Annotated in this window: 45 protein-coding genes, 1 other RNA gene and 4 pseudogenes (1 of these 50 running past the window's edge); 31 read left to right on the top strand and 19 right to left on the bottom strand. The window is 67.9% G+C overall.

What is annotated here, in order from left to right; all coding sequences use genetic code 11:
- The 3 genes from MCHUDSM44219_RS06565 to ssrA form a co-directional block, all read left to right on the top strand.
- Positions 1-375 carry the end of a DMT family transporter gene (locus MCHUDSM44219_RS06565; protein ID WP_082162081.1) on the top strand. The gene continues 471 nt to the left of window position 1, outside the view, so only the last 375 of its 846 coding nucleotides appear in the window; the start codon falls outside the window, past its left edge; the stop codon is at positions 373-375.
- A gap of 77 nt (positions 376-452) precedes the next feature.
- The gene (locus MCHUDSM44219_RS06560) at positions 453-2,720 is read left to right on the top strand and encodes a putative bifunctional diguanylate cyclase/phosphodiesterase (protein ID WP_048417433.1); all 2,268 of its coding nucleotides are present in this window, start codon (positions 453-455) and stop codon (positions 2,718-2,720) included.
- Positions 2,721-2,822: 102 nt separating this feature from the next.
- Positions 2,823-3,191: a transfer-messenger RNA gene (gene ssrA / locus MCHUDSM44219_RS28780) on the top strand.
- A gap of 46 nt (positions 3,192-3,237) precedes the next feature.
- Here the strand turns inward: ssrA and MCHUDSM44219_RS06555 are convergent.
- Positions 3,238-5,181 (bottom strand): YhgE/Pip domain-containing protein, encoded by a 1,944-nt coding sequence (locus MCHUDSM44219_RS06555; protein WP_082162080.1) that lies wholly within the window; start codon positions 5,179-5,181, stop codon positions 3,238-3,240.
- A gap of 4 nt (positions 5,182-5,185) precedes the next feature.
- Positions 5,186-5,884 (bottom strand): P-loop NTPase family protein, encoded by a 699-nt coding sequence (locus tag MCHUDSM44219_RS06550; protein WP_048417431.1) that lies wholly within the window; start codon positions 5,882-5,884, stop codon positions 5,186-5,188.
- A gap of 92 nt (positions 5,885-5,976) precedes the next feature.
- On the opposite strand from MCHUDSM44219_RS06550, the gene MCHUDSM44219_RS06545 reads away from it, so the two are divergent.
- Positions 5,977-6,588, top strand: coding sequence for a TetR/AcrR family transcriptional regulator (locus MCHUDSM44219_RS06545; RefSeq protein WP_048417430.1), 612 nt, complete (start codon positions 5,977-5,979; stop codon positions 6,586-6,588).
- 300 nt (positions 6,589-6,888) lie between these two features.
- Complete coding sequence (locus MCHUDSM44219_RS06540) at positions 6,889-7,608, top strand: DUF4189 domain-containing protein (protein ID WP_048417429.1); 720 nt, start codon at positions 6,889-6,891, stop codon at positions 7,606-7,608.
- 75 nt (positions 7,609-7,683) lie between these two features.
- Here MCHUDSM44219_RS06540 and MCHUDSM44219_RS06535 read toward each other — a convergent pair whose 3' ends face one another.
- On the bottom strand, positions 7,684-9,468 hold the full coding sequence (locus MCHUDSM44219_RS06535) for a serine/threonine-protein kinase (RefSeq protein WP_048417428.1): 1,785 nt from the start codon (positions 9,466-9,468) through the stop codon (positions 7,684-7,686).
- A 136-nt stretch (positions 9,469-9,604) separates the two neighbouring features.
- On the opposite strand from MCHUDSM44219_RS06535, the pseudogene MCHUDSM44219_RS30730 reads away from it, so the two are divergent.
- Positions 9,605-9,799: pseudogene (locus MCHUDSM44219_RS30730) on the top strand (sigma-70 family RNA polymerase sigma factor); the annotation flags it as partial.
- 34 nt (positions 9,800-9,833) lie between these two features.
- Here MCHUDSM44219_RS30730 and MCHUDSM44219_RS06525 read toward each other — a convergent pair.
- Positions 9,834-10,961: a fatty acid desaturase family protein gene (locus tag MCHUDSM44219_RS06525; protein WP_048417426.1), complete on the bottom strand. Its 1,128-nt coding sequence runs from the start codon at positions 10,959-10,961 to the stop codon at positions 9,834-9,836.
- Positions 10,962-10,976: 15 nt separating this feature from the next.
- Positions 10,977-12,068: a ferredoxin reductase gene (locus MCHUDSM44219_RS06520; RefSeq protein WP_048417425.1), complete on the bottom strand. Its 1,092-nt coding sequence runs from the start codon at positions 12,066-12,068 to the stop codon at positions 10,977-10,979.
- A gap of 85 nt (positions 12,069-12,153) precedes the next feature.
- Here MCHUDSM44219_RS06520 and MCHUDSM44219_RS06515 point away from each other — a divergent pair, with 85 nt between their 5' ends.
- Genes MCHUDSM44219_RS06515 through MCHUDSM44219_RS06505 form a run of 3 tightly spaced genes read left to right on the top strand, consistent with a single transcriptional unit; the run spans position 12,154 to position 15,372 of the window.
- Positions 12,154-13,356, top strand: a complete 1,203-nt coding sequence (locus MCHUDSM44219_RS06515) for a PucR family transcriptional regulator (RefSeq protein ID WP_048417424.1) — start codon at positions 12,154-12,156, stop codon at positions 13,354-13,356.
- Between the two features lie 53 nt (positions 13,357-13,409).
- Positions 13,410-13,907, top strand: coding sequence for a nitroreductase/quinone reductase family protein (locus tag MCHUDSM44219_RS06510; RefSeq protein ID WP_048417423.1), 498 nt, complete (start codon positions 13,410-13,412; stop codon positions 13,905-13,907).
- 46 nt (positions 13,908-13,953) lie between these two features.
- Positions 13,954-15,372, top strand: a complete 1,419-nt coding sequence (locus MCHUDSM44219_RS06505; protein ID WP_236695376.1) for a DUF2252 domain-containing protein — start codon at positions 13,954-13,956, stop codon at positions 15,370-15,372.
- 3 nt (positions 15,373-15,375) lie between these two features.
- On the opposite strand, the pseudogene MCHUDSM44219_RS30725 reads toward MCHUDSM44219_RS06505, so the two are convergent.
- Positions 15,376-15,987 (bottom strand): annotated as a pseudogene (locus MCHUDSM44219_RS30725) (DUF1460 domain-containing protein); the annotation flags it as partial.
- A gap of 132 nt (positions 15,988-16,119) precedes the next feature.
- A pseudogene (locus MCHUDSM44219_RS30720) lies at positions 16,120-17,028 on the bottom strand (lytic transglycosylase domain-containing protein); the annotation flags it as partial.
- A gap of 152 nt (positions 17,029-17,180) precedes the next feature.
- On the opposite strand from MCHUDSM44219_RS30720, the gene treS reads away from it, so the two are divergent.
- From treS to MCHUDSM44219_RS28765, 7 genes and pseudogenes are all read left to right on the top strand, one after another.
- Positions 17,181-19,403, top strand: a complete 2,223-nt coding sequence (treS, locus tag MCHUDSM44219_RS06495) for a maltose alpha-D-glucosyltransferase (RefSeq protein ID WP_048417420.1) — start codon at positions 17,181-17,183, stop codon at positions 19,401-19,403.
- Positions 19,404-19,457: 54 nt separating this feature from the next.
- Positions 19,458-19,883: pseudogene (locus MCHUDSM44219_RS28770) on the top strand (LLM class flavin-dependent oxidoreductase); the annotation flags it as partial.
- Entirely contained in the window at positions 19,837-21,267 is a 1,431-nt protein-coding gene (locus MCHUDSM44219_RS06490; RefSeq protein ID WP_048417419.1) for a gamma-aminobutyraldehyde dehydrogenase, read from the top strand. The pseudogene MCHUDSM44219_RS28770 and the gene MCHUDSM44219_RS06490, both read left to right, overlap by 47 nt.
- 39 nt (positions 21,268-21,306) lie before the next feature.
- A complete protein-coding gene (locus tag MCHUDSM44219_RS06485; protein WP_131722294.1) occupies positions 21,307-21,651 on the top strand; it encodes a RedY/HapK family protein in 345 nt (114 codons plus the stop codon).
- Positions 21,648-23,387, top strand: a complete 1,740-nt coding sequence (locus tag MCHUDSM44219_RS06480; RefSeq protein ID WP_048417417.1) for a phytoene desaturase family protein — start codon at positions 21,648-21,650, stop codon at positions 23,385-23,387. Before MCHUDSM44219_RS06485 ends, MCHUDSM44219_RS06480 begins: the two co-directional genes overlap by 4 nt.
- A gap of 27 nt (positions 23,388-23,414) precedes the next feature.
- On the top strand, positions 23,415-23,990 hold the full coding sequence (locus MCHUDSM44219_RS30715) for an APC family permease (protein WP_053081205.1): 576 nt from the start codon (positions 23,415-23,417) through the stop codon (positions 23,988-23,990).
- Positions 23,978-24,898 (top strand): APC family permease, encoded by a 921-nt coding sequence (locus tag MCHUDSM44219_RS28765; RefSeq protein WP_269084072.1) that lies wholly within the window; start codon positions 23,978-23,980, stop codon positions 24,896-24,898. Before MCHUDSM44219_RS30715 ends, MCHUDSM44219_RS28765 begins: the two co-directional genes overlap by 13 nt.
- Positions 24,899-25,024: 126 nt before the next feature.
- Here MCHUDSM44219_RS28765 and MCHUDSM44219_RS06470 read toward each other — a convergent pair whose 3' ends face one another.
- Complete coding sequence (locus MCHUDSM44219_RS06470) at positions 25,025-25,612, bottom strand: TetR/AcrR family transcriptional regulator (protein WP_236695375.1); 588 nt, start codon at positions 25,610-25,612, stop codon at positions 25,025-25,027.
- Positions 25,613-26,345: 733 nt separating this feature from the next.
- Between MCHUDSM44219_RS06470 and MCHUDSM44219_RS06465 the strand changes: the two genes are divergently transcribed.
- On the top strand, positions 26,346-27,545 hold the full coding sequence (locus tag MCHUDSM44219_RS06465) for an alpha/beta hydrolase family protein (protein ID WP_236695374.1): 1,200 nt from the start codon (positions 26,346-26,348) through the stop codon (positions 27,543-27,545).
- A gap of 10 nt (positions 27,546-27,555) precedes the next feature.
- On the opposite strand, the gene MCHUDSM44219_RS06460 is transcribed toward MCHUDSM44219_RS06465, so the two are convergent.
- Positions 27,556-28,023 (bottom strand): glucose-6-phosphate dehydrogenase, encoded by a 468-nt coding sequence (locus MCHUDSM44219_RS06460; protein ID WP_048417415.1) that lies wholly within the window; start codon positions 28,021-28,023, stop codon positions 27,556-27,558.
- 171 nt (positions 28,024-28,194) lie between these two features.
- Between MCHUDSM44219_RS06460 and MCHUDSM44219_RS29940 the strand changes: the two genes are divergently transcribed.
- The 3 genes from MCHUDSM44219_RS29940 (at position 28,195) to MCHUDSM44219_RS06450 (ending at position 32,171) form a co-directional block, all read left to right on the top strand.
- Entirely contained in the window at positions 28,195-28,347 is a 153-nt protein-coding gene (locus MCHUDSM44219_RS29940; protein WP_157868753.1) for a hypothetical protein, read from the top strand.
- 141 nt (positions 28,348-28,488) lie between these two features.
- A complete protein-coding gene (locus tag MCHUDSM44219_RS28760) occupies positions 28,489-30,495 on the top strand; it encodes an aldehyde dehydrogenase family protein (RefSeq protein WP_082162085.1) in 2,007 nt (668 codons plus the stop codon).
- Positions 30,492-32,171, top strand: a complete 1,680-nt coding sequence (locus MCHUDSM44219_RS06450; protein WP_048417414.1) for an alpha-amylase family protein — start codon at positions 30,492-30,494, stop codon at positions 32,169-32,171. The genes MCHUDSM44219_RS28760 and MCHUDSM44219_RS06450 overlap by 4 nt, the downstream gene beginning before the upstream one ends.
- A 6-nt stretch (positions 32,172-32,177) precedes the next feature.
- Here the strand turns inward: MCHUDSM44219_RS06450 and MCHUDSM44219_RS06445 are convergent, their stop codons facing one another.
- A complete protein-coding gene (locus MCHUDSM44219_RS06445; protein WP_109777613.1) occupies positions 32,178-33,398 on the bottom strand; it encodes a sulfotransferase family protein in 1,221 nt (406 codons plus the stop codon).
- A 55-nt stretch (positions 33,399-33,453) separates the two neighbouring features.
- Here MCHUDSM44219_RS06445 and MCHUDSM44219_RS06440 point away from each other — a divergent pair, with 55 nt between their 5' ends.
- Together MCHUDSM44219_RS06440 and MCHUDSM44219_RS06435 are read left to right on the top strand one after the other, a co-directional pair.
- The gene (locus MCHUDSM44219_RS06440; RefSeq protein WP_048417412.1) at positions 33,454-34,023 is read left to right on the top strand and encodes a TetR/AcrR family transcriptional regulator; all 570 of its coding nucleotides are present in this window, start codon (positions 33,454-33,456) and stop codon (positions 34,021-34,023) included.
- Positions 34,020-35,150 (top strand): DUF1214 domain-containing protein, encoded by a 1,131-nt coding sequence (locus MCHUDSM44219_RS06435; RefSeq protein WP_048417411.1) that lies wholly within the window; start codon positions 34,020-34,022, stop codon positions 35,148-35,150. Before MCHUDSM44219_RS06440 ends, MCHUDSM44219_RS06435 begins: the two co-directional genes overlap by 4 nt.
- Before the next feature lie 9 nt (positions 35,151-35,159).
- On the opposite strand, the gene MCHUDSM44219_RS06430 is transcribed toward MCHUDSM44219_RS06435, so the two are convergent.
- The 4 genes from MCHUDSM44219_RS06430 to MCHUDSM44219_RS06415 all read right to left on the bottom strand — a co-directional run bounded on the left by MCHUDSM44219_RS06430 (position 35,160) and on the right by MCHUDSM44219_RS06415 (position 38,195).
- Positions 35,160-35,591, bottom strand: coding sequence for a VOC family protein (locus tag MCHUDSM44219_RS06430; protein WP_048417410.1), 432 nt, complete (start codon positions 35,589-35,591; stop codon positions 35,160-35,162).
- Between the two features lie 63 nt (positions 35,592-35,654).
- Complete coding sequence (locus MCHUDSM44219_RS06425) at positions 35,655-36,194, bottom strand: nuclear transport factor 2 family protein (RefSeq protein WP_048417409.1); 540 nt, start codon at positions 36,192-36,194, stop codon at positions 35,655-35,657.
- Between the two features lie 12 nt (positions 36,195-36,206).
- Positions 36,207-37,022 (bottom strand): aminoglycoside phosphotransferase family protein, encoded by an 816-nt coding sequence (locus tag MCHUDSM44219_RS06420; protein WP_048417408.1) that lies wholly within the window; start codon positions 37,020-37,022, stop codon positions 36,207-36,209.
- Positions 37,023-37,028: 6 nt separating this feature from the next.
- Positions 37,029-38,195: an LLM class flavin-dependent oxidoreductase gene (locus MCHUDSM44219_RS06415; protein ID WP_048417407.1), complete on the bottom strand. Its 1,167-nt coding sequence runs from the start codon at positions 38,193-38,195 to the stop codon at positions 37,029-37,031.
- Positions 38,196-38,307: 112 nt separating this feature from the next.
- Here MCHUDSM44219_RS06415 and MCHUDSM44219_RS06410 point away from each other — a divergent pair, with 112 nt between their 5' ends.
- From MCHUDSM44219_RS06410 to MCHUDSM44219_RS06400, 3 genes are all read left to right on the top strand, one after another.
- A complete protein-coding gene (locus tag MCHUDSM44219_RS06410) occupies positions 38,308-39,660 on the top strand; it encodes an APC family permease (protein ID WP_048417406.1) in 1,353 nt (450 codons plus the stop codon).
- 84 nt (positions 39,661-39,744) lie between these two features.
- The gene (locus MCHUDSM44219_RS06405) at positions 39,745-40,308 is read left to right on the top strand and encodes a rhodanese-like domain-containing protein (protein WP_048417405.1); all 564 of its coding nucleotides are present in this window, start codon (positions 39,745-39,747) and stop codon (positions 40,306-40,308) included.
- Positions 40,309-40,317: 9 nt separating this feature from the next.
- Positions 40,318-41,745 carry an FAD/NAD(P)-binding protein gene (locus MCHUDSM44219_RS06400; RefSeq protein WP_236695373.1) on the top strand — a complete coding sequence of 476 codons (1,428 nt, stop codon included), beginning with the start codon at positions 40,318-40,320 and terminating at the stop codon, positions 41,743-41,745.
- A 6-nt stretch (positions 41,746-41,751) separates the two neighbouring features.
- Here the strand turns inward: MCHUDSM44219_RS06400 and MCHUDSM44219_RS06395 are convergent, their stop codons facing one another.
- The 3 genes from MCHUDSM44219_RS06395 to MCHUDSM44219_RS06385 all read right to left on the bottom strand — a co-directional run bounded on the left by MCHUDSM44219_RS06395 (position 41,752) and on the right by MCHUDSM44219_RS06385 (position 46,783).
- Complete coding sequence (locus MCHUDSM44219_RS06395) at positions 41,752-43,143, bottom strand: MBL fold metallo-hydrolase (RefSeq protein WP_048417404.1); 1,392 nt, start codon at positions 43,141-43,143, stop codon at positions 41,752-41,754.
- Between the two features lie 70 nt (positions 43,144-43,213).
- Entirely contained in the window at positions 43,214-44,068 is an 855-nt protein-coding gene (locus tag MCHUDSM44219_RS06390; RefSeq protein ID WP_109777604.1) for a class I SAM-dependent methyltransferase, read from the bottom strand.
- A 108-nt stretch (positions 44,069-44,176) separates the two neighbouring features.
- Positions 44,177-46,783: a helix-turn-helix transcriptional regulator gene (locus MCHUDSM44219_RS06385; RefSeq protein WP_048417403.1), complete on the bottom strand. Its 2,607-nt coding sequence runs from the start codon at positions 46,781-46,783 to the stop codon at positions 44,177-44,179.
- Positions 46,784-46,940: 157 nt separating this feature from the next.
- Between MCHUDSM44219_RS06385 and MCHUDSM44219_RS06380 the strand changes: the two genes are divergently transcribed.
- The 5 genes from MCHUDSM44219_RS06380 to MCHUDSM44219_RS06360 all read left to right on the top strand — a co-directional run bounded on the left by MCHUDSM44219_RS06380 (position 46,941) and on the right by MCHUDSM44219_RS06360 (position 52,881).
- On the top strand, positions 46,941-47,249 hold the full coding sequence (locus tag MCHUDSM44219_RS06380; RefSeq protein WP_048417402.1) for a DUF4242 domain-containing protein: 309 nt from the start codon (positions 46,941-46,943) through the stop codon (positions 47,247-47,249).
- 81 nt (positions 47,250-47,330) lie between these two features.
- Positions 47,331-48,014, top strand: coding sequence for a PAS and ANTAR domain-containing protein (locus tag MCHUDSM44219_RS06375; protein WP_048417401.1), 684 nt, complete (start codon positions 47,331-47,333; stop codon positions 48,012-48,014).
- A 45-nt stretch (positions 48,015-48,059) separates the two neighbouring features.
- Positions 48,060-48,425 (top strand): STAS domain-containing protein, encoded by a 366-nt coding sequence (locus MCHUDSM44219_RS06370; RefSeq protein WP_048417400.1) that lies wholly within the window; start codon positions 48,060-48,062, stop codon positions 48,423-48,425.
- Positions 48,422-52,567, top strand: coding sequence for a SpoIIE family protein phosphatase (locus tag MCHUDSM44219_RS06365; RefSeq protein WP_048417399.1), 4,146 nt, complete (start codon positions 48,422-48,424; stop codon positions 52,565-52,567). The genes MCHUDSM44219_RS06370 and MCHUDSM44219_RS06365 overlap by 4 nt, the downstream gene beginning before the upstream one ends.
- Positions 52,567-52,881, top strand: coding sequence for an STAS domain-containing protein (locus MCHUDSM44219_RS06360; protein ID WP_048417398.1), 315 nt, complete (start codon positions 52,567-52,569; stop codon positions 52,879-52,881). Before MCHUDSM44219_RS06365 ends, MCHUDSM44219_RS06360 begins: the two co-directional genes overlap by 1 nt.
- Here MCHUDSM44219_RS06360 and MCHUDSM44219_RS06355 read toward each other — a convergent pair.
- Entirely contained in the window at positions 52,878-53,828 is a 951-nt protein-coding gene (locus tag MCHUDSM44219_RS06355) for a DNA polymerase domain-containing protein (protein ID WP_048417397.1), read from the bottom strand. The genes MCHUDSM44219_RS06360 and MCHUDSM44219_RS06355 overlap by 4 nt on opposite strands.
- Before the next feature lie 197 nt (positions 53,829-54,025).
- Between MCHUDSM44219_RS06355 and MCHUDSM44219_RS06350 the strand changes: the two genes are divergently transcribed.
- Positions 54,026-56,851: an MMPL/RND family transporter gene (locus MCHUDSM44219_RS06350; RefSeq protein ID WP_048417396.1), complete on the top strand. Its 2,826-nt coding sequence runs from the start codon at positions 54,026-54,028 to the stop codon at positions 56,849-56,851.
- On the opposite strand, the gene MCHUDSM44219_RS06345 is transcribed toward MCHUDSM44219_RS06350, so the two are convergent.
- Positions 56,841-57,518 (bottom strand): HAD family hydrolase, encoded by a 678-nt coding sequence (locus MCHUDSM44219_RS06345; protein ID WP_048417395.1) that lies wholly within the window; start codon positions 57,516-57,518, stop codon positions 56,841-56,843. The two genes, MCHUDSM44219_RS06350 and MCHUDSM44219_RS06345, sit on opposite strands and share 11 nt — an antisense overlap.
- Positions 57,519-57,671: the final 153 nt, after the last annotated feature.

Below are 57,671 nucleotides of genomic sequence, written 5' to 3'. Positions count from 1 at the left end.
ATCGCGTTCGGTCTGAACTTCGTCATCCTCGACCAAGTCCCCGTCCAGGCCGGACTGTGGCCCCTGGTGTTCGGCCGGCTGGCGGCGACCGCGATCGTCGCGCTCGCCGCGGTGCTGACCGCGAACTTCGTGGTCGAGCGGGGCGTGCCGTTGCGGCTGGCGCTGCTCGCCGGGGTGCTCGACACCGTGGCCAACACGGCCACCCTGCTCGCCCTGCAGTCTTCGCTGCTGTCGCTGACCGGTGTGCTCGTCGCGCTGTATCCGGCGGCCACCGTGCTGCTCGCGGTGGTCGTCCTGCGCGAGCGGGTGAGCCGGGGGCAGATCGCCGGGATGATCTTTGCGTTCACTTCCGTCGCGATGATCGCCGCCGGTTAGTTACCGTCGTCACGGGCAACTCGACGGCCGGAGACGTTCGTCGGCGAGTGTAAGGGGATGGCGGCACGGGCTTCCGGTTGCGCGTCGCGTTGGTCGTCACAGCCACGCTGCTGCTGACGGTCAATTCGTTCGCGCCCTGGGGTGAGCAGACTGCCCAGCGGATCGCCGTCGTCGCGCAGTGCGGTGCCGGGATCGGCGCCGTCGCCTACGGGTTGTTCGAGTCGCGCCGCGTCCACGGTGTCGCGCGATGGTGGCGCCTGCTCGCCGTCGGCGCCGTGGGCGCCGTGCTGGCCGGCCAACTCGTATGGTGGCTCAGCGGCCCGGACGGGGCTCCGGTCTGGGTTCCGGTGTACTGGTTGTTCCCTGTGTTCGGGTTGGCCGCCATCGTCGCTCTCGCGTGGGCGGGCGGTGAGCCGATCGTTCGGCAAGACGGCTCGCGAACGCATGCGTCGGCCCTGATCGTGCTCGATGCGTTGGTGGCGGCGACCTCGTGCGCCATCCTGGTGATCTTCGGGTCCGGCGCGGAGACGACGTCGTCGTTCCCGCGCTCGGAGTCCCCCGCGATGCACACGGCATATGGCTTCGCGGAACTCGTGCTCGTGGTGGTCGCCGCGGTGAGCGGCATGGTGTACCGCGCCGAGCGGCCGTACCGGGCCACCTACCTACAGTTGGGCAGCGGGCTCGTCCTCATCGCGGCGGCCGACCGCATCACCGCGTACTTCGACACGGTCGGTCAACCGCGCGGCGTGCTCTGGGGCGGGGCCGGCATCGCGCTCGGCGCACTCTTCGTGGGATTGTCGCTGCGCGACCGCGATGCAGCACCGGCGGCCTCCCGGCGGTCGCGACTGATCGACTGGGCGCAGTTGATCCTGCCCTACTCGGGGTTCCTCGGCATCACGCTATTGCTGGCCTTTCACGTACTCAACGACCACGCGCTCGATCTCGTGGTGGTCACCGTCATCGTGTCGATGGTCGTCTTCGTGGCGGCCCGGCAGGTGGTCGCCATGGCTGAGCAGAGGCTGCTGACAGGCCGGCTCCTCGACGCGCAGCGCCGGTTGGCCCATCAGGTGCTGCACGACTCCCTGACGGGTCTGCCCAACCGGCTGCTGTTCGCCCAGCGGCTCGAGGAGGCGATGCACGACGGTCATTTCGTACTGATCTTCGTCGACCTCGACGATTTCAAGGACGTCAACGACCGGTTCGGCCATGCCGCCGGTGACGACCTGCTGTGCGCTGTGGGGGAGCGGCTCCGGCGGTGCGTCACCGACGCCGACACTCTCGCCCGGATCGGTGGTGACGAGTTCGCGATCCTGATCGACGGAGAGAGGGCGGACCCTGAGGTGGTCGCCGACCGGCTGCGGGTGGCGCTGCGGGATCCGTTCCTGCTGCACGGATCGTCATTGCGGGTGCGGGCGAGCATGGGACTGGTTCGCGCGGATGCCGGGCCGAGCGCGCTCACGTCGGACGATCTGCTGCGCCAGGCCGACATCTCGATGTACGCCGGCAAGCGGCTGGGCAAGAACACCGCGGTGGTGTACCAGCCCGCGGCGGGGGTGCGGGCCGATTTCCCCACCGCGCTGCGCAGCGCCGCCGGCGGGGTGCCTGCGGGCTTCAGCCTGAGCTTCCAGCCCGTGGTGCGGCTGCCCGACGAGACGCTGGTCGCGGTCGAGGCGCTCGCGCGCTGGACGGCGCCGAACGGAATTCAGATCCCGCCCGAGACCTTCGTCGCGGCCGCCGAAGCCGCGGGTCTGGGGGCGATGCTGGACGGGATGGTGCTGCGACTGGCCTGCCAGGAGGTCGCGGCTACCGGTCTGGACGTTGGCATCCACGTGAACATCGGTGCCACCCGGCTGGGCAACCCCGGTTTCGAGGACGACGTCCGTCGCACCCTGTCGACCTACAGGATCGACGCGGACCGGCTCGTCCTGGAGATCACCGAGACGCTGCCGATCGTCGACCTGGCCGATGCCGCAGCGCAGATCGGGCGGCTCAACGACACGGGGGTCCGGGTCGCGCTGGATGACTTCGGCGCGGGCTACAACTCGCTGACCTACCTCCATGCGCTGCCGGTCGACATCGTCAAGCTCGATCGCAGCCTCGCGGCCGGGTCGGATGCCGCCCGCGATCTCGCCCTCTACCGGTCGGTGGTCGGGTTGTGTGCCGACCTCGGCCTGGACGTGATCGCCGAGGGCATCGAGACGCCCGAGCAGGCCGGCACCATCGTGGCGGCCGGCTGCCGACTCGCGCAGGGACACCTGTTCGGACGTCCCGCGCCGATCGCCGACATCGTCGCCGAATACGGCGACCTGACGTCCAGTGTGCGTCCAGGGCGGCGCGAGGCGTGAATGCTCGCCCAGGGCGCACACTCGATGGACTAAATATGTGCTCGCGTGTGTTTAACCGACCGGTAGTATGAATCTTCCTGCTGATGGTCGGCAGGGGTGCGAGGGGCTGAACGGTTTCGACTTCGCGCATCGAATCAAGGGAAGCGTGCCGGTGCAGGCAAGAGACCACCGTAAGCGTCGTTGCAACCAATTAAGCGCCGATTCCAATCAGCGCGACTTCGCTCTCGCTGCCTAAGCGACAGCTGGTCCGTCAGACCGGGAACGCCCTCGACCCGGACCCTGGCGTCATCTAGAGGGACCCACCCACGGGTTCGGTCGCGGAACCCGTGGGGACATCAAACAGCGACTGGGATCGTCATCCTGACTTGTTCGCGTGATCAGGAGATCCGAGTAGAGACATAGCGGACTGCGCACGGAGAAGCCTCGAGGGAATGCCGTAGGACCCGGGTTCGATTCCCGGCAGCTCCACCGATGAAGAACTGGCCAGGCCGAAAGGCCTGGCCAGTTCCGTGTTCGGCTACATCTTGACGGTCGGCACCAGCCGGGTGAGGTTCCACAGCTGGTTGCGCCGCGCCGCCAGCGCGGTCAGCAGTATCGACCCCAACCACAGGGCGCCCAGGAAGATCAGGGCCTGCCACAGTCGACCGTCGATACCGCCGAGGATCAACTGGCGCAGCCCGTTGACGCCGTACGCCATCGGGTCGAGTCGGTGCAGCGCCTGGAACGGCTTGGTCGTGGTCTCGACGGGGTAGAGCCCACCGGCGCTGACCAGTTGCACCATCAGCAGCGTCATCAGGAGCACCTTGCCCAACACCGGGCCCAGCCAGGCGCTGATCGCCTGGGCCACCGCGATGAAGGCGCACGACGCCAGGATCATGAAGCCCAGCATCGCCACGGGATGCTCCGCGTGCACGTGCAGAGCGAAACGCACAACGCTGTACAGGATCACCGCCTGGGGGATCCCGATCAGGACCGCGGGAAGATAACCGGCCAGCGTCACGCGGAGCGGACTGATCTCTGCGGCGATGGCACGGTTCTGCAGCGGGCGGAACGCCATCCACAACAGCATGGCGCCGAAGAACAGCGCGAGCGTGAGGAAGAACGGCGCCATGCCCGTGCCGAAGTTCGGCGCCGAATTCTCATGGGAACTCGTCAGCTGAACCGGGCCACCGATCGTCCCCGCGATCGCGTCCTTCTGCTGCGGGCTCCAGTCGGGAACCTTCTGCGCACCCTCGTCCAGTTTGGTCGCCAACTCACGTGAACCCGAACTCAATTGCTCCGTGCCGGATTTCAGCTGCCGGGCGCCATCGTCGAGCTTGGCGATGCCGGCGTTGAGTTCGGCATTGCCGGACGCCACCTGCTGGGCGCCGTCACGCAACTCGGTGAGCTTGTCGGTCAGTTCCCTGCCCTTGGCCGAGATATCGGTCAGCGTGGAACCGACGGGACCGCCTGAGTTCGCAGCCGCGCGGGCCTTGTCGAGCTTGGCCTGGATGTCCGCGGTCCGCTGGTGGGCCAGCAGCTGGTCGCGGGTCTCTCGCAGTTTGCCGGTGGCCATCATCGACACCGGGTCCTGATTGGCGGAGAGGTTGTCGATGATCGAGCTCAACGACTGGGCGGCGGTGTCTTGTGCCCCGGTGATGGTCTCGAGTTCGGTGGACGCCTCCGACAGCGCCGACGAGCTGTCCTGGACCTGGCCGTTGACCTGATCACTCTGAGTGCCGATCTGGGCCAGCAGGTTCGTGATCTTCAGCAGGGGGTCGGTGGCGGTGTCGATGCCGTCGGACAGCTTGCGGGAGCCGGCCGCCAGTTCCGCGGATCCGTTGTGGGCGGCATCCAGGCCGGCCACCAATTGCCCTGCGCCCGAGTCGAGTTGGGCCGCACCGTCAGAGAGTTGATTCGCCCCGTCGGCGGCCTGTTTGATGCCCGCCCCCGATGTGGTGATCACCGACAGCACCTGGTTGACCGCCTGGCCGGAGATCCTGGTCGACACGGCGTTGAGCACCTGCTCTATCGCGGTGCGGCCGATGCTCGAGGAAATGTAGTTGTTGGCGTCGTTGTATTCGGCGATCAGCTGTGCCCTGCGGGGATTGCCGGTGGTGGGCGACGCGATGGCCTCGCTGAAGTCCGGCGGCAGTTCCAGCATGAAGTAGTACTTGCCGTGGGCGACCCCGTCGCGCGCCTGGGCGTCATCGACCAGATGCCAGTCGAGGCTCGCATCATCGGTGAGACTGTCGGCGATCTGGGCGCCGACGTTCATCGGCTCACCGGACACCTCGGTGCCCCGGTCCGAATTGACCAGTGCCACCGGCAATTTGTTCACATGCCCGAACGGATCCCAGTACGCCCACAGGTAGAGCGCGCCGTAGGACAGCGGCATCAGCATCAAGACGACGATGGCGATCCGCGTCATTCGATTTCGGGCGAAGCGTTTGATCTCCGACCCCAGGGCAAGTCCGCCCATCTTCTCAGTCCTTTCCCGCGATGTTCGGGATGTGCACTTCGTGCTCGGGTGCTTGATCGCCGAGCGAATTCGTCACGCCCACAACGACCAGGCGGTCGGCGGCGATGACGCCGAGGCGTTGTACTGCCTGCGCCCGCCGTCCGCTGTCACGGACCTGTTCGAGATCACCGACCACCAGGACCGGTCGGTCCGAGCACAGTGCCAGGGCGATCTGCAGCAGGAACGTCTCCAGATCGCCCATGTCACCGATGTAGTCGGTCGGCGCCGGGCGTGGGATGTCCCCGAACACCTCGGCCAGCACGTCCCGGTGCGAAGGTTCACGCGACCGCCCGAACAGGGGAGCGAGCCAGCGGCGCTGCTCGGTCACCACAGTCTTCACGGTCACGGCCTCGTCCAGATCATCGATGTCGCCGAACGCCGCGATGGCGCAGTGCCGGCGGATGGCCCGCGGTGCGGTCTCGCCGAACACCGCCACGGTGCCGGCGCTCGGCTTGAGCCGGCCCGCCAGCGTGAGCAGCAAGGCTTTCTGGCTGTGGCCGCCGGGCATGTGCACCGCGTGCAGGCCGCGATCGATGTCCAGGTCGACGTCGCGGAAGAGGGGGCCGTGCTCACCGTCGAACGTCAGACCCCGCGACACGATGATCGCGTCGCCGTCCGCGACGGGACGCGCCTGCGCAGTGTTGACCGCAGCGTGTCGGCTCATGGTCGCCTCCTGGGTTGCCGTATCAACAAGTGGATGATTCAATACGATATGCATTCAATACGGAATGTATCGAGTTCGAGAGGCCGTTTGTCGTGAAGGTCACAGAGGCGCCGAAAACCCGCCGACGCAGCAACACCCGGGCGCGATTGATCGAGGCCACCGACGAGCTCATCCGGGACAGTGGCCGCACCTGGTTCAGCGTCGAGGAGGTGTGCCGGGCGGCGGGCTACACCCGGGGCGCGTTCTACTCCAGTTTCGACGACATGGAGGATCTGCTCTTCGAGGTGTACGGGCACCAGAACGACGCACTCGTCGAACGGTTGCGGGGTACCGCCGCACCCCTGCTGCGGACCAGAGACGTTCTGAGGACCGACCGCGTGGTGCGCCATCTGCTGAAGGCCGGCGTCGCCGATCAACCCCGCATCGCCCTGCATGCCGCCCTGGTGGCTCGCGCGGCCCATCAGCCCGAGATCGCCCTCGCCCTGGATGCGCAGGTCGAACGCTTCCGTGAGGGCCTGCAGGCGATCTTCGTCGCGCTCATCGCCAAGACCGGCCGGACGATGACGGTGACGCCGGAGACATTCACCCGCGCGCTGATGGCGGCCCAGGCGGGTGCCTCCGGTCAGTTCCTCAGCGACCGCGCCGCCACCGAGGAAGTCCGCTACCTCACCGCGCTGGCCGTCGTCGAGGGGCTGTCCACCTGACGACGGGCCGATCCCTTACGCAGCCGCCTGATCTCGGAGAGCGGATCGAGCAGGGACGGCCATCGGCGCGATGAGCACACCGATTTTCCTTACCTGGCGGATAGGAAACCCTTGCCGTCGGCCGCCGGATTCTGGCTTCACGGCGATTACGCCGGCGTTGGCCGCGGACGACGATTGCTGCAGCGGGAAAACCGGACAACGGCCGAACAATTCGGCAGACATATATGCAGACCCGCGGAGAACGGCGAAGAGACCACTACGCGGCCCGCTCGGGGCAGCGACAACCTCACAGGAGCGATCATGACAACGAATTCCAGGAGCCGCACGGGCTGGAGAGGCCGGACCGCGGCCACCGTAATGCTCGCCGCGGGGGCAGCCGCCGTCGGCTTGCTCACGCCCCCCGCGGCGCAAGCTGCAGACCAGTACATCGCGCTGGCGCTCGGGTATGTCAACGAGAATCCGCCCGTCACGATGGCAGGCGGTTCGTCGATCAGTGCAAGCCAAGACCAGGCCGCGCAGGGCGCGCTGACGAACTGTTCCAACAATGGCGCCGATCACTGCGTGACCGTGGTCATCGCCACGAATGAGTGCGCGGCGGCCGCCTCGAACGACTACGGCGAAGAGGTCGGGGCATCGGGCTCGACGGTTGCCGCAGCCTCGAGCAGCGCCTTGGCCAAACTGCAGAATCAGGCCGGTGCCAAGGTGATTGTGTCGGGTTGCTCGAATGGGAACACGCCGCCACCGCCACCGAACGATCCGCCGCCCCCTCCGGCGCCGAAGCTGGGTCCGACGGTGTCGTTCAGCACGGTTGTGGGCGGTCTGGTCGCTCACATCACCGACCGCAGTGGGGTGACAGCGCAATGCACCTACACGGCGGACAACTTCCACCGTGCGTTCGCCCTGCCGGCGAACTCCAGTTACGACCTGCGGATCGTCCCGGCAATTCCACAATTCAAGAACTGGAACGTCACCATCGCGTGTGACAACGGAACCAGCACAACGACGACGACGTACTTCTGACGCCGGTCGTCCCGACCGCCCGAACCGTGAACCTACGGTTCGGGCGGTTCCGGTCTTCCCGCCGGCTTTCTCCGCCTACGCAGCCGCCTGCAGGGTGATCTCGGAGATCGCGGTGCGGCTCTTGCCGTCGGTGGTGCCCAGCGTGCTGATCCACACCAGCACATTCGATGTCTTCGTCTGGTCCCGGATGTCGATGCGGTTGTGGCCCGGTTGCAGTGGCGTCGTCGGGGTCAGCTCCGTGGTGTCAGCCAGCTTGCCCGGGTTCTCGGTGGGAGACGAGCGGATCTGCACCTCGGTTCCGGTGCTCGACACGTCGATCGTGACGGCGCTCAACGCCGTCGGTTCGGACAGATGCAGCATCAGTCCCTCTCCCTCCACGAAGTTCGGGAAGGGAACCGGGTCGGTGTACGTGACGGTCGACCACGACGTCGCGGGGTTCCCGTCGATCGCCAGTCCGGCCTTGTCCGGGTTGTCCGCACCGCCCGACGGCGCGAACACGGTCACGCTCGCCGGCGTGACGACCGGTCCCTGCCGCGTCACCAGCCCGAATCCGTCGGTGAACCACGCCACCGCGGCCACCGCCACCACGATCACGAAGGCGAGTGCGGCGAGGATCGGCGTCCGGCGGCTCCGGCGCTTCGGTTGCGCCTCGAACGTCGCGGTCGTGCGGGACGAGCGCGGCGTCGGGGGAGTGGGCGCGGGGAAGATACTGATCTCGTCGGCGTCGAGGGTGTGGCCGTCCCAGACGCCGTGCACTTCGACTGTGCCGCCGTCGTCGAGCTGCCCGGGTCCGAGCTGGGTGTTGATCGCGACGGGGACCGGGGTGGGCAGGTGGGTGGGATCGGACGGCGTCAGACGGAACGAGACGGCTTCCAACTCGGCGCCGGCACCGACGGTGCGCTGTTCGACGCCATGTGCCGTTCCGCGTAGCACCAGACGCTCGAGGCGCTGGGTGGCGGGACGGCCGTCGGCATTCCCGGTCGGCGCAGCCGGGTGCGGTTGTGTGTCCTGGGCAGTTCGGGGTGGACGCGACCGGGCGAGGGCTTCGGCGAAGTCGAGGCAACTGGGGTAGCGCTGATCGGGATCCTTGGCCAGCGCTTTGGCCAGGACGCCGTCGAGGTGCGCGAGGTCGGGCCGGCGAGCGGATATCCGCGGGGGCGGGCTTCCCAGATGGTGACCGATGACGACGGCGCGGTTGGCGTCATCGAAGGGAGGAGCGCCGGTCAGCAGATGAAAAGTGGTGGCGGCCAACGCATATTGGTCTGACCGCCCGTCGAGCGGTTGGCCGCGCAATTGCTCGGGGGCCATGTAGCTCACGGTGCCGATGGCGACGTTGTCGTCGGTGAGGTTGCTGACGTCGTCGATCCGTCGGGCGATGCCGAAATCGGTCAGGAGCACCCGGCGCCGACGCCCGTCGGACGCCGTCACGAGGATGTTCTCCGGCTTGACGTCGCGATGGAGCAGGCGGCGCTCATGGGCGAAGTCGAGTGCGTCGGCCACCGCTGTCACGATGTCCACGACCTCGTGCTCGGGCATACCGCTCGGGTAGGAGTCCCTGATCAACTGCCCGGCGTCCGTGCCGTCCACATAATCCATCGAGATCCACAGCCGCCCGTCGAACTCGCCCCGGTCGAGGACGCCGACGATGTGGGGGTGCTGCAGCGCCGCCGCCATCTCGGCCTCGCGGATGAACCGTGCCCGGAACTCTGTGTCCGCCGTCGAGGTGGGCGCCAGGATCTTGAGCGCGTCGCGGCGCGGCAGTCGGGGATGCTGCGCGAGGTAGACCTCGCCCATGCCGCCGGTGCCGAGCAGCCGCTCGATCAGGTACCCGGCGAATTCCTCGCCATTGTTCAGCGGCATGCACAGAGCCTACAAAGCCATGCTGATCGCGGTGCCCGGCCGCCGCTGTATGTCACTCTGGACGGGTAGGCCGACAGCAGGGGACTACGTGGCAGCCGACGGCGAACCCGACGATCCCGAGGTGCTGTGGCGAGCGCTGCGCGACGCGCATCTCGGTCTCGTCGTCACACTGGCCAAGCACTACACCGGCCACGGCACCGCATTCCTCGACCTCATCGAGATCGGCAACGTCGGCCTCGCGCAGGCGATCCGTGCCTACAACCCCGCGAAGGGGTACCGGTTCTCGATCTACGCGACCTGGTGGATCCGGCACGCGTTCGCTCGCGCGATCACCGCGTGACGGAATCCGTCGGCCGACCCGGGGTCTAGGCGGCCTCGGTCGTGCGACGCGACCGCCCGACCTTGTTGGGTAGCGAGAGCCGGAAGACCTTCTTCCACGCCGAGGCCACCTGCTGCGGAAGCGAACCGCTGGTGTAGGTCAGCCCGTAACGTTCGAACAGCTCCTGCACCTTCGGTGCGATCTCCTGGTAGCGGTTGCTGGGCAGGTCGGGGAACAGGTGATGCTCGATCTGGAACGACAGATTGCCAGTCATGAAGTGCAGCAACGGACTTCCGGTGATGTTGGCCGATCCGAGCATCTGACGCAGATACCACTGGCCGCGTGTCTCGCCGTCGATCGACGTCTTCTCGAACGTCTCGACCCCTTCGGGGAAATGCCCGCACATGATGACCGAGTGCGTCCACAGATTGCGGACCACGTTCGCCGTCAGGTTCGCGGTCAGGGTGGTCAGCGCGGACGGGCCCGACAGCAGTGGATGCAGCACATAGTCGCGCACCGCGTGCTTGCCGATTTTGGCGAGCACCCGCTTGCCGTTGCGGCGGAACTCCTCGGAGTCCGTCCTGCCCTTGAGGTACTTGCCGATCTCCAGGTCGTAGGCCGCGATGCCGTACTGGAACAGGCAGGCGTTGACAGCGTTGTACAGCGGCTGGCCCAGGTAGAACGGCGTCCACTTCTGGTTCTCGTCGACGCGCATGATGCCGTAGCCCAGGTCGTGGTCCTTGCCGCGCACGTTGGTGTAGGTGTGGTGGACCTCGTTGTGCGAGTGCTTCCACATGTCTGCGGGGGAGGCGTTGTCCCACTCCCAGGTGGTCGAGTGGATCTTGGAGTCGCGCATCCAGTCCCACTGGCCGTGCATGACGTTGTGGCCGATCTCCATGTTCTCGACGATCTTCGACACGGACAGACCGGCCGTTCCGACGATCCAGGCGGGCGGGAACAACGAGAACAGCAGGATCGCCCGGCTGCTCAGCTCGAGCTTGCGCTGACCGTCGATGACCGTGCGGATGTAGGCCGCGTCGCGCTCGCCGCGGCTGGAGACGATCTGTTCGCGGATGGCGTCGAGCTCCCGGCCGAGATTCTCGATGTCGTCATCGGTGAGATGGCCGGCGGGGCCGGCCGTGGTGCGTGCCGGGGTGAGTGTTGCAGAAGTCATATCGAATCTCCTTGATCAAAGTGCGATTTCGCAGGTGCCCGCAGCGGCGGAGACACAGGTCTGGATCTGGACGTTGTCACCGGGTGAGGCCGTGGTGACGTCTCCGGTGCGCAGGTCGCGAACGGCCCCCTGGCGCAGGGGTGCGACGCAGCCGAAGCAGATGCCCATCCGGCAGCCGGACGGCATCAGGACACCCGCGGCCTCGCCGGCGTCGAGCAGAGTCTGGGATCCTTCGGCCTCGACGACCGTTCCGGTCGTCACAAAGGTGACCTCGCCGCCGTCGCCGGCGGTGATGACGGTCGGCCGGAAGCGTTCGGTGTGCAGCCGATCGGCGATGCCGGCGGTGTCCCAGCGGGCCTCGAGGGCGTCGAGCATTCCGGCGGGTCCGCAGGCCCAGGTCTCGCGCTCGGCGACATCGTCGACCAGGTCGCCGAGGCGGTCCATGTCGAGCATGCCGTCGATGTCGGTGTGCCTCTCCACCAACCGGATTCGGCCGCGGCGGGCCATCGAGCGGAGTTCCCCGCCGAAGATGACGTCGTCCGCGGAGGGGGCGGAGTGCACGACCACGACGTCGGCGCACTCGTCGGTCATGTTGCGCAGCATCCCCATCACGGGGGTGATGCCGCTGCCTGCGGTGAGGAACAGGATCTTGCTCGGCGTCCGGGCGCCGAGAGTGAATTCTCCTGCGGCCTGGTCGAGTTGGATGACGGTGCCGACGGTGGCCCGACGCACCAGGTGGTTGCTGACCGTGCCATCGGGGATCGCCTTCACGGTGATGGCGATGCAGCCGTCCTCGCGGGACACCTCCGAGGTGAGCGAGTAGGCCCGCCACTGGCGGACGCCGTCGACGTCGACACCGATGCGGACATATTGGCCGGGTGTGTGGCCGCGCCAGCCGCGACCCGGCTTGACCACCACGGTGACGGCGTCACGGGTCTCCGGGTGCAGCGCGACGATGCGGCCGCGCAGGTCGGCGCCGGAGCGCAGCGGGTCGATGACGTCGAGGTAGTCGGCGGGGACCAGCGGGGTGGTCACCCATTCCGCGAGCTTGATGACACGCTCCCGCAGGGCGCCGACAGTCGTCGGCCGGGGTGCTGTTGTGGTCATGACACCACTCTGGCTGGGTCAGGGGTATAAACTCTTGGCTACAGAGCGTGAATTCCATGCTCGATTTTGTTCGCAGGGGACAGTAATGGCCGAGCAGGGGCTCCGCTTCACCGGACTCGACCTGCCGGACGACGTCGCCGCCGCCCTGCAGGCGGTGCTGCCGCGGATGGCCGAACGCACCGTGACCGCGGTGACGGCCGAGGTGCCCAGCTACGCCGCCGCATTCAGTGGCCGGATGGGCCAGAACATCGAGAACGCCGTGCAGATGGCCCTCGGTGGCTTCCTGCGGCTGGCGGTGCGCGCGCAGGACACCGACCCGACAGCGACGCTGACCCCCGCGCTGGACGGCGCCTACGAACTCGGTCGTGGCGAGGCGCGACAGGGCCGCTCCATGGATGCACTGCTGTCGGCGTACCGGGTCGGCGCGCGCGTCGCCTGGCGGGAGCTGTCGGGCACCGCCGTCGAGGCCGGGCTGACCGCGGACACGGTGGCCCGATTCGCCGAGCTGGTGTTCGCGTTCATCGACGAATTGTCGGCGTCCAGCGTCTCTGGGCACGCCGACGAGTTGGCGACGACGGGGCGGGTCCGGGAACGCTATCTCGAACGGCTGGCGCGGCAGTTGCTCGACGGCGAGCCGGCGGAGGTTCTGCAGGACAGTGCCGAGCGGGCGGGGTGGAGTCCTCCGTCCACGCTGACCGCCATCCTTCTTGCGGAGGCTCAAACCCGCGGTTTGGCAGCACGTTTCGGCCAATCGACGCTGCTCGTCAGCGAAGACCTGCCGGGCGTCGGTGCGTCGGACTCGTTGGCGGTGTTGCTGGCCCCCGATCTGGACGTCCGGCATCGCCGCCAACTCCATTCGGCGTTGCAGGGCCGGCGGGCCCTCGTCGGGCCCGCTCGTCCGTGGATGCTGGTCCAGTCGTCGTACCGACGGGCGCTGCGGGCGCGCACCCTGCCCGTCGCCGATGACGTCGACATCGTCGACACCGACGATCACCTGGTCGAGCTCGTTCTCACCGCGGACCTCGAGGCGTCCGAGGATCTGCGGGCGCGGGTGCTGGCGCCGTTGAGCGGGCTACGGCCCAGCACCGCCGAGCGGTTGGCCGAGACGCTGAGATCGTGGCTTCTGCATCAGGGCCAACGGGAGGCCGTCGCCACGGAGTTGTTCGTCCACCCGCAGACGGTGCGGTACCGGATGACACAGATCCGCGAACTGTTCGGCGACGGACTCGACGATCCGCGAACGGTCATGGAACTCACCGTGGCGCTGGCTGTCCCGAAACCGACGTGACCTGCCGCTGCCGTAAGGTCGGCTCAGCCGACCATCTCGAGGGGACCTGACACATGGCTGATGCCGACGCCGCAGCGATCCGGGCCGAGCGCGATGACTGGATGGGCGAGCACCTCGCCATGTACCTCGAGTCGGGCGGAGCGAGGGGCCACATCGTCGACCTCAGTTCGGTCGGCGGCCGCGCGATGACCACGCACTGTCTGATCAGATACACCGGCCGCAAATCGGGCAGGATCTACGTCAAGCCGCTCATCTACGGCAACGTCGGCGGCGAGATCGTCGTCGTCGCGTCGAAGGGCGGGGCCGACACCCATCCGGAGTGGTACCTGAGCATCCTGGCCAACGAGACCATCGGTGTGCAGGTCGCCACCCAGGCCTTCGAGGCCACCTGGCGTGAGCCAGAAGGCACTGAGCGGCATCAGGTCTGGGAGTACATGAGCCATCTCTACCCGCCCTACATCGCCTACCAGCGGTCGACGAGTCGGCACATCCCCCTGGTCATGCTCACGCCGGGCCGCCCGGTCGACGTGTTCACCCCGGCACCGAACTGATCCATTGAAGTCCGCGTCGACGCCCGACCGGCGCACCATGGAACCGATGACCTCCGCTGAGCCGACTCGGCACACCGTGCTGGCGGAGACCGACAGCGCCGCCTACCACTCCCTGCGGCAACAGCCGGTGACCCGCGCCGAGCGGTACGCACTCGGCAAGAGCCTGCGCAAGCGTGTACCGCGGCGATCACTTGCCGACTGGACCCCACCGGCCGACAGGCCGGACCCGATCCAGCTCATCGAGGACAATCACCGCGGCAGGGTGGACCGCCTGGTCCCGATCCGCGTGGGACGCATGGTCGCGTCCCCCTACGGATTCCTCCGCGGAACCGCCGTCGTCATGGCTGAGGACGTCGCGCATCTGCCCGCCACCGGCATCACGCCCGTCGTGTGCGGCGACTCCCACCTCGGGAACTTCGGCTTCTACGCGTCCCCCGAACGCGATCTGGTGATCGATCTCAACGACTTCGACGAGGCCCACCCCGGCGCGTGGGAATGGGACCTGCGCCGACTGGTGGCCAGCATCTGGGTGGCGGGCCGGCACAACGGCTCGTCCGAGGACGACTGCGGCTCGGCGGTGCGCTCGTGCGTGGCGGCCTATCGCCTCGAAGTGCGCCGACTGGCTGATCAGCCGCTGTTCTCGCGGTCGTTCACCCGGCTCGACGTCGACCGGCTGGCCGGCGAAGCCCACGGTCCGCTGGCCGCGGAGGTCCGACGCTCTGCCAAGCGTGCGCGTCACCGCACCAGTGACCGCGCCCTGCCCCGGTTCACCGAAGAGGTCGCGGGCACACGCAAGATCGTCGAGGAGCCGCCTCTGATCACGCGACTGCCCGATCGCGAAGCCGAGGCGCTGGCCGAGGCGCTCGACGACTACCTGCCGACGCTGTCCACGCACTGGCGACGGGTGCTCGGGGGGTACACGCTGCTCGATGTCGCGCACAAGGTGGTCGGTGTCGGCAGCGTCGGGCTGCGCGCGTACGTGGCTCTGCTGGAAGGCTCCTCACCCGAGGACGTGGTGTTCCTCCAGCTGAAGCAGGCGCGTCGCTCCGTGCTCGCGCGCTACGTCCACGGCGAGTCGGCCTGGCACGCGCACCAGGGTCAGCGCGTGGTCGAGTATCAGCAGGCGCTGCAGACGGTGAGCGACCCCCTGCTGGGATGGACGACGGTGGACGGCCTGCAGTACTACGTGCGCCAGTTCCGCAACATGAAGGGCACCATCCCGTTGGATGCGATGGACTCCAAGGCGCTCATCGACTACACCGGGGTGGTCGGCCAACTGCTCGCCAAGGGGCATGCGCGCACCAGTGGCGCCTCGATGATCGCCGGGTATCTCGGCCGCTCCGAGAAGGTGGACAACGCGTTGTGCACCTTCGCCAGGCGATACGCCGACCAGACCGAGGCCGACCATGCCGCGCTGGTGGCCGCCGTCGACCACGGCAGGATGCCCGTCGAGCGCGGCGTCTAGCTCCTACTGCACGGGCCGGAGCACGACGATCCCCGGCACGGTGCGCAGGTAGTCGAACAGCGGACTGTCGACCACCTTCTGGTTCGCGCTGAGCGAGGATGCGTTGCGCAGGAGCGGGCCGTCGGGGCCGGCGACGTAGATGCCGACGTGGGTGACGTCCAGGCCACCGTCCTCGGCGTAGGCCCCGAGGTAGTCCCCGGTACGCAACTGCGTGACGACGCCGTCGTCCACCGCCGCGCTCGGAAGGTAGGTCACGGTCCGCGGCACCACCGGCAGCCCGGGGAGATACACCCCGCCCGAATCCTTCCGGTTGAGGTTCTTGGCCACCTCGACCGTGTTGCGGCTCAGCGTGGCCGTGATGTCGGTCGCGACGGCCGGACCTGTGGCGGCCCAGTCGGTGAAGAAGTGCTTGCGGGTGGCGAAGCCGACGGCATTGTCCTTGTAGCGCACCCTGATCAGCGCGTTGACGAACTGATCGCGAGACGTGGACCGCTTGAGCGCCTCCACGTAGTCGACCAGAGTGAAACAGTCGACTCGCTCCAATTCAGCCGCGAGTTGTTCCGGCACCGTCTCTGACCCGACGAGAGTGTCGGCCCCGTAGGGCGTTCCGAGGAACTGCCGGGACAACCGCTCGGCCCGCTCGGCGGGATTCGCGCCGGAGGTCTCGCGCGCGACGCCCAGCGCGGCGTCCAGGACGGCGGCGCTGCCCGGCGAAAGTCGCACTGCCGACGAGGCTTTGGTCACGCGGGACAGATAGTCCTCGACCGGGATCGGCGCGGCCGCAGCGTAGTCGTCGGGGAGCAGGACGTCGCCTGCGGTCGTGTTCACGTACACACCCCAGCGGTGGTAGGCGCGCAAGCCGGCCGGATCGGCGGCCAGGACCGCGGCGTAGTCGTTGATCGCCCGCACGTACTGCAGGGAATTGTTGTACCGGTACAGCGCGTGGTCCCGGTCCCGGGCGAAGCCGTTGGCCGCGAGGTAGCGCCCGGCGGCCATGATGGCGTCGCGCGGGGCGAGGATGTCGCCGCCCGCGCCGTAGGCCGCGAACGTCGACGGCATGAACTGCATCGGGCCCTGGGCGCCGGCAGTGCTGACCCCGGCGACCCGGCCGAACGCGGTCTCGACGAAATTGATGGCGGCCAGCACGTTCCAGTTCACCCCGAACGCCGTTTCGGCCTCCCGGTAGTAGCCCATCAACTCGTCGGCGGGCCGCGGCGCGACGATGCGCCACGCGGGCAGCGTCGCCCTCGGCCGCGCCATCGCGGCGAGTTGCCGACGGGCGTCGATGTTGTGGTCGTAGCCGGCGAGCAGGTCGGGCGGGATCCGCGGGCGGGCGATCGCGTCCCACTCGGGGTGCCGGCCGAGCACACGGTAGGCCGCCTGCTGACGACGAGCGGCGGCGCTCAGCACCGTGTCGGGGGTCCCCGGATCCCGCAGCGCGCGCTCGTCGGCCGCGAGGTCGTCGGCAAGGTGTGCCGGATCGGCCGCCAGTGGCCGGGCCGTGTCGCTCGCCGCCGCAGGGGGTGCGGCCGCGGTCGGCGCACCGGCGCTGGTCGGAGTGGCCCGCGGCTCGGCGGCCGAGCAGCCGGTCGGTATCAGTACGCAGGCCACGGCCAGTGCAGACACGACCGGCCGGGCCCGGCTTCCTCGGCTCATCGGCAGCGCGCACTCCTCGTCTCGGCGGCAACTCGATCGTCAGTCGCAGTATCGTCGTCACTGGCGATCATGCGACGGTAACCGTCGGTCGGTTTCCGGCCACGGCGCGGTGGCAATACGGGGCAGGAAAGTCACCGATGAGGAGGAGATGCATGTCGGAGTTGGAGATCACCGACGACGAGGGACACGAGTCGGTCGAGCCAACCTACGCCGAGCACCTTCATCCTGCGCGGCCCCGCACGCTGCGGTTCCGTCCCCGGGTCAAGACGCCGTTCGTGCGGCGGTCGGTCGCTCAGGACGGCCCGGCGAACGGCACCAATCCCGCATACGTGGAGTGGCTGCGCGCCCAGTCGATGCTGGCCGACGCCAACGAGATCAGCGCGCAGTTCTCGGGGCAGGGCTCGATGTGGCAGAACCCGTACGCCACGCCGAACCCTCGCGGCGCGGTCGACACCGCGTCGGTGTGGTTCACGGCCTACCCGCTGTCGCTGATCACGCGTCCCGATGAATCCTTCCTCAAGGCGATGGCCAGCGAGGACATGTGGAAGGCGTTCGCCGAAATCGGCATCGAAGCGGTGCACACCGGCCCCGTCAAACGGGCCGGCGGCATCTCCGGCTGGCAGTACACGCCCAGCGTCGACGGGCACTTCGACCGGATCGGCACCCAGATCGATCCGGCCTTCGGCACCGAGGACGAGTTCCGGCAGATGTGTGCGACGGCGGCCTGGTACGGCGGCACCATCATCGACGACATCGTGCCCGGCCATACCGGCAAGGGCGCCGACTTCCGGCTCGCCGAGATGAAGTACGCCGACTATCCGGGCATCTACCACATGGTCGAGATCGACCCCCGCGACTGGCACGAGCTGCCCGACGTGCCCTCTGGCACGGATTCGATCAACATCGACGCCGCGACCGAGGAATGGCTCGACAAGGCCGGGTACATCATCGGCCGGCTGCAGCGCGTGATCTTCTACGCCGAGGGGGTCAAGGAGACCAACTGGAGCGTCACCCGTCCGGTCACCGGCGTCGACGGCGTCGAACGGCGCTGGGTGTACCTGCACTACTTCAAGGACGGTCAGCCCTCGATCAACTGGCTCGACCCGTCGTTCGCCGGGATGCGGCTGGTGATCGGTGATGCCCTGCACTCGCTGGCCGACCTGGGCACCGGCGCCCTGCGGCTGGACGCCAACGGCTTCCTGGGAGTGGAAAAGGCTGCCTCGGAGGGTAATTCGGCGTGGTCGGAGGGGCATCCGCTTTCCGAGGCGGCCAACCACCTGATCGCGAGCATGGTCCGCAAGGTCGGCGGGTTCACCTTCCAGGAGCTCAACCTCACGATCGACGACATCCGCCAGATCGGCGAAGCCGGCGCGGATCTGTCCTACGACTTCGTCAACCGGCCCGCCTACCATCATGCGCTGGCCACCGGGGACACCGAGTTCTTGCGGCTCACGCTACGCACCACACTGGAACTGGGGGTCGACCCGGCCTCGCTGGTGCACGCGCTGCAGAACCACGACGAGCTCACCTATGAGCTGCTGCACTGGGAGAACGGCCACCGCGACGACGTCTACAGCTACAAGGGCGTCGAGGTCACCGGTGAACAGATCGCCGCCAGTGTGCGCAGCGATCTGGTCGAACACCTGACCGGGCCCGACGCGCCGTACAACCGCGTGTTCACCACCAACGGAATCGCCTGTACCACAGCGTCTGTGGTAGCTGCGGCGCTCGGAGTCAAGAAGCTGGACGACATCGACGACGTCGACCCGATCAGGCGCGCGCACCTGTTGCTCGCGATGTTCAACGCGCTGCAGCCGGGGGTCTTCGCGCTGTCGGGCTGGGATCTGAGCGGGATGCTCACGCTGCCCGTCTCGGCGGTCTCGGAACTCGTCGCCGCGGGGGACACCCGGTGGATCAACCGGGGCGCCCACGACCTGATGGGCATCAACCCCAATGCCCGGCAATCGACTGCCGGCATGCCGGTGGGGCGCAACCTGTACGGCTCCATCCCCGAGCAGCTCGCCGACGAGACCAGCTTCATCCGGCAGCTGCAGGCGATCCTGAAGGTGCGTTCGCACTACGGGATCGCGACCAGCCGCCAGCTCGACATCCCCGAGGTGTCACACCGCGGCATGCTCGTCCTGGTGCACGAACTCGACGGGGAGGGTCGGTTCCAGTTGACGGTCCTGAACTTCGCGCAGGAACACATCGCGGGCAGCGTGCGCTCGGAGCACTTGCCGCCCGGAGCGGTGGTGTCGGACATGTTCAGCGGCAACGAGATCGCGACCGTCGACGACCTGCACAGCTTCGCGGTCGACATGCCGACGCTGCACGGGATGTCCTTGCTAGTGGAGGCTCCGGCGCCGGCGGAGTGAGCGACGGTCGTTGACGCGCACGTAAGAGCGTCGCATAACGGGTATGCCCCTCGCATGACCGTCATCGGATTCCACTGCTCGCACGAGCAGATCGATCCCGCGCAGCTTCTGCGCGATGTCCAGCAGGCCGAGCATGCCGGCTTCACCGCGGGCATGTCCTCTGACCACTTCAGTCCGTGGAGCGAACGACAGGCCGAGTCCGGCTTCGCGTGGGCGTTCCTCGGGGCCGCACTGGCGACGACCCGGCTGCCGTTCGGCGTCGTCAATGCGCCGGGGCAGCGCTATCACCCCGCGATCATCGCCCAGGCGATCGCGACGCTGGCTCAGATGTTCCCCGGCCGGTTCTGGGCGGCCCTGGGCTCGGGCGAGGCGTCCAACGAGCGGGTCACCGGTGAGGTCTGGCCGCGCAATCGCAGCGACTTGGAGAAAACCCATGGCAGATGGCCCCCTCATGTACGTCGCGGGAGAGCACGTTCCCGCCGCCAGCGGCGCCACCGAGGCAGTCATCAACCCGGCGAACGGCGAACAGATCGCGACGGTGCCACTGGGCGATGCCGCCGACGTCGATCGCGCGGTCAGCGCAGCCGAGAAGGCTTTCGACGGTTGGGCATCAACCACACCGGGCAAGCGCGCCGAACTCCTGCTGAAGCTGGCTGATCGGCTGGAGGCTCACGCCGAGGAATTCGCGCAGCTGGAATCGCAGAACGTCGGTAAGCCGATCGCTGTGGCGCGCGACGAGATCCCCTTCGGTGTCGATAACATGCGATTCTTCGCGGCTGCCCGTGTGCTGGAGGGCCGCGCCGCCGGCGAATACTCCCCCACCCACACCAGCATCATCCGTCGTGATCCGCTCGGCGTCGTGGGCAGCGTAGCGCCGTGGAACTTCCCACTGGTCATGGCGATCTGGAAGATCTGCCCGGCACTCATGACCGGAAACACCCTGGTGCTCAAGCCCAGTGAGCAGACACCCCTGAGCACGTTGCGCCTGGCCGAGCTGGCCGCCGACCTGTTCCCGACCGGGGTGTTCAACGTCGTCACCGGTCATGGCGACACCGTCGGGGCGGCATTGACCGGTCACCCGCGGGTGCGGATGAGTTCACTGACCGGAGACACCACCACCGGAAAGGTCGTGGCCCGCGCCGGCGCGGACAACCTCAAGCGCCTCCATCTGGAACTGGGCGGCAAGGCGCCGGTGCTCGTGTTCGATGATTGTGACGCCGAACTCGCCATCACCAAGATCTGCGAGGGCGGGTATGGCAACTCCGGCCAAGATTGCATGGCGGCCTCGCGCGTGTACGTCGCCGATGGCATCTACGACGAATTCGTCACCGAACTGACCCGTGCGGTGAGCAAGGTGGCGATGGGGGAACCCGCCGACGAATCCACCGAGATGGGCCCGGTGATTTCCGAACGTCAGCGCGACCGGGTGGCCGGGTTCGTCGACCGCGCCGTCGCCTCCGGCCCGGCCTCGCTCGCCGTCGGCGGCCTCGGCTCAGGACCCGGGTTCTGGTACAAGCCATCCCTGGTCATCGACGCCGAGCAGGACTCCGAGATCGTGCAGAAGGAAGTGTTCGGCCCTGTCGTCACCACCACCCGTTTCCGCGGCGAGGAGCAGGCCTTCGCCTGGGCCAACGACGTCGAGTACGGCCTGGCGGCGTCGGTCTTCACCCGAGATGTCGGCCGAGCGATGCGCGCCGCCCGGAAGCTGCAGTTCGGCACCGTTTGGGTCAACGACCATCTGCCGATCGTCTCGGAGATGCCGCACGGCGGGTTCAAGCAGTCCGGGCATGGAAACGACATGTCGATCTACTCCGTCGAGGAGTACACCGAGATCAAGCACATCATGATCAATCTCGCAAGCTGACCGAATCTTCTGCGTGACAACGCCTTCGGAGGTCCCACCATGACAGTCCCCAACCGCACGGTAGTCGCTGTGAACCTGTTCTCCATGTTGCCCGGCGTCGACCCGGCCGACTTCGAGCGTTTCTCCACCGAGCTGGACCGGCCGACCTGCCTGGCCCGCCGTGACCTCGTTCGACGCTTCGAAGCGTTCCGCGTCAACAATGCCCCTGACGGTGCCCCGGCCGACATTCTGGAGGTCATGGAGGTGACCGACTGGGGGGACTGGGAAGAATTCCGCGATCACCACCCGAGCATGAAGCCCGTCATCGCGGGTTTCGAACGACTCGTCGACCCGGCCACCGTCCGGACCTACTTCACTCACGCCATCCCGGGAGGACACCAATGACATCCACCACCGCCCCTGACTACGACGCCATCGTCATCGGCGCGGGTCACAACGGTCTGATCACCGCCGGATACCTTGCCCGTGCGGGTAAGAGGGTCCTCGTGGTGGAGGCCCGCGATGTCGTGGGTGGTGCATGCACTAGTGAGGAACTCATCGCCGGTGCCACCTGGTCGTCGTGCGCGTTCATCGCCAGCCTGCTGCGCCCGGAGATCATCGCCGATCTGGAGCTGGAGCGCTACGGGCTGCAGATGTACCAGACCGAAGCCAATGAGGTCAGCATCTTCCCCGACGGCAGCCATCTGTTCGTGTGGAAGGACATGGACAAAACTCTCAAGGAGATCGAGAAGTTCTCCAAGCGCGATGCCGCAGCCTTCCTCGAATTCGGCCTGCGGGTCAAGAAATTCGCGTCGATCCTCACGCCGTTCCTGTTGTCGCCCGCGCCTAGCCGCTCGCAGGTGCTGGCCGCCTTCGAGGCCGCGGGCGCCGAGGATCTGTTCAACGAGATGGTCTTGCTGTCGACGAAGGATCTTCTGGACCGGTACTTCGAGAACGAACACATCAAAGGTCTGTTCACCTTCTTCGGCATGATCTCCGTCTGGGGCGGCCCGTCAACTCCCGGCACCGGCTACGTCTACGGGCACCACTCCGTCGGCGAGTTCAAAGGAACACTGGGCCAGTGGGGGTTCGTCAAGGGAGGCATGGGCGGCATCACCCAGGCGATGGCCCGCAGCGCAGAAGCGCATGGCGCCGAGATCCGGCTCGGGTCGCCGGTCAAGGAGGTCGTCGTCACCCGAGGTCGAGCCACCGGTGTGACACTTGCTGACGGACAGACCATTTCGGCACGTACGGTGATCTCCAACGCCGATCCTCAACGCTCGATGCTGAAGCTTCTACCGGCCGGGACGCTTGACACCAAACTCACCGGCAAACTGGAGAGCTACGACGCCCGCGGCTCGATGGCACGCATCCACCTGCTGATCGACGAACTACCTGACTACATCGGCTTCCCCGCCGGCGTGCAGGGCCCCCAGCACCAGGCCCAGGCGATCATGGGAGCGTCGATCGAGAACTTCGAGCGCGCCTGGGAGGCCGAACGCCGCGGCGAGATCCCTGACGACTTCGTGATCGAAGCCGTCATCCAGTCCACCCATGACTCGACCCTGGCGCCCGAAGGCAAGCACACGATGACCCTCGGCGTGCAACAACTGCCGTTCGAACTGGCCGGCACCGACTGGGACACCATCCGCGAAGAGTGGGCCGACAAGGTGCTCGACGTGCTTTTTCGCTACGCCCCCAACTTGCGAGGCCACATCCTCGAACGGGTCATCATCACACCCAAGGACCTCGAACGCGACTACGGGCTGACCGGCGGCAACATCTTCCACGGCTCGATGTTCTTCGACCAGCTGTTCAACAACCGGCCGACCCCCGAATTGGCCGACTACCGTACCCCGGTCGACAACTACTATCTCTGCGGCTCAGGCACCCACCCCGGCGGCGGGGTGATGGGTGCCAACGGCCACAACGCCGCCCAGGTCGTCATCGCCGACCTCAACGGCACACCGGCACCGACCGCCCAGCGCGTCGGCCCCGCGCCCAAATCCGGTGTCATCGACCGCGCCATGGAGACCGTCATGGACACCAAGACAGGCAAGAAGCTCGGCTACACCGTCGCGAGCAGTCCCGCACTCCGCAAGGTCGTCAAGTTCGCCGCCCGCAGCAAGACCACCCGTTAACCGACCACTTCACCACGAAGGACCGCCATGCTGCACCAGGATGATCCCCAATCGCTGGCCACCCTGAAGGACTCTCCAGACGGGTCAAAGGGTCTGGCTCGCAACCAGATCGGCGTGCTCGGCATCGTGTTCTTCGTCGTGGCCGCTGCCGCTCCGCTGACTGTGGTCGTGGCGTTGTTCCCGGTGATCATCGGCTCCGGCAACGGCGTCGGGATCGCGGGCGCCTTCGTTGCCGTGGCGATCGTCTTGACCATATTCGCGGTCGGATACGTCGCCATGAGCAAGCACATCACCAACGCCGGCGCCTTTTACGCCTTCATCACCCGGGGCCTCGGCCGACCGATGGGTCTCGGATCGGCGTCGCTGGCGATCTTCGCCTACAACGCCATTCAGCTCGGTGTCATCGGGGGATTCGGTTACTACGCGGCGGAGTTCACCTCTCGGCACACAGGCTTCGGCGTCCCGTGGTGGGTATTCTCGGGCCTGGCCATGGGTGCGTCACTGTTCCTCGGCGTTCGCCAAATCCACGCCGGTGCCCGCGTCTTGGCCGTGCTGCTCACCCTGGAGACGGGCGTCATCCTGTACTCAACATCGGGATCCTGATCAACTCACCGAATCCCGTCAGTGACTATTCCTTCGAACCCTTCGCTCCCTCGGCGGTCTTCGCCGGTGCGATCGGTGTCGCGCTGATGTTCGCCCACGCCTCGTTCATCGGCTTCGAGGGCACCGCTATCTACGGCGAAGAAGCCAAGGATCCCAAACGCACCGTCCCTCGGGCCACCTACGCCTCGGTGATCTTCATGGGCGTGTTCTACGCAGTCACCGCGTTCCTCATCGTCAACTCCGTGGGCGTCGACAACATCGTCGACCTCGCCGGAACCGAAGGGGGCAACCTCGTCTTCGCCGTGAGCGACACCGTACTCGGCCGCGTCGGCACCGAAGCCTTCCAACTCCTGGTCATCACCAGCTTGTTCGCCGCCATCCTGACGTTCCACAACAACGTCGCCCGCTACCTCTACTCGCTGGGCCGCCAAGGGGTCATCTGGACACGGCTGGGCACCACCCACCCGACCCGCAAGTCACCGGCACTGGCCTGCTACGTGCAGATCGCCATGGTCGCGGTCGTGGTAGCGATCTTCGCGATCCTGCGTCTCGACCCCTACACCACGTTGTTCACCTGGTGGACCGGCGTCGGTGCGGCCGGCATCATCTTGCTGCAGACCATCGCCAGTATCGCCATCTTCGTGTTCTTCCGGCGCTCGAACGTCGACAAGCGGCCCTGGAACACCTTCATCGCCCCGCTTCTCGGCGTCGCCGGCCTGCTGCCGTTCCTCTGGTACGCAGTCACCGGCATGGACGTCCTACTCGGCGGAGGAGGCTGGCTCCAAACCATCTTCACCACCATGCTGTTCGCCTCACTGGCCATTGGCATCATCGGTGCCTACCTCATCAAGGCACGCTCCCCGCAACGCTACGCACAGTTGAATTCCACGCTGGGCGACCGCATCTGAGGCTGTACTCAGCGGACGACCCGGTGGCTGCGAAACACGCCGCCGGGTTGTCCGCCTTCCCTGTCCAGTGACCCGGGTATCGCAGCCTCGGACGTGGCAGGCGAGGGACGGACACACAGCGAATGGCTAGCGACGGCGTAATTGATTGCCGCGCTTGAAGACCGGCACCGGGTCGGGGGGATCGCTCAGCAGCGCTGGCAGAAAAAAGGTCCGGAGGTACCGACGCGCCGTTTCCGGATTCGAGGAGTCCGGAACGACGCCGATCAACAGGGTGATGGCTGTGGTGACGAGATACTGTGCGACGTCGTTGGGGTGCAGCCCCTCCCGCAGCCCGTCGCGATCGAGGTCGAGGGTGTCCACGAGCAGAGTGATGAGCTCGGACAGCGATGGATCCTGGACGATGAGCTGCGCGATCGTCCCGTCTTCGGTGTGCTCCGACAGCGTCTGCAGCAGTGGGTCGTCGACAAGCTCGGTCGCCACGATGACGAGGCTCTCGACCAGCATGTCGGCCAGGCCGGAGCCCGCCGGGAGGCGCTCGAGAATGTGCTGCTGAAGCCCACGGGTCTTGCGCGCCACCAGCTCCTCGAGGAGACGCCGGCGGTTCGGGAAATGGCGGTACATCGCAGCGCGGGAATAGCCGGCCTCGCGCGCGATGAGCTCCATGGTCGAGGCTTGGAAGCCGCGCGCCAGGATCGAGCGCTCCGCCGCATCCATCAGGACAGACCGCGCCTGACCCGCGGAGTTACCTCCTCCGCGAGGGCGCCCGCGCGTTCGTGGCGGCGGTGCCGCTCCGGCGGCCTCGGGAGATGCGCTCATCGTGATGTCCTCAGGACGACCAGTATGCCCGACACCCTTGCCCTATCCGTTCATTGACCATATAAATAGACATCTGTCGGCTAACGTCTATTTTTTCTGGGAGGTGACGGTGATGCGACGCACCGCGGCGGTGGTGACTCTGAGCGTTCTGACGGCGCCGGTGTCGGCAGCGCTGTTCCTCGGCATCGCCACCGCAGCGGCGGAACCGGATGCGACGGGCGGACAGGCGACGGCCAGTGCACCGACCGACTCCGGCCCTCGGGCCGAATCACGTGCGCCGGCCCGTCGGGGCGAACGATCCGACGCAGAAAAGCATCGTCCGCGATGGCTCGCACCCCGCCACGCGAGGGCCGAGGCCGAGGAGTCGACACAGGCCGCCCCGCGCCACTCGCCTCGAGTGGTGCGGCAGACGACGCCGACGAACGTGAGCCCCGCGCGCCCCACCGCCACAACGGACCGGACCACCTCCGTGACAACCGAACTCGACCTCGCGCGTTCGGCAGCAGCGGACCCGACACCCGGGAACGCCCAGCGTTCTATCCTGCGAGAGAGGCTCGGTGAGCACGCGGGCCTCCGAGAACGGGTCGCCGAGCGAGCCGCGCCGCGGACGACGGCACCGCCGGGTCCGGAGGTGGCGCCGTCGACCCGGGTGCTGGTCGATGACGGCGTTTCTGTGCCGGCTCCGCCACGGCGCGCGGGCCTGGTCAACGCCGTGGGATCGCTGGTCCTCAACACTCTTGTCGGGCTGATACATCTGGCCGATGGGCCACCCGTTCTTCCGCCCCGCAGCACGGTCACGGTGCGGACGTCGACACTCACGCTACCCATCGGCGCGGGTCGCTCCGTGCAGGCCGACTGGTACTTCCCCGAGGATGCCGACGAGTCGACGCGGCTGATCTACTTCCAGCACGGCTTTCTCGCCAGCGGGCCGATTTACAGCTACACCATCGCGCACCTGGCCGAGCGCACCGACAGCATCATTGTCGCGCCGTCGTTGTCATCGAACTTCTTCTCGCCGTCGGCCGAGTGGGTGGGTGGCTCGACCGTTCAGCGCGCCGTCGCCGACCTGTTCGTCGGCGACCGTGCGGCACTCACGGAAAGCGCTTCTGCTGCAGCGGGGTACGACGTGAGTCTGCCGGAGAAGTTCGTGCTCGTCGGGCACTCGGCGGGCGGCACACTGGTCACCAGCGTCGCCGGCTTCCTCGCCGACAACGGTGCGATCGCCGACCTGCAGGGCATCGTGATACTCGACGGCGTCGAACCCGCCGGATCTCCCTTCGTGAGCAGTGCGCTGTCGAAGCTTCGCGGTGCCGACTACCGGCCCATCTACCTCATCTCCTCCGACCGCTACTTCTGGAGCCGGAACGGGGACATGGCAGACAAGCTGCAGCTGGCACGGCCCGAGGACTTCAACGGAGTGAACCTGGTCGGCGGTCGGCACATCGATTACATGCTGGGCGGCAACAAGATCATCCAATTCGCCGAGTACCTCACCGCGGGCTTCTCGAAGCCGCAGAACATCGATGCTGCCGAGATCCTGATGGCCGGTTGGGTGAACGACCTGTTCTCCGGGACGCAGTCGCAGGGCGTCTACGGTTCGCCCGGCGAGCAGATCTCGATCCCCACGCCTGCCGGCACCGCCGATGCGGTGGTCCTGCCGCTGGGATATCCGGCACGGCCGGTCTGGAACCCTGTGCTGGAGGCCGTGTTGACTGCCATTTTCGACTTCGGCGGACGCAACTGGTTCGTCTACGAACCCCTGCCGGGCCACGGGGTGCCTGTCGGGGGACAAGCGATCAGGGCATGCGCCGTGTCTTCGTGTTTCCGATGAAGCGTGGATGCTAGCCGGGCAGGTCCACTCGCAGCGCGACGTGCTCATCGAGTATCCGGCGCAGTGCAGCGTCCATCGGATGAGCGGATGCGAGGTCGCGGCCAAACCGGCTGTCCACCACAACGACCGCGCCTTCACGCAGTTCGGCGGTGTCGACCTGATCAACGAACGGATCGAACAGGCCGGGCGGCGTGGCCAGGTAGTACAGCGCCCGGCCCGACTCGGTCAACCCGACGGCATACATCAGTCCGTGTTGGGTGATCACGAAGAGTTCGGAGGTGATCCTGGCATTCGGCGTCTCGGTTCTGCCCCATGCCATGGCGGCGCGCCGGGTCTGCGCCAATCGATCCGGGACGTGGTCAGAGAGTGTGAGCAACCTATCGACGAGCGCACGACCGGTCCGCGGATATGCGCCTATGGCTGGTCGGAACTGCCGGTGAAGAATCTCGCCGAAAAAGTCGTACAGTTGCTCGCTCATCGCGCACCCCAGTCTCCAGACGGACACATCGATTATGCGCCCGAAAACGGTCAGCTGAGCAGCGCGGGTGGCTAGACCCTCGGCCGTGGTACTGACGGGGCGGATTGGCACCGCGAAATCTGTACAGCCGGGTTCAAGATTCGCGCAGACCGGATTGCCACACTTCGAAAGATGTCGGCTGCCATGCAGAAAGCATCGAACGTGGGATCCATCCACAACGCCGCGCGTCGGAATCCGCTGCACGCGATGAGCTACAGCCTCGCGACAGCCATCAACCTCCTCGGCAAGGCATGGGCGCGCTGGGATCCCAACCCGGCGCAATGACCGGCATAGGGCGTGGGACGGTGCGCGCACGAACCGACGGGCCCGACGAATCCGATGTTGAAGGCGCGATCAAGTCCATGCGTCGGGAACCCGGAGGAGCTGCACGAGCTACAAACCCACCTGCGCATTCTGGAGGCGACCATGGCTATACATTCGGTCAACATCGAACACCGTTCCCCCATTGCCACGGTGAACCCGGCCAACGGAGAGCTGGTGCGCGAGTTCAACCCGATGAGCGACGAACAGGTCGATCACGCCGTCAATGACGCCCACCAGGCCTTCCTGTTCTGGCGCGAGCGTCCCGTCAGTGAGCGGTCGGCCGCGCTCGCCCGCGCCGCCGACCTGATGCTGGAACGTGTTGATGAGCTCAGCCGCCTGGTGACCTTGGAAATGGGCAAGCTTCGTCACGAAGCGCGCGGCGAGGTGAATCTGAGCGCCGAGATCTTTCGCTACTACGCGGAGAACGCTGCGAAGCTACTCGCGCCCGAACCGCTGGAAGTGGACGCGGGCAGCGCGGAGATGCGCTTCCAACCATTGGGCGTACTGCTCCGCGTCATGCCATGGAATTTCCCGATATACCAGGCTGCACGCTTCGCGGCGCCCAATATCGCTGCCGGCAACACCATCGTGCTCAAGCACGCGAGCCAGTGTCCGCAATGCTCGATCGCGATCGAGAAACTGCTGACCGACGCGGGCCTGCCACGCGGCGTTTATGTGAACCTACTCGTGCCCGGTCGCGCGGTGGAAAGGATCATTTCGAATCCCTTGGTGCGCGGAGTCTCGCTGACCGGGAGCGATGTCGCCGGCCAGTCGGTCGCCGAGCGCGCGGGACACGAGGTGAAGAAGACCGTGCTCGAACTCGGCGGCAGCGACCCGTTCATCGTGCTCGACGATGAGGACTTCGAGCGCACGCTGGACTTCGCGGTGACCGCCCGCGTCACGAACTGCGGCCAGAGTTGCGTCGCCGCGAAACGATTCATCGTCCTGGGCGACCTCTACGACCGCTTCCTGCAGGCTCTGCAAGAACGCATGGTCGCGCTCAGGCCGGGTGACGCGACCGACGAGGCCACCACCCTCGCCCCGCTCAGCTCTGAGCAGGCCGCGCAACGCCTGATCGATCAGATACAACAGGCCGTCGCCGGCGGCGCCACGCTGGTCCTCGGCGGTAGCCGCATCGAGCGCCCAGGCGCCTACGTCGAGCCGACCATCCTCACCGATATCACACCGGACAATCCGGCCTTCCGTGCGGAGTTCTTCGGACCGGCGGCGCAGGTTTACCGGGTCGAAACCGATTCTGAGGCAATCGAACTCGCCAACGCTACACCGTTCGCTCTCGGTGCTTCGGTGTGGAGCAAGGACGAGCAGCGGGCTCAGAACCTGGCCGCCCGGTTGGAGGCCGGCATGGTTTGGATCAATTACCCCACCAGCTCACAACCGCAGTTGCCCTTCGGAGGTGTCAACCGCTCCGGTTACGGACGCGAGCTCGGCCCACTGGGCATCAAAGAATTCGTCAAGGAGGTTCGCGATCGGCGCCTCGTCGAGTGTGTCGGGGTGATCCGGCGACTGCTGCACGGCGAAGAGGTCACCCACGAAGGTCTCGTCCATGTCAACCGGGCGCGCCTGTGGACGTTGCCCGAGGCGGTGCCCGACCTGGTCGGCCCCGCGGTGACCCCGGACACCGCTACCCGCCACGCCGCATGGGCGGACGGTCTCATCACGGTCAATCAACCCGGCGACAAACCCCGCCGGGTCCTCGACGCCTACCGCGAGGCGGGGGGACGGGGTCCCGCCAGGCTTCAGATTCACCTGAGCTGGGCGCCGACCGATGAGGAGGCGCTGGCCGTCGCGCATGACCAGTGGCGCAACAACGTCTTCGCTCCGCCGGTCTGCTGGGACACCGAGAGCGTCGAGGCGTTCGACGTCATCGGCGAGGCGGTGAGCCGCGAGCGGGTTGCGGAGTCGGTGCGCGTCTCGAGCGATCTGCGCCAACATGCCGCGTGGCTTCACCAGGACATCGAGCAGGGCTGGGATGAGCTGTACCTGCACTTCGTGGGTCGACACCAGGCCCCGTTCATCGATGCGTTCGGTGAGCACGTGTTGTCGCAGTTGTCGCCCACCGCGCCGCAACCGGCGACGGCGTCGGCATGAGGACCATCGAGACGGGCGACCTGTGGTGGAAGAACGCCGTTTTCTACTGCGCCGACGTCGAGACCTTCTACGACTGGAACGGCGACGGATGTGGCGACATCCGGGGGATGACCGAGCGCATCGAGTACCTCTTCGACCTCGGGGTGACGTGCCTGTGGCTGATGCCCTTCTATCCGACCGCCCGCAAGGACGACGGCTACGACATCACGGACTTCTTCGGGGTCGACCCCCGCCTCGGCAACCTGGGTGACTTCGTCGAACTCGTCCGCACCGCCCGTTCCACCGGAATCCGTGTCGTGGTCGATTTCGTCATGAACCACACCTCAGATGCGCACCCCTGGTTCAAATCCGCTCGACGGAGTAAGGACGATCCGTATCGCGACTATTACGTCTGGAGTTCCACCGAGCCGGCGTCGAGTGCGAAGGATGTCGTCTTCCCGGACCAGGAGGACAGCATCTGGGAGCCGGAGCCCAGAACCGGCGAGTGGTACCTGCACCACTTCTATAAGCATCAGCCTGACCTGAACATCGCCAATCCTCGTGTTCAGGAGGAGATTTCGCGCACCCTGGGGTTCTGGCTCGCGCTCGGGGTGTCCGGGTTCCGGGTCGATGCGGTGCCGTTTCTGTTCGCCGACGACGGTGCGCCTGGAGACCCGGGCGTCTTCGATCCTTTTCGCTACCTGGGCGACGTGCGGAACTTCGTCACCCGGCGCCTCGGAGATGCCGTGCTCCTCGGTGAGGTCAACGTCCCCTACCGGGAACAGAAGAAGTTCTTCGGGGGGGCCGACGGAGACGGTCTCAACATGCAATTCGATTTCATCGGAATGCAGAACATCTTCCTCTCCCTCGCCCGCGGCGACGCCCGGCCGATCGCCAAGGCGTTGCGCCAGCGTCCGGTCCTCGACATCACCAGCCAATGGGCCAATTTCGTGCGCAACCACGACGAACTCACCCTCGACAAACTCACCGACAGCGAGCGCCAGGAGGTTTTCGACGCGTTCGGCCCCGACCCGGACATGCAACTGTTCGGCCGGGGTCTGCGGCGCCGGCTTCCGTCGATGCTCGGTGGAGACGAACGGCGGATGCGCATGGCGTACTCGCTCGCGTTCTCCCTGCCGGGGACACCGGTGTTGTTCTACGGCGAGGAGATCGGCATGGCTGAGAACCTCGAGATCCCTGGCCGCTTCGCGGTACGAACGCCGATGCAGTGGACGGACGGCGACAACGGCGGCTTCTCCCGCGCCCCTCGTCGACGGCTTCCCCGCCCGCTGCCCGACGGGCTCTACGGCCCTGAGCGCGTCAACGTCGCCGATCAGCGTCATGATCACGGCTCGTTCTGGTGGTTCATTCGCGACCTCATCTACACCTACCGCCAGCAGCCCGAGATCGGTTGGGCAACAGCAGAAGTGGTCAAGCAACCCCACCGTGCGGTGCTCGCCCACGTCTGCCGGGAGGAGTCGGGCTGGTTGATGCTCGCCCTGCACAACTTCGGGGCCGAGGCTGTCATCGTGCCGATAGTTCTCGACGACGTGGGGCCTGGCTGTGTCCTCGTCGATCTGCTCGATGGCCTCTCCGAGCAATCGCTCGACGCCAAGGGAAGGGTCGACCTCCAACTGGGCGCCTACGGTTACCGGTGGCTCCGGCTGCGCCGCCCCGACGACGATCCGATCATCTGAGCGGGCTCACCTCGAAAAGCGCTCCGCGTACGGCGTGAACCGGCGACGCAGGTCCTGCTCCTCGACGCCGAACATCTCGCACGAGGTGACCACCCTGCCGAACCGGTTGCGTTGATGGGCAACCAGGTAGGCGTCGATGGCCGCACGTGCCTCGTGGGTCATCGGTTCGCCGGCGAGCTGGTACACCCGCTCGGCGGTTCCCACCTCGTCGGTCATGAAGTCGTCGAACCGGATGTCCACCGAACGGCCGCTCCCGATGAGGTCACGGTCACGGATCAGCGCTGCGAGCATGAGCTCGAGCCGGTCGACCCATGCGGCGGCGATCGTCTCGACCGGCGGCGCTGCGCTGTACATCCGTGCCGCGTAGACGACCATCGCCAGCATCGACAGCACCACCGGCACCGGGTCGCGATGAGTGCACACCACCACCACGCCAGGAAACACGCGGTCCAGCACCGGCAACTGCTCGAGATGCTGAGGTGACTTGAGGAGCCAGCGGCGTCCGCCTCGCAGGAACTGCATCGCCTGCAGCTGAGTGCGCAGATACTCATAGTGCGGCGTCTGATCCGAGCGCAGGTAGTGGTCCCGCCAGGCGGGCACATGCGCGAGCGTCTCCATCAGCATCGTGGAGAAATCGTTGGCCAGCAGCTGGATCTCCTCGTGCACATGATCGGTGGTCATTTCGTGCATGCTGCGGAAGTGGGGGATCAGCAGGTCCATCATCGACACCGCCAATTCCATCCTGGCCCGACGCGGATCGGGCTCGACTCCGTCCTCGGCGGGCAGCGGGAACGGTTCCACGCTCTCCCAGTACTGCATCGTGCGGAAAGTCGGTCCGGCGGCGAGCATGTTGTGCAGATGCGTGGTCCCGGTGCGCGGCAGTCCGGCGATCACCACCGGGGGCGCCAACTCGATGTCGTGGATCTGCGGATGGCGGCGCAGCAGGTCGGTGAGCAGCAGCCGGTTCGTCAACCACTGCGTGAGCTGGCTGAAGAAGTTCACCCGGCCGGGAGCGTGCATGTCGTCGAGATCGGCGAGCGAGCCGAGATAAATGTCCAGCCGTTCGCGGTAGTCGTCGGCGCCGAAGTCGTCCAGCCCGGTCGCCTGCCGGGCGGCGGCGTGCAGGGCGTCCGACTTCAGCGGGCACTCGTCCGCCATCGCGGCCATCATGTCCCGAACCTGTTGTGCGGCAGGGTTGTATCGCGGTGCTGCCAGGTCGTCGAGCATGATCACATCGGATGTGGTGTCCGTCACAGCCACTTATGTTACTGTGAGTCACGTAATGACGACAGACCTTGGCCGACCGCGCAATCGGCAGATCGACGACGCCGTCCTCGCGGCCACGGCCGAGTTGATCGGCGAGGTGCCCTATGCCGAACTGTCGGTGGGGGCCATCGCCCAGCGCGCCGGCACCAGCAAGCCCGCGATCTACCGGCGCTGGCCGAGCAAGGCGCACCTGGTGCACGAGGCCGTGTTCCCGATCGGGGAGGCCACCCGGATCCCGTCGACCGGATCCCTGGCCGGCGACATCCGGGAGATGGTGCGGCGCGTGGCCGCGATCCTCGCACCTGCCCGCGCCGCGCTGCCCGGTCTGATCGGGGAGATGGCTGCCGATCCCACGCTGCACGCTGCGTTGCTCGAGAGGTTCGGCGACGTCATCACGCGCGGGCTCGGTGATTTCCTGAGCGACGCGGCCGCGCGCGGCGAGGTCCGGCCGGATGTGTCCGCCGACGAACTGGCCGAGGCGGTCGCAGGTATCACGCTGGTGTCCCTGCTGACTCGCGGCGCGGCCCCCGACAATGACTGGCTGGATCGCGCCGCGACCCTGATCATGAGAGGAATCAGCACGTGACGGAAGGCCACCTCGGCAGCGAATCCGGTTCGGCATGGCGGGAATTGGTCGAGACCCTCGGAGGGCTCGACCGTAGCTTCACCGACGGTGACCGTGCCGTCGTCGACGATCGGAACCTCGCCGACGGGTACCGGATGCTGGCGACCACGCTCGGCGTCGCGTTCGACACCTACCTGTTCGCCGAGCCGAGCCGGCCGCAGTTCATCGAACTCAACACCCCATTCCGCCGCGATCGGCGCTGGGGCGGGGACAACACCGACGCGTGGTACCACCTATGCCCGGTCGACGAGCGCCGCCGCTACCGTGTCAGCGGGAATCGCGGTGACAGCGTGTACTTCTCGGTGACGGCCTACAACGAGCCCGCCCCGGGCAGCTGGTCGGATCGCGTCGTGCACATCGTCAACGACAGCGATCTGGACAGCGCGGGCCACCTCGACGCCGCCGGCGACTTCTCCTTCGAGATCGGACCGCTGCCGGGCATGGCGGTGCTGGTGACGCGCGACTATCAGGTCGATCCGACGTCCGGGCGGCCGGTGCGCTGGCAGATCGAGGCACTTGACGAGCCGGACCCCATCCGGCACGGCGATCAGGAGACGGCCGCGGCGCTGCGGGCGTGTGCGGCCTGGCTGCGGACGATGTTCGCGATCGTGCCCCTCGCCGTCGGCGCCCGCGTCGACGACGCCCACGCCCTCGGGCACGAGGTCACCCAGGTGGCCAACGAGTTCGGTGAGCCGTACCGGGTGCCCGACAGCAACTTCGGCTGGTCAGCCCGCGACGCCTGCTACTCCTACGGCAGCTTCGTTCTCGGCGACGACGAGGCACTCGTCGTCACCCACCGCCCTCCGCAGTGCCGGTTCTGGAACATGGTGGTGTGGAACCAGTTCATGGGCGGTCACATCGTGACCGACGGGAGAGTGTCGGTCAACGGGCACACGGCGGTGCCCAACAGCGACGGGTCGGTGACCATCGTGATCGCCAAAAGACAGACAACACACCCGAACTCGGTGTCCACGGTCGACTATCCGCGGGGCAACCTCGCCTTCCGCTGGTTCCACGCCGACCAGGTCCCGGTGCGCCCGGACACCGCGCTGGTGGCGCTGGCCGACGCGCCCACGTCGGTGACCTGAGCGCCGGGCTCAGCTCAGCGGTGCGGTCAGTTCGATGTTGATGTCGTCAGGATCCTGGAACGACAGGATCGCGATCCCCGCGTCTTCGAGCACGGTGATGGCGCCGTGCTCGATGCCGGCGTCCGCGAGCGCCGCCTGAGCGGAATTCAGATCCGACCGGCTCGCGACGGCGAAGCTGACGTGGTCGAGCCCGATGTGGGTGGGATCGAAGCTGCCGCTGCCGCCGGGCCGCAGGCCAAACAGCGTGCCCTGTGGCGTCTGATAGACCGCGCCGCCGAAGAACCGCTCCTGCGACTCCGCGACCCCCGGATCATCGGCCATCGACGACGCGTCGACGACCAGCGGCCATCCGAACACCGTGTCGTAGAACTTCTTGGACCGTGCGATGTCGGTGACGGTGATGCGGACGTGGGCGAAACCCGTGCTGGGAACCAGAGCCATGCCTCCATCGGTACCCGCGCCGACGCGTATTCCTCCGCGACAGGCCGCATGTTCATCGAATCGTCATGCGCCGCCGGAGAGCAGTGAGAAGAACCGATGGGACGGATCGTCCGGACCCGGGCTTCCCGTCGCGGTGCCCCGGGTGATGGGGTGGCTCAGGTCGGTGGCCGACGGGTCGCTGACCCGCGCCCAATCGGTCACGATGCTACGGGCGGTGAATCTCCACTCGCCGTCGCGCTTTTCGTACCTGTCGAGGTAGCGGCCGCCGACCACGACGTCGACGTCGTGATCACCGGCATCCAGGGTGTGTGTCGCCAGCATGTAGATCTCACCTTCGGCGACGTCCCCCTCGACGGCGAAGTTCATCGTGGTGACGTGGTGCTGCATGGACCGCAGGTACGGACGCGCCGCCATGATCTGCGTGACGAGATCAGCGGCCGAGCCGGCCGAGAATCCGCCGTGCGCATCGGTGGCGTCCGGGTGGTACAGGCCGCGCAGAGCCGCCGCGTCACCACGGTCGACCGCGCGGGAGTAGCGGTGCACGAGCTTGCCGAGCGCGAACTCGTCGAGCATCTCCTGGACCATCGGATCGGTCATCGTCACACCGTAAGCGGCTCAGTCCTGCACCGCCTTCGCGATCGCCAGGTAGCGGGTTACCGCGGCGGAGGCATTCGCGCCGGAGGCGCCGGTGGCAAGACGGACCATCCGCACCACGATCCACGCGCGCGCCCGGTCGTCGTCGAGCCCGGCGGCGTCGACGAGCGTCCAGAAGCGGTGCCGCACGCCATCGCGGACGTGCCCGGCGTAGTCCTCCCAGCGATGCACCAGCATCGGGGCCAGTTCGTCGTGCGGATCGCCGTTGACCGGGCGCGCATCGACCGCCAGCCACGGTTCCCGGTCGGCGGCGCGCACCGAGGAGAACTGGAGGTCGCCGTGCAGCACCACCTCCGATGCGTCGGCGCTCAGGTCGCGGGTCAGCGCCAAGGCCTGTTCAATCAACCGGCGCGGCACCGGGACGCTGAGGTCCAGGTCATCGAGACGGTCCGCCCAGCGACGCAAAGCCTTTGTGGCCGAGGGCAATCGGGGCAGGGCGGGAACGTGCAGGCGGCTGTAGAGTCCCGCGACGATCTCGCACGCCTCGGTGTCGGTCAGCGCGTCGAGCGTCGTCGGCCCCACTCGTTCGGTGAGGAGCACCCGCTCGTGGGGATCGGCCCGCAGAAGCCGCACCGCACCGTCGCCGCCCCAGCGGCGCAGCACCAGATGCTCGGAGTCCGAGGCACCGATCTTGAGCAGTGCCGGCGTCCCGTCGGCCGTTCGCACCGGCAGGGTCAGTGCGTCGCCGCTGCGCTCGGCAGGTCCGTCGGCACGCAGCCGCCACTGCTCGAGCCGGTGCTGCGCCAGTGCGGTCGGATCGGGCTCGGCCGGGGTCAAGACGCGCTAGGGGGTGGCCGGAGTGTGCTTGGCCTGCTGCTCGGCGGCATGGTCCTCGATCGCCTTGCCGATCGCGTGGGCGGCGCGGTCGACGAATTCGCGTCCACTGTCGGTGACCCAGTCGCGCGAGGCGGCCGGTGCGGCAAGCTGTCCGGTGAAGTGTGGGATCACGTACTGGGCGAACAGTTCGTAGCTGCGCAGCTTGGCCGCAGGCGGCGCCCAATCGTGATCGAAGAGCAGGAAAGCGCCGAACCCGCCGTCGCTCGCCTCGACGAGCTCCTCGATCTTGGCGACCGCGTCCTCGGGGGTGCCGATCACCGCGAATCCCGACTCCCGGTTGTTGGCGATGATCTCCTCGACGGTGTCGCCCTGCACCGGACCGGCGGGCAGGATGTGGCTGAAATAGCGGGAAAATTCGGCGATGCCGTAGGCGACGTCACGCTCGGCCTGCTCCCGGGTGTCGGCCAGGTGCATCGGGCCGACGAGCCGCCACTTGGACCGGTCGGCGACATGGCCGTGCTCGAGGGCCACCTCCTCCCAGGTCCTCCAGTGCTGGGCCAACAGGTCCATACCCTGCCGGGCGGTCGCGGCGATCGACAGCATCCCGATGCCGTGCCTGCCCGCGCCGCGCGGACCGGTCGGCGAGAACGACGCCGCAACAGCGACGTCGAAGCACGGGTCGCTGTAGGGCTTCAGCTGAAGACGCGCGTCCTGCAAGGTGAATCCGTCGGTGTGCATCGTGACGGTCTCGCCGCGCAGCAGCCGCATGATGGCGTCGAGGCACTCCTCCATACGGGGACGCTGCTCGTCGGCCGGGATGCCGAGCATGTGCGCGTCGGAGGTGAGCTGGCCCGGCCCGCACCCCAGCATCACCCGGCCGCGGGTCAGATGATCCAGCAGCACCATCCGATCGGCGAGCATCAGCGGGTGGTGATAGGGCAGCGAACTGACCCCGGTGCCCAACCTGATGTGTTTGGTCCGCTCCGCAGCGACACCGATGAACACCTCGGGTGAGGCGATGATCTCGAAGCCGGCCGAGTGGTGCTCGCCGATCCATGCCTCGTGGAATCCGAGGCGATCCATCGCCACGACGAGGTCGAGATCGCGTTCGATCGCCAGCGTCGGATTCTGTCCGGTCGGGTGAAACGGTGCCATGAAGTTCCCGAAGCGCATGCGCTCATTCTGACCTCCGCGGCGGTTCGGGGCCTACAACTCCGCGCAACGGGTACAGATCCCGGCGAGCCGGCCTGCCGTCGGCCCGAGGGAGGGACATCGCATGACTCACATGTCTTCGGAGACCGGCACCGCGCGGGCCGTCGACACCGCCGCGCCGACCAAGCTCGCCCGGTCGATCACCGGGCCGCTGCTGTTCCTGTTCATTCTCGGCGACGTGCTGGGCGCGGGGATCTATGCGCTGATGGGAGTGCTGTCCGACGAAGTCGGCGGCGTGCTCTGGGCGCCGCTGGTGATCGCGTTGCTGATGGCTCTGCTGACTGCGGGATCGTATGCCGAACTGGTGACGAAGTATCCGCGCGCGGGCGGGGCGGCGGTCTTCGCCGACCGGGCGTTCGGCAAGCCGCTGTTGTCGTTCCTGGTGGGCTTCTCGATGCTCGCCGCCGGCGTGACCAGTGCCGCCGGACTGGCGCTGGCGTTCTCCGGGGACTACCTTGCGACGTTCGTCGACGTGCCCGTCGTTCCCGCTGCACTGGTGTTCCTGGTGCTGGTGGCGTGCCTGAACGCCCGGGGGATCAGCGAGTCGCTGAAGACGAACGTGGTGATGACGGTCATCGAACTGTCCGGTCTGCTGATCGTGATCGCGGTGGTGGCCGTGATGCTCGGCCGGGGCGACGGCGATATCGGCCGCGTCGTCGAGTTCCCGGACGGGTCCAGCCCGGCCATGGCCATGCTGGGCGGCGCGATCATCGCCTACTACTCGTTCGTCGGGTTCGAGACGTCGGCCAACGTGGTGGAGGAGATCAAGGATCCGAGCCGGGTGTACCCGCGCGCCCTGTTCGGTGCCCTGATCACCGCCGGTGTGATGTACGCGCTGGTCGGTCTGGCGTCCTCGATCGCGCTGCCCCCCGAGGAGCTGTCGAAGTCGTCGGGTCCGCTGCTGGCGGTCGTGGGCGCGTCCGGTGTCGGCATCCCGGACTGGGTTTTCAGCCTGATCGCGTTGATCGCCGTCGCCAACGGCGCCCTGCTGACGATGATCATGTCGAGCCGGTTGACCTACGGGATGGCCGAGCAGGGCCTGCTGCCGGCGGTGCTCACCCGGGTGCTGCCCAACCGGCGCACCCCGTGGGTGGCGATCCTCGCCACCACGGTGGTCGCGATGCTGTTGACCCTCGTCGGAGATCTGTCGACGCTGGCTCAGACCGTGGTGCTGCTGCTGCTCTTCGTGTTCCTGTCGACCAACGTCGCGGTGCTGGTGCTGCGCCGCGATCACGTGGAGCATCCCCACTTCCGGGTGTGGACGTTCGTCCCCGTCCTCGGGGTGGCGTCGTGTGTGCTGCTGCTGACCCAGCAGAGCGCGACGGTGTGGCTGTTCGCCGGTGTGCTGTTGGTGGTCGGTGTGGTGCTGTACGTGGTCGCGCGCATCGTGACCCGACGCACCAGGGGCGACCGCACGCACGTTTGATGCGCGGCGATTTTAACTAGGTCACAGTCACGCTCGGGCGGGGAAAGTAGCGCAGATGCCCTCGAGCCCGACGGGAGATGACCGATGAGCGCCGCCACCCTCGACCCGACCGCCCTGCGCCGGCGCCTGGAGTCCCGAACGCCACCGACGGTGCTGGACGTGCGGACTCCCGCCGAGTTCGAGACCGGGCACATCGCCGGGGCGCGCAATGTGCCCCTCGACGTGCTGCGCATTCGTCTCGACGACGTCGCCGCCCGGCTCGACGGCGAGGTGGTGTACGTCTGCCGCTCCGGCCAGCGCGCCGCCCAGGCGCACACGTTGGTGGCCGGCGTCGGCGTCACCGACGGTGCGGTGCTGCGCGGCGGACTCTCGGATTGGGAGAGCAGCGGATTCGACGTCGACCGCGGCACGCAGCGCTGGGAGCTGGAACGGCAGGTCCGCCTGGTTGCCGGTTCGATCGTCCTGACCTCCGTGCTCGGAAGTGTCGCGGTGCCGAAACTCAAGTGGGCGGCGGCCGCCATCGGTGGCGGGCTCACGTTCGCCGCGGTCAGCAACACGTGCGCGATGGCCACCGCCCTGTCGAAACTGCCGTACAACACGGGTCCCCGCTACGACGAGTCCCGTTTTGTCACCCAGCTCGGGGCCTGACGGGCAACTGTGCCGAACCCCGCCTGTATCGCCGTCCTCGGAGGCGGCTTCAGCGGCGCGATGACCGCGGTCAATGTCGCCCGGATCAGCGACCGCGCCCTGCATGTCGTGGTCGTCGACGATCGCGGGTCGGTGGGCCGCGGCGTGGCCTACAGCGTCCGCCGCCCCGAATACCTGCTCAACGTCGCGGCACGGAACATGTCCGCCTTCCCCGACGAGCCCGACCATTTCCTGCACTGGCTGCGCACCCGGGCCGAGTTCGAACCCCTGCCCGAGGCCGAGCTGCGCGAGCAGTTCGTGCCACGCCAGGTGTACGGTGACTACCTACGTTCGATCGTGGGTAACCATCTTTGCGGCGACAGCCACCGACCCTGTGTCACAACCGAACTCATCACGGGCGAAGCTGTCGACATCGAACCCGGGGATGGCCACTGCCTGGTGCGGATGGCCGACGGGTCGGCGATCGCCGCCGAGAAGATCGTGCTCGCCACGGGCAACGAACCGCCCGCACGCCTTCCCGGTGCGAGTGCGCTCGACGACCACCCGGCCTGGGTCGCCAACCCGTGGCAGCAGTGGGAGCACCGGGTGCCCGCGGCCGGCAGCATCGCCATCCTCGGGACGGGGTTGTCGGCCGTCGACGCCATCATCACGCTGTGCGATCTGGGATGGCAGGGTTCGATCCACGCCATCTCGCGCCACGGCTGGCTGCCGCACGCTCATTTCCGCGGCATCGAGTATCCCGAATTTCCGCCTGCGGGAGTAGATCTCGTCACGCTCGGACTCAACGACCTCCGGCGTCTGGTGTCGCAGCACTGCGCGGAGCTGGTTGCCCGCGACGCCGATCCGGCGATCATCGTCGACAAGCTCCGGCCGTACACGCAACGCATCTGGGGGAACTTCAGCCGCGAGGAACGCCTCGAGTTCGCGCGTCGCGACGCCGCTCGCTGGAATGTGCTGCGCCACCGCATCGCTCCCGAGATCCACGACCAGGTCATGCACGCGCGCCGCACCGGTGCGCTGCAGATCCATGCCGGCTCCATCGAGGAGCTCCAGGCGGTCGACGGCACGATCCGGATCGGCATCGAGGCACGTGAGCCCGTGGTGGCCGACCTGGTGATCAATGCCACCGGACCGTCGACGCGGTTCTCGGCAACGCGAAACGTTCTGCTCCGCAATCTGCTCGCGCGCGGGTTGGTCTCACCGGACGACACGGACATGGGGATCCGCATCGACCTCGACCACACCGTGGTCGACGCTCAGGGCGACCGGTCGGCGTCGCTGCTGGCCCTCGGCCCGACACTGCGCGGCACGTACTGGGAGACCGTCGCCGTGCCGGAATTGCGGGTGCAGGCGCGACGGGTGGCCGAGACCCTGCTCGGTGCGGTGCCGGTCGATGTCGAGGAGGAGGGTCAGCTCCGGCTGGAATACATGCTCTAGGACCGGTCATCCCGTCAGTCCGAGATCGACGGCGGTGGTGAACGAGTCGTCGACGAGCACGACGTCCTGGCCCGCCGCGTCGAGCAGCGACGCCGCCACCGATGCGCGATATCCGCTGGCGCAGTGCACCCACAACTGTTGCGGTCCCAGGCTGTCGAGGCGGTCGAGCAGATCGTGCAGCGGAACGTTCACCGCACCGTTGACGTGAGCTGTGCGGAACTCGTCGCTACGCCGCACATCGACGACACGGACGTCCCCACGATCGGTGAGCGCGGCCAGTGCCGGGAAATCGGCGACGGGGTAGGAGGTGACCGTGTCTGACGTGCGCCAGTGCTCGACGTCTGCCGTCGCTGCGCCGGCGAGGTGGTCGATGCCGATACGGACGAGTTCCCGTCTGGCCTGGAGGATCTGCCCGGCGTCGGCCCCGACGAGGGTGAGCGGCGCACCCCACCGGTGCAGCCAGCCGAGGTAGGTGAGAAACGAGTCGGACAATTCGAAGCCCACGCTTCCTCTCAGGTGTCCGGCGGCGAAGGCGGCACGCTGTCTCAGGTCGACCACCCATTCTCCCGTGTCGATGCGGGCGCGCAGGTCCTCGAGATCCACCGGGCGCGGGGCGGACAGATCAGCGGCCGGCGCCCCCGCTCGGTTGAGCGCGCCCATGTGGGCGTAGTACGCCGGGTGATCGGACAGATTTGCCAACAGGCCGTCGACGAAATGCCGCTCGTCGCGGGTCAGCGCCGGATTCGTGGCCCGTTGTTCGCCGATGGTGGAGGCGTCGCGGTCGGTACCGCCCGCGGCGCAGAAGCTCCCGAAACCGTGGGTGGGATACACCCTTGTCGCACTCGGCAATTCGTGCGCCAAGCGGCGCACCGAGCGGTACTGGGCGACGGCCAGCGATTCGGTGTGCTCCGGATCGAGGAGGTCGGTGCGTCCGGTGCTGTCGAACAACAGGGACCCGCCCGAGAACACGGCGATGGTCGCCCCGGTCGCATCCGTCAGCACATAGCTGGTGTGGTGAGCGGTGTGTCCCGGCGTGTGCACGGCGCGCAACGTGAACGGGCCCGCGCTCACGACGTCGCCGTCGGCGACCCGGGTGGCCCCGAATCCCAGCTCGTCTCCCGCCGGCACGACGTACTCGGCGCCGGTCGCGCGGGCCAGCGCGAGCCCGCCGGACACGTAGTCGTTGTGCACGTGGGTTTCCAGGACATGGGTGATCCGCGCGCCCGCCGCGGATGCGCGCTCGAGGATGCGGTCGACGTCCCGCTGGGGGTCGATGACCGCGGCGATCACGTCGCCGTCGGCCGCACCGATCACGACGTAGCTGCGGTCGCCCAGCGACGGTGTCTCGACAACGAGCACCTCGACGTCGTCGGATTCCGGCTTCCGCGCAGTCGTCACGCGCCGAGTCAACCGCAGCGATCGTTCAGGTGCCTCGATTGCGCTCGCGCAGATTGTTATCCGAATGCCCTCACCGCTTGGTCGCCGTCACCAGCAGATACTCGGCGGGATAGGCCGTGCGGTCCGATTCCGTTGCGGTGTCGGCCTGTTCGAGCAGCGCGAGGAAGTCCGCGTCGAGGGCGGCCAACCGCTCGGGATCGCCGTCGTTGAAGCGGTACGTCGCGATGGTGGGGCCGTAGTTGGCTTTCCAGTACTCGCGGAACTCCAGCGGCGTGGCGCAGCGATCCATCACCACCGTCTCGCGGCGCAGCGTCAGGTCGGTGACGGCGTCGCCGAGCAGGTCACGGACATGGTCTTCGTCGCCCCACAGCGGCGGCGGGCTCGCTCCGGGCGGCGGCGGGGGAGCGTAGGGCTTCATGGTCGCGAACAAGCGGCCGATGAACCCGTCCGGCGTCCAGTTGATCATCCCGATCGTGCCACCGGGCCGGACCACCCGCACGATCTCCTCGGCGGTCACGCGATGGTGTGGCGCGAACATCGCACCGACGCAGGACATCACGACGTCGAACTCGCCGTCCGCGAAGGGCAACGCCTCGACGTCGGCCTCCACCCAGTCGAGCCCGACCCCACGCTGCGCGGCGAGCGCACGACCGGCGTCGAACAACTCCGGCGTCAGATCGCTGGCGGTCACCGTCGCGCCCGTCAGCGCGGCCGGGATCGCGGCGTTACCGGTGCCGGCCGCGACATCGAGCACACGCTGCCCGGCACGCACACCGCACGCCTGCACCAGCCGCGCGCCCAGGCCGGGAATCAGCTCCGCCGCGACGGCGGGATAGTCGCCCGAGGCCCACAGCGCCCGGTGCTTGGCCTTCAGCGCTCGTGCCGCGTCCTGGTCGGCCGGCGACACCGCCGTCGCATCACCCATCGGTCCATTCCTCCCTCAGCGGCCGGGCCCGGGTGCCCGGCTGCTTCGATGGTCGGCCGTGGGCGCGCCGCCGTCATCGGTAGTGACTACCTATGTCGGACGCAACCGCTACCCGAGGATCCCGGTTTCGCGCGCACGGCGCACGGCGTCGCGCCGCTTCGTCACGTCCAGCTTGGTCAGGATCGCCGAGACGTGATGGTCGACGGTCTTGACCGACAGGAACAGTCGATCGGCCAGTTCGGCGTTGGTCAGACCGTCGGCGAGCAGACGCAGCACGTCGACCTGGCGGTTGGTCAGGCCCGCCGGATTGCCCAGGGTGGTCGCCCGCCGCGGACCGGGAACCGCGGCGGCCCCGGCCGCACGCAGATCCGAGCGCACCTTCGCGGCCACCGCGTCCGCGCCGAGCCGGTCGAAGACGTCGAGGGCCCGGCGCGTGGAGGCGGCGACACCCTCGTCCACAAGGGCCAGCGCCGCGTCGTATGGCGTCGACAGGCATTCGAAGGCCGCGACCGCCGCATCGAACCGGCCTTCGAGTAGCAGCGCGTAGGGTTCGGCCACCCCGGCTACGCTCGGGCCGGGAGGGTGCGCGCCGAGGCGGTGCGACCACGCCGCCAGTTCGCCCCGCGCCCACTCCAGGCCGGTGACCGGGGCGGTCTCGAGCAGCGAGCGGCTGCGTTCCAGACGGGAGTCGCGCACACCGGTCAGCCACGTCCGCTCGGCGAGCGCGCAGGCGGCGGGCAGCATCCGGATCATCTCGCCGAACCGGCATGCCAGCTCCCAGGCCTCGTCGATGTCGCCGGTGTCGGCGCCGGTGCGGCGCAGCGTGACGATGCCGCGGATCAGCAGCGGCCAGACTCGGGCCAGCGGGGCGCTGGGACTGTTCAGCACCACATCGGCGTCGGCCAGTGCGGCGTCCCAGTCGCCGACCAGCAGACCCCGCCTGCTGCGGGAGCCGAGTTGCACCATCCGACAGATCGGCAGGTCGTGTTCGACCATCAGGGGGATGCTCTCGCCGAGCAGGTCCCCGGCCGGTCCGAGCCGGCGCTGCTCGACGTCGAAGTAGGTGAGATTGGTGTAGCCGCTCGAGAACGTCTCGTCGATGTGCCGAGGCCCCGATGCCAGTATCGACAGGAGCCGGTGCCGGGCGTCGTTGTCGCCGTGGAGGATCGCGCAGTAGTGCCCGATCAGCTCGACCCGCACCGACAGGTCTGCGTCGCCGGTGGCGGTCACGATGGCGCGGGCGCGCGCGAGGGTGCGCTGCGCATCGTCGATGTGGCTGGCCTGTACGGCCAGGAAGGCCTGCATCGCGAGCGCGTGCCCGAGTTGCACCATCTCCGGCGAATCGCTCTCAGAGGCAACGGCTTCCAGCGCGGTGACGGCGTCGGCGGCATGTCTGTCGGCCGCCGCCCGATTGCCGCTGTACCACTCGTAGACCGCCAGCGCGTGGTGGTTCGCGCTCACCCCGACCGGCGATCCCATCGCGCGGCGCAGCAGCATCGCCCGCCGGCATGCGTTGATGGCGTCTGCCAGCCGGTCGGTCAGGTAGTACTCCGCGGCGAGCAGTTCGAGCAACTCGGCTTCGGTCGCGTCGTCGTGCAACCCGCCGTGGCGCAGCGCGATCTGGAAGAACTCGCATGCCTGGGTGTGGGCGCCGGCGCGGGCGGCGGCCCTGCCCGCCTCGGCGGCCGCCGCGGCGACCAGCGTCGTGTCACCGGCGCCGAGTGCGTGATGGGTCAGCACCGCGGGATCTCGGCCGGCCGCATCGTCGAGGACGTCGATGAACTTGCGGTGCAGGCCGGGTTCGGCGCCCGGGGGGATCACGCTGGCGATCGCGCGCCGGCACAGGTCGTGACGGAACGCCACACCGCGGGCGTCGCGGCGGATCAGCTTCGCCTGATCCAGCGCGCGCAGCGCCGGCAGCGTGACGCCCAGGCCGACCAGCAGCCGGTCGCCGATCGCACCGGGTGCGCAGGTGAGAAGGTGCAGCAGGTCCCAGGCGGTGGCGTCCAGATCGGCGGTGCGGGCCAGGATCGCGTCGCGCACCGTGGTCGGGAGGTCGGCGCCGTCCGAGCAGTCGTGGTCGAGCATCTCGCACACGAAGAACGCGTTGCCGCCGGTGATCCGGTGCAGCCAGGCCGGGTCGACGTCACGGTCGCCCACCAGGGTGGCGATGGTGTCGACGGTCAATGGCGGCACGGTGAGGGAGTGCGCGTGCGGGGAGCGTGCGACGTCACCGAGCAGGCCGCGCAGCGGGTGGGTGACGCCGAGCTCGTCGTCGCGCAGGATCCCGATCGTCAGCAGCGAGGACTGGGCGGCGCGGCGCAGCAGGAACCGGCACAGGTCGAGGGTGCCCTGATCGGCCCACTGCAGGTCGTCGAGCACGAGCACCGACGGCGGGCTCCGCAGTTCGTCGAACACCGACACGAAGATGTCGTAGGGCTGGGTGCTCTCGACGAGTTGCGCACGGGTGGTCGCCGAGAAGCCGTGGGCGAGATCGCGCAGCGGTCCCAGCGGCCGCGGGGTGGACAGCGGGTCGCATGCGCCCCACAGCACCCGGGTGTCGTCGGCGAGCCCGCGCACGAACTCCTCGACGAAGGTGGTCTTGCCGGCGCCGGATTCGCCACACACCATGACCGCGCCGCCGCGGCCGCCCCGTGCCCCGGCCGCCATGGCCGCGAGCTGGTCCAGTTCGCGCTCGCGTCCGGTGAGCGTCACGGGTCGATCGTATCGACTACGCGGGTGCGTCACCAGGGAAAACAGCGCGCGTCGCGCGTAGATGGGGAGTTCTTACCGATGACGGTGGACGGCGCATCGGCGAGGGTCGATGACGTCCGGAGCTGCCGGGCATCAATGCTCACCACCAGGAGAAGCCATGCCGAGATTCCTCATCGAGCGACAGATCCCCGGCGCGTCGGAGCTGACCGAGGCGCAGTTGGCGGAGATCGCCTGCACGTCCAACGCCGCGGTGGATTCGCTGGGGGTGCCGTACCGCTGGGTCACCAGCTACGTCGCCGGCGACAAGATCTACTGCATTCACGAGGCCGACGACGAGGAGGCCATCCGCGAGCACGCGCGGCGCGGCGGCTTCCCGGCCGATCTCGTCGTGCCGGTCGCCAACGAGTTCGGACCGCACAGCGCCGACACCGCAGCGAGTCGATCGGGCAGCGCCGCCACCGCGTGACGGGGCCGGGATCCGGTGTGCCGTCCGGCCGTAACACTTTGATCACGTTTGCGCGCGGCCGCGGGGTGGAATAATGCCCCAATGCCGGATCCCGCCCCTGCGTCCGCCGCCGAGGAGGCTCCGCCGGACGCCGTCGGCGATCTGCGTGCCGGCGGATTCCGCTTCTGGTTCGTCGGCCAGCGCTGGGAGTGGTCCGACGAGCTCGCCCGCATGCACGGCTACGAGCCCGGCACCGTGGTTCCGACCACCGAGCTGCTGCTGTCCCACAAGCATCCCGAGGACCGGCGCCACGTCCAGGAACTTCTCGACCATGCGCTGCACGCGGGCGGCTCGTTCTCCAGCAGGCATCGATTCGTCGACACCCACGGCGGCGAGCACAACGTCATCGTCCTCGCCGACCGGATGTACGACCGGTCCGGTGCGGTCATCGGCACGGAAGGCTTTTACGTCGACCTGACCGAGACCCTCGACAAGGCCCGCCGCGCGGCACTCGACGAGTCGCTTCCCGATCTGTTCGAGGCCCGGGCCGCGATCGAACAGGCCAAGGGCGCACTGATGCTGGTGTACGGCGTCGACGCCGACCAGGCGTTCAAATTGCTGCTCTGGCGCTCCCAGCAGACCAACACCAAACTTCGGGCGCTGGCCGCCCAACTGGTCGCCGAACTGGGCAGTATCGAGGTCAGCGGCCAATCCTTGCGCCGTCAGTTCGACCATGTGATGCTCACGGTTCACGAGCGCGTCGGCCCCCGCACCGAGCGCCCATGAGGTCGGTGTTGGCAGTGATCCGGCGGGTGGCGTATACGAGGGTGCGTGGGGCAACTGGACGTTGTGCAGGAAGTTGACGGTGGCGCGGTGGTGGTGTGCGTCCGCGGCGACGTCGACTCGAACACGGTCGACCGGCTCGTCAGCGCGCTCGACGACGGTCTGCAGGCGAGCGCGTCCGCGCCGGCGCGGGCTCTGGTCATCGAGCTGGCCAACGTGACGTACTTCGGCAGCGCCGGTCTCAACGCCGTACTCGGTTGCTACGAAAGCGGACTCGCCGACGGCATCGCCGTGCGGGTGGTGGCCACCAATCCCGAGGTGGTCCGGCCCATCGAAGTCACCAAGCTGGACAGGGTCCTGCGGCCCTATCCGTCGATCGCGGACGCGCTCGCAGCGGATGCCGGCCCGCCGTGACGGAGTCCGAGCGCGTCGAGGTCTTCGCCTCCGGGGGTGAGGTCGGCCGTGACCTCGCCCGGGTCGACTGGTCGGCCACCCCGCTCGGTCCGCCCGAGGGGTGGGCCCAGAGCCTGCAGACCGCCGTGAGCATCCTGCTGTCGTCCCGGTTCTCGATGTGGATGGCGTGGGGTCCGGAGCTGACCTTCTTCTGCAACGAGGCCTACCGGCGAGATACGTTGGGGCGCAAATATCCCTGGGCGTTGGGTCGACCGGCACCCGAGGTCTGGGCGGAGATCTGGTCGGACGTCTATCCGCGGATCGACCACGTGATGACGACAGGTGACGCGACCTGGGATGTCGCGCTCCTGTTGTTCCTCGAGCGGTCGGGATACCCGGAGGAGTCCTACCACACCTTCTCCTACAGCCCGCTGCGCGACGACGACGGGAACGTGGTCGGGATGCTCTGCGTGGTCAGCGAAGACACCGTGCAGGTGATCGGCGAGCGCCGGATGGCCACGCTCCGGGACCTGGGCTCGGATCCGACCGTGGCCCGGACCGAGACCGAAATCCTGGCCTTCGCCGACAGGCAACTGGGCCACAACCTGCGCGACCTGCCGTTCACGCTGACGTACCTGTTCGACAGCGACGGCAGCGCACGGCTGGTCGGCATGAGCGGTGTCGGCGTGGACCATCCGGCCGCGCCCGCGGTGATCACCGCGGGCGGCGGCGTCTGGCCGGCCGCCGAAGCGGCCGCGGGGGAGACGGTGGTCGTCGACCTCGGCTCGTTCCCGCCGATGCCGACGGGTGAGTGGCGGGACCCGCCGGCGCAGGCGCTCGTGACACCGCTGCTGCCACAGGCGGGTGCGCCCCTGGGATTCCTGGTCGCCGGACTGAATCGCTACCGTCCGCTCGACGACGGGTACCGCGGCTTCGTCGCGCTGGTGGCCGGCCACATCGCCGCGGGTGTCAGCCTGGCCCGCAGCTACCGGGCCCAGGAGCGACGGGCTGAGGAACTCGCCGAGCTCGACCGCGCGAAGACCACGTTCTTCTCCAACATCAGCCACGAGTTCCGCACCCCTCTGACTCTGATCCTGGACCCCGTCGCCGAAATGCGCCGGCGCGATGACGTCGACGCCGCGACGCGGGCAGAGCTGGACGTGGTGTGGCGCAACGGATTACGGCTTACGAAACTGGTCAACACGCTGCTCGACTTCTCCCGCATCGAAGCCGGTCGCACCCAGGCCACCTACGCACCGGTCGACATCGGTTCGCTGACCGCCGAACTCGCCAGCGTGTTCCGGTCCGCCGTCGAGCGGGCGGGCCTGACCTATGCGGTGGACTGCCGACCACAGGACGAGCCCGTCTACGTGGACACCGACATGTGGGAGAAGGTGATCTTCAACCTGCTGTCCAACGCGGTGAAGTTCACGTTCGAGGGCACCATCTCCGTGCGTGTCCGCCGCGACGGCGACGAGGCCGTGATCGTGGTGTCCGACACCGGGATCGGCGTGGCTCCCGACGAGATCCCGCGGCTGTTCGAGCGTTTCCACCGCATCGAGAACGTGCAGGCACGGTCCCACGAGGGCAGCGGCATCGGCCTGGCGCTGGTGAAGGAACTGATCGACCTGCACGGCGGTCGGATCGACGTCGACAGCGTGCACGGGTCCGGCACCACCTTCACGATCCGGCTGCCGTTCGGCACGGCCCATCTGCCTCCCGATGCGATCGCCTCGACGGTGAGCCGCCGCATCGGCGCCGGCGCGAACGCCTACATCGAGGAGGCGCTGCGCTGGACTCCGGGCGAAGACGGCGAAAAGCCGGATGCCGCAGTGACATCGGAGACTTCTCCGGTGCCGGCGACGAGTTCCGCGGCACCGATCCGGGTGTTGGTGGCCGACGACAATTCCGACATGCGGGATTATCTGACCAGGCTGCTGCGCTCTGACGGCTATCAGGTCGATGCGGTCACCGACGGCCGGCAAGCCCTCGACGCCATCCGCGCCGACCCGCCGGAGATGGTGGTCAGCGACGTGATGATGCCCGGCCTCGACGGTCTGGCGCTGGTGTCGGCGCTGCGCGCCGACCGCCGGACCGCCGCTGTTCCGGTGCTGCTGCTGTCGGCCCGCGCCGGTCAGGAGGCGTCGATCAGCGGCCTGCAGGCCGGCGCCGACGACTACCTGGTGAAACCGTTCGCCGCGGCCGAGTTGCTCGCCCGGGTCCGCGCGAACGTCGAATTGGCCCGGCTGCGTGACCATCACGCCCGCTGGCGCACGGCACTGGTGGATTCGCTGCAGGAAGCGTTCTTCGTGTGCGACGACAGCGGCGCCGTCGTCGAGATCAACGGGGCGTTCACCGACATCCTCGGTTTCGACGCGTCCGGTCTGCCCTACGAACCGATGTACCCGTGGTGGCCGGCGGCCGACACGGATGCCGACGCGCACCGCGAGGTGACCGAGGCGTTCGGCAGCCTGATGGATCAACCGCACGGCACCATCAGTGAGGTTCCGGTCACGCACCGCGACGGGCACCGGCTGTGGGTCACGGCGACGTTCACCCACGCCGAAGATCCCGGCACCGGCCGCGAGGTCGTGGTCGGCACGATGCGCGACGTCACGGCCGAGCACTATGTGGTGCAGCGCGAGACGGCGCTGTCGTCGCTGAGTGATGCACTGGCACAGGCAGATACGCTCGACGACGCCGTGCTGGCCGCCGCCGAGCAGTTGCGGGCGGTGTGGCACGCCCGTCGGGTACTGGCCGTCACCATGCCGGCCGACGATTCGGGCGCGGGAGGCCGGACCGCGTCCCCCGACGTCGTGTGCGTGGGGGAGGCCGTCGCGGGTTGGGACGACCTGTCACCCCGTTCCCGCCGGGCGATCACCGCACTGCGCGACGACGATCTGCTCGACCCGGCGACGTCGGAACCGGGGGCGGCCGGGGTGGCCCTGCGGCACCCCCGCGGTGTGCTGGTGATGTACATCGAGTTGTTCGAGCAGCGCCGCTTCACCTCCGAAGACCACACACTGCTCACGGTGCTCGCGGGCAGGCTCGGGCAGGGTCTGCAGCGGGTGCACCAGATCGACCAGCAGCGGGAGACCGCGCTCGCGCTGCAACACGCGATTCTGGGTCCGGCGCTGTCGACCGGATTCGCGGTGCGCTACCAACCCGCCACCCGGCCGCTGCAGGTCGGTGGCGACTGGTACGACGTGGTGGACCTCGACGACGGCCGGATCGGCTTGATCGTGGGGGACTGCGTCGGGCACGGCCTCGCCGCCGCGACGGTGATGGGACAGCTCCGCAGCGCGTGCCGGGCGCTGCTGCTCGAGCACCCCAGCCCGGCCGCGGCGCTGTCTGCGCTCGACCGATTCGCGGCGCGGCTGCCCGGTGCCCGCTGCACCACGGTCTTCTGCGCGATGCTCACGCCGGGCACCGGGGAGCTGGTCTATTCCTGCGCGGGGCATCCACCTCCCATTCTGGTGCTCGCCGACCACACCACCCACCTTCTCGACGACGCGCGCTCGACGCCGCTGGCGGTGAAGTTCGCCGACAGCCGGCCCGAAACCAGCGTCACGATGCCGCCCCGCGCGACCCTGCTGCTCTACACCGACGGCCTGGTGGAGCGGCGCCGCGAGTCGATCGACGACGGCATCGCCCGGGCGACCGGCGTCGTCGGCGAGAACCGGGCGACCGCGCTCGACGAATTGGCCGACGTGATCATGTCGCGGCTGACACCGGTCAACGGCTACGACGACGACGTCGCCTTGCTGCTCTACCGCCAGCCCGCGCCGCTCGAACTCGAATTCCCCGCGGACGTGGCCGAATTGGCGCCCAGTCGGACCGCGCTGCGCACCTGGCTCGGCAGCGCAGGCGTCGACGCCGAGCAGACCCTGGACGTGTTGATCGCGGCCGGCGAGGCACTCGCCAACGCGATCGAACACGGTCACCGCGACCTCCCGGGCGGCACGGTGCAGTTGAAGGCCACCGCGTTCGCCGACGATCTGCACGTGACCGTCATCGACACCGGGACATGGAAGGCGCCGGCCGACGCGCCGGCCCTGCACCGTGGACGCGGTCTCGGGTTGATGCGGGCGTTGATGCAGGATGTCACCATCGACTCCCAGGCGACCGGCACCAGGGTGCACATGCAGACGAGGATTGGGTGATGGCGACTCCGCTGCGGCTGCGCACCGATCGTCGCGAGGACGGCACCGTGGTGTTGACGGCCGTCGGCGAGCTCGACCTGAGCAACATCGCCGAATTCTCCGCGGCGATCGGCGAGGCCGTCGGCGACCGTGTCGACGGCGCCACGCTCCAGCTCGATTTCAGCAGCGTCGACTACCTCGACAGCGCAGCGATCAACGTGTTGTTCGAGCATGCCGACACGATCGACGTGGTCGCCAACCCGATCCTGATGCCGGTGCTCACGGTCAGCGGCCTCACCAACGTGGTGACGGTGAAACCCGCCGGCTCCGATTAGTCGCCGCGACGGGCCCGGGCCCGCCGCTTGCCCTCGTGCATTGCTGCCACCCGGGCGACCGGGATGGTCCGGCCGTGGGCGATCAACTCCTCGGGCAGTCGCTGGGGAGCCGGCATCGCCTCGGCCCACGGGTCGCGCCCCTCGAGGAGGGCGACCGCCGTCCTGACCGTGAAGTCGGCCGGCGTCACCCGGTCCAGGTCCGACCAGGCGACCGGGAACGACACCGGCGTGCCCGGTCGCAGCCGCGGACTGTACGCGGCCGCCACGGTGGCTCCGCCGGCGCGCGTGGCGTCGACGAAGACCTTGCCCGCGCGGTCGGCCACGATGAACGCGGTCGTGGCGATCGACGGGTCGAGCGCTTCGGCACGGGCGGCGAGTGCGCGCGTCGCCGCGGCGACGTCGTCGACCGGGGCGCTGTCGTCGATCGGCACGAAGATGTGCAGGCCGCGCGACCCGCTGGTTTTCACCGCACCCGCCAAGCCCACGTCGCGCAACGCCTGCCGCACCAGACCGGCCACGGCGACCACCGCCGCGAAGTCCTCGCCGGTGGGCGGATCGAGATCCAGGATCAGGTGCGTCGGCCGGTAGATGTCCTCGGCCAGACCCAGGGCCGGGTGATATTCGACGGCACGTTGGTTGGCCAGCCACAGCAGCGTGCGCCGGTCGTCGCAGACGGCGTAGCGGATCTCCCGATGCGACGACTCCGCCCAGATCGTCACGGTGCGCACCCAGTCGGGCGTGTACTTCGGCACGTTCTTCTGCATGAAGGGCGCCCGGCCGCGCAACACGCGCAGCACCGTCAGCGGCCGGCCGGTGAGCACCGGCAGGATCCGGTCGGCGACGGCGTCCAGATAGTCGACGAGGTCGCGCTTGGTGGCATCGGCGTCGCTCGCCAGCGGTTGGTCGAGGTTGGTCAGCTCGACCCCGGCGCGCTCCTCCCCGGCCATCCGTTCAGCCTACGGACCGGGTCACCGGCAACCCCGTCGCCAGACCGGACATCTGAGAAAACCCTGACATCCGGCAACGTCGTCCACCCCGATTGACAGCAGATGCTTTGATTGGCTAGTTGTGTATCACTCGACGCGCGGAGCAGTACGCGAGCGGCTCCTGGAACGGGCCGTGTCCGGCCTGATGGGGGCACCTTATGACGGGAAATGAGCGCAGGGGAGTGGCGCGGATCGTCCGCGTCCTCGCTGTGCCCATCCTGCTCGGCTGGTTGCTGCTGACCATCGCCACCAACGTGTTCGTCCCGTCGCTGGAGAAGGTCGGGGAGGATCGCACCGTCGGCCTCGCCGCCAAGGACGGTCCCGCGTACGTCTCGATGAAGCAGATCGGCGCGAACTTCGAGGAGTTCGACTCCGACAGCACCGCGATGATCGTCCTCGAGGGGGATCAGCCACTCGGCGACGCGGCCCACCGCTTCTACGACACGCTGGTCGACAAGCTCGAAGCCGACAAAGCCCACATCCAGCACGTCGCGGATTTCTGGGGCGACCCGCTCACCGCGTCGGGCGCCCAGAGTGCCGACGGCAAAGCCGCCTACGTCCAGATCTATCTGCACGGCAACCAGGGCGAGCCGCTGGCCAACGAATCGGTCGCGGCGGTCCGCGAAATCATCGACACCACACCGCCGCCGCCCGGGATGACGACGTACGTCACCGGCCCGGCGCCCCTGATCGCCGACCAGCACCACGCCGGCGACAAGAGCATCTTCCGCGTCACGCTCATCACCATCGGCGTCATCGCGATCATGCTGCTGCTGGTCTACCGGTCGATCGTGACCATGGTGCTGATCCTGTTCATGGTGTTCATCGAACTCGGCGCTGCCCGCGGGATCGTCGCGTTCCTTGCGACGAACAACATCATCGGGTTGTCCACGTTCGCGGTGAACCTGCTGGTGTTGATGGTGATCGCCGCAGGCACCGACTACGCGATCTTCGCGATCGGCCGCTATCAGGAAGCGCTCGGGGCCGGCGAAGACCGGGTGTCGGCGTACTACACGATGTTCCACGGGACCGCGCACGTGATCCTCGGCTCCGGGCTGACGATCGCCGGCGCCATGCTGTGCCTGAGCTTCACCCGGCTGCCGTACTTCAATTCGCTCGGCGTGCCGTGTGCGGTGGGCACGCTGGTGGCGGTGCTGGCCGCGATGACGCTGGGGCCCGCGATGGTCGTGGTGGCGGGCCGCTTCGGAGCCTTCACGCCCAAGCGGGCGATCAGTTCACGCGGCTGGCGGCGGATCGGGACGATGGTGGTGCGCTGGCCCGGGCCGGTGCTCGCCGCGACGCTGGCGCTGGCGCTGATCGGCCTGGTGACGCTGCCGGGCTACAAGACGAATTACGACGCGAAGAACTACCTGCCCTCGGACATTCCCGCCAACATCGGATACGCCGCGGCCGACCGCCACTTCGGCAGCGCGCGGATGAACCCCGACCTGCTGATGGTGCAGAGCGACCACGACCTGCGGAACCCGGCGGACTTCCTCGTCATCGACAAGATCGCCAAGGCCATCTTCCGGGTGCCCGGGGTCGCGCGCGTGCAGACGATCACCCGGCCGGACGGCAAACCGATCAAGCACAGCACCATTCCGTTCCAGATGAGCATGCAGGGCACGCTCACGCAGCTGAACCAGAAGTATCAGCAGGACCGGATGGCCGACATGCTCGTGCAGGCCGACGAGATGCAGAAGACCATCGACACGATGCAGAAGATGTACAGCATCACCCAGCAGATGCGCGACACCACGCATCAGATGGTGATCAAGACCAAGGACACCGCCGTCGACGTCGCGCAACTGCGCGACAACATCGCCGACTTCGACGATTTCATCCGGCCGCTGCGGAGCTACTTCTACTGGGAGCCGCACTGCTACGACATCCCGGCCTGCTGGGCGATCCGCTCGGTGTTCGACACCCTCGACGGCATCAACACGATGTCCGACGACATCGCGAACCTGATTCCCGAGCTGGAACGCCTCGACACGCTGATGCCCCAGCTGGTCGAATTGCTGCCCAGCCAGATCGAGACCATGCGGTCGATGAAGTCGATGATGCTCACGATGTACCAGTCGCAGAAGAGCATGCAGGACCAGATGGCGGCGCAGCAGGAGAACTCGTCGGCGATGGGCGACGCGTTCGACGACTCCCGCAACGACGACTCGTTCTACCTGCCGCCGGAAGTGTTCACCAACAAGGACTTCAAGCGCGGCATCGACCAGTTCATCTCGCCGGACGGCAAGTCGGTGCGCTTCATCATCAGCCACGAGGGCGACCCGGCGACGATCGACGGCCTCAACCGGGTGGACCCCATCAAGACCGCGGCCAAGGAGGCGATCAAGGGCACCCCGCTCGAAGGGGCCAAGGTCTATCTCGCGGGCACCGCGGCGACGTACAAGGACATGAAGGACGGCTCACACTACGACCTGCTGATCGCCGGAATCGCCGCTGTCACCTTGATTTTCGTCATCATGCTGATCATCACCCGCAGCGCGGTGGCCGCCGCGGTGATCGTCGGCACGGTGCTGTTGTCCCTCGGTGCGTCGTTCGGCCTGTCGATTCTGCTGTGGCAGCACCTGATCGGGCTGGAGCTGCACTGGATGGTGCTGCCGATGTCGGTGATCCTGCTGTTGGCGGTCGGTTCGGACTACAACCTGCTCCTGGTGTCCCGCTTCAAGGAGGAGAAAGCGGGCGGGCTGAAGACCGGCATCATCCGCGCCATGGCGGGCACCGGCTCGGTGGTCACGTCGGCCGGGCTGGTCTTCGCGTTCACGATGGCGTCGTTCGCGTTCAGCGACCTCGCGGTGATGGCCCAGGTGGGCACCACCATCGCGCTCGGACTGCTGTTCGACACGCTGATCGTGCGCTCGTTCATGACGCCGGCGATCGCAGCGATGCTGGGCCGCTGGTTCTGGTGGCCACAGCAGGTTCAGAGCCTGGCCTCGCGGCGCAGACTCGCCGCACTCAGCCGCTAGCGAGCATCCCGATCGGGGTCGAGTCGAGCTCGGCCAGCAGCTCGGCGGCGTTCTCGAACACCGCCGCCGCGCCCGCCTCGGACAGCTCGCCACGCGACACCCCGCCACTGAGCACGCCGATCGAGGTGACCTCCGCCCGGCGCGCGGCTTCGCAGTCCCACACCGCGTCGCCAACGAAGACGGCGTTGTCGTTGGTCACCCCGGCCTTCTCGAGCGCCACGTCCACGATGTCCGGCTGGGGTTTGGCCGTCTCGACATCCTCGGACGAGGTGACCTCGGACACCACGTCGTCGCAGTCGAGAACCTTGCGCAGCAGCGCCAACTCGTCCTCGGGCGCCGAGGTCGCCAGCACCACCTGCAGCCCGAGCTCTGCGACGCGCCGCAACAGTTCGCGGGCGCCGGGCAGGGGAGTGAGCAGATGGGCGCTCTCCTGGTGGAACGCGCTGTGCCGATCCTTCAACCGGTCTCGCCCGTCGTCATCGGCGTCACCGGCCAGGGTCTGCAACAGAGTGCTGCCGTCCATCCCGATGCAGCGGTGGATCCGCCACGCCTCGACCGCGACACCTTCAGCGTGGAAGGCCTGGATCCAGGCGTGCACGTGCAGATAATTGGAATCCACCAGGGTGCCGTCCACATCGAACAGCACTGCGGGGCGAGCTGAGGTCACCGTCCGGCTCAGGGAACCGAGACGCAACCGACGCCGGGCACGCAGCCTCCGCCGCCGCCGGGTCCGCCACTGCCGGTGGGTCCGCCGGGAATGGAGCCGCCGCCCCCGCCGGGCCCGCCGCTACCCGTGGGTCCGCCGGGGATCGCACCGCCG

This window comes from Mycolicibacterium chubuense, assembly GCF_001044255.1.
In the GTDB taxonomy this organism is placed as follows: Bacteria; Actinomycetota; Actinomycetes; order Mycobacteriales; family Mycobacteriaceae; genus Mycobacterium; species Mycobacterium chubuense.
This window is presented reverse-complemented; position numbering and strand designations above follow the sequence as displayed.

Coding starts and splice junctions, on each gene's coding strand:
- MCHUDSM44219_RS06460 (WP_048417415.1), bottom strand. CDS start 28,023: ATGAGCGAGCAACTGTACGACTTTTTCGGCGAGATTCTTCACCGGCAG.
- MCHUDSM44219_RS06470 (WP_236695375.1), bottom strand. CDS start 25,612: ATGGATGCGGCGGAGCGCTCGATCCTGGCGCGCGGCTTCCAAGCCTCG.
- MCHUDSM44219_RS06405 (WP_048417405.1), top strand. CDS start 39,745: ATGAGCGCCGCCACCCTCGACCCGACCGCCCTGCGCCGGCGCCTGGAG.
- MCHUDSM44219_RS06415 (WP_048417407.1), bottom strand. CDS start 38,195: ATGCGCTTCGGGAACTTCATGGCACCGTTTCACCCGACCGGACAGAAT.
- MCHUDSM44219_RS06485 (WP_131722294.1), top strand. CDS start 21,307: ATGACAGTCCCCAACCGCACGGTAGTCGCTGTGAACCTGTTCTCCATG.
- MCHUDSM44219_RS06390 (WP_109777604.1), bottom strand. CDS start 44,068: ATGGGTGATGCGACGGCGGTGTCGCCGGCCGACCAGGACGCGGCACGA.
- MCHUDSM44219_RS06505 (WP_236695376.1), top strand. CDS start 13,954: ATGACCTCCGCTGAGCCGACTCGGCACACCGTGCTGGCGGAGACCGAC.
- MCHUDSM44219_RS06490 (WP_048417419.1), top strand. CDS start 19,837: ATGGCAGATGGCCCCCTCATGTACGTCGCGGGAGAGCACGTTCCCGCC.
- MCHUDSM44219_RS06375 (WP_048417401.1), top strand. CDS start 47,331: ATGCCGGATCCCGCCCCTGCGTCCGCCGCCGAGGAGGCTCCGCCGGAC.
- MCHUDSM44219_RS06360 (WP_048417398.1), top strand. CDS start 52,567: ATGGCGACTCCGCTGCGGCTGCGCACCGATCGTCGCGAGGACGGCACC.
- MCHUDSM44219_RS06515 (WP_048417424.1), top strand. CDS start 12,154: ATGGCCGAGCAGGGGCTCCGCTTCACCGGACTCGACCTGCCGGACGAC.
- MCHUDSM44219_RS06525 (WP_048417426.1), bottom strand. CDS start 10,961: ATGACTTCTGCAACACTCACCCCGGCACGCACCACGGCCGGCCCCGCC.
- MCHUDSM44219_RS06555 (WP_082162080.1), bottom strand. CDS start 5,181: ATGGGCGGACTTGCCCTGGGGTCGGAGATCAAACGCTTCGCCCGAAAT.
- MCHUDSM44219_RS06510 (WP_048417423.1), top strand. CDS start 13,410: ATGGCTGATGCCGACGCCGCAGCGATCCGGGCCGAGCGCGATGACTGG.
- MCHUDSM44219_RS06355 (WP_048417397.1), bottom strand. CDS start 53,828: ATGGCCGGGGAGGAGCGCGCCGGGGTCGAGCTGACCAACCTCGACCAA.
- MCHUDSM44219_RS06520 (WP_048417425.1), bottom strand. CDS start 12,068: ATGACCACAACAGCACCCCGGCCGACGACTGTCGGCGCCCTGCGGGAG.
- MCHUDSM44219_RS30715 (WP_053081205.1), top strand. CDS start 23,415: ATGCTGCACCAGGATGATCCCCAATCGCTGGCCACCCTGAAGGACTCT.
- MCHUDSM44219_RS06445 (WP_109777613.1), bottom strand. CDS start 33,398: ATGCTCGACGACCTGGCAGCACCGCGATACAACCCTGCCGCACAACAG.
- treS (WP_048417420.1), top strand. CDS start 17,181: ATGTCGGAGTTGGAGATCACCGACGACGAGGGACACGAGTCGGTCGAG.
- MCHUDSM44219_RS06480 (WP_048417417.1), top strand. CDS start 21,648: ATGACATCCACCACCGCCCCTGACTACGACGCCATCGTCATCGGCGCG.
- MCHUDSM44219_RS28760 (WP_082162085.1), top strand. CDS start 28,489: ATGGCTATACATTCGGTCAACATCGAACACCGTTCCCCCATTGCCACG.
- MCHUDSM44219_RS06550 (WP_048417431.1), bottom strand. CDS start 5,884: ATGAGCCGACACGCTGCGGTCAACACTGCGCAGGCGCGTCCCGTCGCG.
- MCHUDSM44219_RS06380 (WP_048417402.1), top strand. CDS start 46,941: ATGCCGAGATTCCTCATCGAGCGACAGATCCCCGGCGCGTCGGAGCTG.
- MCHUDSM44219_RS06350 (WP_048417396.1), top strand. CDS start 54,026: ATGACGGGAAATGAGCGCAGGGGAGTGGCGCGGATCGTCCGCGTCCTC.
- MCHUDSM44219_RS06440 (WP_048417412.1), top strand. CDS start 33,454: ATGACGACAGACCTTGGCCGACCGCGCAATCGGCAGATCGACGACGCC.
- MCHUDSM44219_RS06430 (WP_048417410.1), bottom strand. CDS start 35,591: ATGGCTCTGGTTCCCAGCACGGGTTTCGCCCACGTCCGCATCACCGTC.
- MCHUDSM44219_RS06410 (WP_048417406.1), top strand. CDS start 38,308: ATGTCTTCGGAGACCGGCACCGCGCGGGCCGTCGACACCGCCGCGCCG.
- MCHUDSM44219_RS06535 (WP_048417428.1), bottom strand. CDS start 9,468: ATGCCGCTGAACAATGGCGAGGAATTCGCCGGGTACCTGATCGAGCGG.
- MCHUDSM44219_RS06540 (WP_048417429.1), top strand. CDS start 6,889: ATGACAACGAATTCCAGGAGCCGCACGGGCTGGAGAGGCCGGACCGCG.
- MCHUDSM44219_RS06450 (WP_048417414.1), top strand. CDS start 30,492: ATGAGGACCATCGAGACGGGCGACCTGTGGTGGAAGAACGCCGTTTTC.
- MCHUDSM44219_RS29940 (WP_157868753.1), top strand. CDS start 28,195: ATGTCGGCTGCCATGCAGAAAGCATCGAACGTGGGATCCATCCACAAC.